We start from the raw sequence: 57671 nt of genomic DNA on the forward strand, positions 1-57671 counted from the left end.
CTAAGGTTGTTCCGTTGGGAATGTTCGTTATCGTTTCATTCGCTGTTCCGCCTGTGCTTACCGTTCCTATGGTAGAGGTCAACGTTGCAACAGTGCTTAATGCTGCATTCACCGTCACGGTATACGTAACCTTCGTTGTTCCATCTTGTGCGGTAACTATGACCTTCTTGCCTGTTGACAAAGTTGCAGCTACTGTCGTTCCATCTGCATCGTAAACTTGAAACGTTGCATTCGCTGATGGCGTGATCGCTGCCTTGAGCACTGCTAAGGTTGTTCCGTTGGGAATGTTCGTTATCGTTTCATTCGCTGTTCCGCCTGTACTTACCGTTCCTATGGTGGAGGTCAACGTTGCCGCAGAACTTGGCTTGATGTTTGCTAGAGAGACCGTTAATGTTTGACCTAATGACGCAGGCTGTTGTGCGGTTGCCTTCACTTGGACAGTAATTGTATTTGTCACAGATACGCTAATATTATCAACATAAGTACCAGCGATTGGAAGATAATCAGCTCCGTTAACCGAGTACTCCATCGCACTCGTCACACCGCTTAACTTCGTTGTTCCCTCGTTGGTCCCAGCTGCCAATGCCGCTGTTGTCGGCGCTGCTGCCGGCTTGATGTCCGCTAGAGCTACTGTCAGTGTTCGGTCACTTGATTTAGGTTGTTGCGCAGTTGCTGTTACACGAACCGAGATTGTATCTCCAGCATTTACACTAATATTATCAACATAAGTAGTACCTGTGACCGTATTGTAACTGCCACTATTCACCTTGTACTCCATCGCACTTGTTACACTATTCAACCTTGTTGTTCCTGCACTTGTTCCAACTGCCAATGCCGCAGTTGGAACGGCTGTCGGCGTGATATTCGATAGAGCCCATAATTGTGGGTATTGATCTAGTAGCATATACCAATCTAAGCTGAAATCCCAATTGACATAAGTGCTTTCCAGTTTCATTTCGGCAGTTGATTGACCAATTCCATTTGCTGGATTACCCGAAGGCTGACCTGTTGTGTCAATGTTGTAGAAGCTGTTAGTGATTGTTCCGTAATTATTAATATTATTACCAACCAAGCCGCCTACATAAATATTTCCATTGACTCTTCCCGTGGCGTAGCTGTTATTAATGGAGCCAAAAAAAATATTACCAGCTAAGCCACCTACAGAATTATTTCCATTCACACTTCCCGTGGCGTAGCTGTTACTAATGGAGCCCGAATAATTATTACCAACCAAGCCGCCTGCATAATAATCGGATCCATTCACATTTCCTGTGGCGTAGCTGTTACTAATGGAGCCAAATTCATTAACACCAACCAAGCCGCCTACATTTTGAGATCCACTCACACTTACTGTGGTGCTGTTGCCTGTAGTATAGCTGTTGCTGATTGTTCCTTGATTATCACCAACTAAGCCGCCTACATAATTTTGACCTTGTACACTAATATCTTCAAGCTTGATATTGGTTATAACACTATTCGAATCCGTTGCTCCGAAAAGCCCTATATAGTCACTGCTTGATCTATTAATCGTTAGATTCGTGATTTTATAACCCTTGCCGTTCATGTTTCCTGTAAACGGTGAAATATCATTACCTATCGGCACCCAGCCCTGAGCGTCTTTGTAGGGACTGACGTTCAAATCAATATCTGCTATCAGCTTGAACGAAGCGTCTAAATGATTCCTGACCTCATCGAGCTGAGCAGCAGTGGCAATCTGATAAGGATCACTTTGTGAACCCTGACCTCCTGCGAACCCTTCAGCATACGCTTTACCTCCTCCAGGCACCAATAACCCCGTCATACCACCTATCACCATCAACATCACTAGCATGACGGATATTCCTTTTTTTAACTTCATAAGCATTACAATTCCTCCTCTAAATCTTTGATTTCAGATCACTAGCGTTGCATAAAACTTATTTGATAAAATAAACAGAAAATTGCGAACAAACATTCGAATCAGCCGATGATCGACCGGGCTTGTAATGAATCCGTGCCATCCAATCCGATGCACATTCCCACAACAGCACCTTCAGCCATTGGCAAATCGTTCTCCTGCGTCCATTTCGCGCCGTCGTATGACCTCGTTATCGCATACATTGTGCCATTTACGACGAAACATCTGTCAGTTGTGGTGATGATGTCCCAGTTGGCGAGGCTACATGGGCCACGTTACCTGTACCCATGAAAGGAATGAACATCATAGCGAGTAGAAATACCAAGAATACACTTTTGGATCTGCTTGACCAAAACCTAAGTCGGGGTTTACATGGATTCATATACATTTACACCTATAAATTCATTAGTTTGATTATAATTGGCGATACAGCAATTCCGACTACCTTACCTAATCTAGTAACTTGCATGCCCTTGCCCATGCGATGGCTTGCGTACGCCTTTTACTTCCCAGCTTTTTATACAAATGAACAAGATGACTTTTTACAGTTGCTTCCGCGAGTCCGAAGTGATTGGCAATTTCCATATTCGATAAACCGTCCGCAAGCAGATGCAAAATTTCCATTTCACGGTTCGTCAAGGGTACCACCAGCGGCGGATCTTTGGCGTAGGAAGCATTCTCCGCATGAACGCGCGGTTCGTCAGGAAGCATACCTTGAGCATCCATAAGTTCTTCTCCTTCCTTGTGACAAGTCGTATGGCGATTCGGATCAAATCTTCCTTGCACTGGGACTCAGCATAGCTCGTTAACACGAAAAAAGCGTCAAACTAAAGTTGTAAATCCAGAAAAAAGTCGAAAAAGCCAACAATCTGGCGCCTCATGGCTCTGATTGTTGGCTTGTCGTACATCATCTATATAAATTAATCAATGAATTGCAGTTCTCTAGCTACTGCAATCGCTTGTCCTCGCCGCTTCACGCCGAGTTTTCCGTATAAGCGGAAAACGTGGCTTTTGACCGTAGCTTCTGTTATCCCAAAACGATAGGCGATTTCCTTATTGGATAAACCGTCTGATAATGCGTACAAAATTTCCGTTTCACGGCTCGTCAGTGGATCAACAAGCGACTGTGAAGCTTTTGTGGAAGCATCCACAGGACTGCGGCTCGAATCACTGGGTACGCTTATCTGCTTGCGGGAATCCTTGAGCGATTTCAGATAAACCATTCGAGTTATCATGAGATCCAGCACTTCCAGCCTTTCCTCCGTAAAAACACCAGGGATCAAGTTATTCTCCAAATAAAGGACAGACGGCTGCGATTTCTCCGGGAACAGAACAGGCATACACAGAACCGAATACGGCTGGTAGCGGCGGATGTAAGCATCTGCCGCGTAAGAGCTTTGGGAGGCATTGGCAAGCACGACGGGTTCGCCGCTGTTGACAACATAGCGAACGATAGCTTCTGCATACGAAGGAGCTTCTCGGGTATCCTCTTCACTTCCTGCTTGCGCTCCAATTAAGAAACCTTTCTCATGGCTGTTCAGCACATATCCCTTCTCTGCACCCAAATAACGAAGCACCGATTCAAGGAAGCGACTCATCACATCCTTGTTATCCGCCGTGCTCGACCAGCTCGAAATTTGCCGAATGAGCTCCTTTTCATCAACGGTAGAGGGCGTCATGTCCCGCACAAATTCACCTTGTCCTGTTTCTTCAGCGACCGCCACCCTGTTATCTTGCCGCCGGGTCATAAATAATTGGATTTCAGGGTATGTCTCTCTCAGCTTGCTTGCTTTGGCAGCAGCCCCCCATTTCGAATAAGTAGCACAGGCATCCGTCATGAGCGTATCCGCCATCGTAGTCATGCCCGCTTCTCTGAAGTAAATTGAAGCCCGTTCGCATGCGATCGCTTCCATCACCCCGTATCCTTCGCTTCGCGCTGCCCGAATCGCATCTTCGAAACCTTGCATGGCAGCCGCCCTGTTGCCGCAGGTTCGCTGCCATTCAGCCGCGATGAGCAGATAAGCGGAAGACCCCTGTCCGTAAAAACCAGTATCACGTGCCATTGAGCGTAATTGTTGATTAAGCAACTGTCGAATGCTTCTACATTCTTCAGGCAATGCCACGGCATGCAGCGCAGCCAGTGTTAACGACTTATATACCATCTGTTTGCTGATTTGCAGGGGCGCTTGCTGATAAGAGTAATTGCTGCCTAACTCCGCCCATTTTAGAGCTTCACGGTATTGTCCAGACAGATAGGCAATCTCGATTCTGCAGGTACAGGTATAGAAAGCCTGGTTGTTCTGTGTTTGGTTACGAGGCTTACCCTCCATTGGAACTGAAATCTCATCCATTTGGCTTGCTGATCCAGTCAGCTCCGTTATATATTGTCTCGCGATATGAAATAATTGTAACGTATCTTTATCCAAAAGCAGCTGTGAAACTTCTTCATAATAAGCAATACGTTCAGACAACGTGTGTAAATCACCAATATGCGTGGTAATATGCGTATGCATCGCATGACCAACGAAGGTCATTTCACCAGCTTCCAGTCCATAGCGTATCGATTCCCCAAAATGCTCCACCGCCTTTAGCGGATTCCGATACTGCTTGACGAGGCCCATATACAGGTGAAGATGGCATTGTAAAGCTCTGCTTTCAAAAGAAGCCGAAAAAAGATAAGCCGTCTCGGTATAAAAAGTCTCCGTAGGGCGGAACCCGACATTGTTACCTGGAAAATAGTCTCGGAGTTTTTTAACAAAAATGCTGCCGTATATGCAAAGAACCACCGTGAAAGCTTCATTATTTCCATGCTTCAAACCATAGCGAACAAACCTTGAAAGCAGTACCGCATACAGTTCCAAACTTAAGCTAAATACCGAAGCCGATATCGCCATGACCAGATCCGACAAAGCTTTATAACGGTCATCACGACTTAACGGTAAGTGCGGCAACTCCTTACGCATTCTATACAAGGCGATTCGCGTCATGACGACTTCCTTCACGATCGCTGCTTTGGAAGGCTTCATTGGCAGTTTCCAGCCGAATTCCGCCAGAGCCTGCCGTCCGATATCTACGGCTATCTGATTTCTTTTTAAATACGCATTCATGGCGATTCGAATCATGTAAATGCGGGAACGCTGGACCAAGTCGGCGGTAAGGGTCATCAACTGATCAAGCAGCTCATCCGCACGATTGATGCGACCACACATATATTCGCATTCAGGCAGCTCCAGCATGATCCGGTAGGCAAGTGAATCCGTTCTCTGCTCATCGTTCTGGGCTAGGCGCAAGCCCATTTCTAGAAAATGCTGCGCTGTCGCAAAAGCTGTAGTAGCTTTCGATTTCAATCCAACCTGAAGATTATATGCCGCCAGCTCTCTTTTCTCCGTCTCATCAGTCATCTCATGGCTACTCAGATTCAAGTGATAAACCAAATCAAATAGAGATTCATCCTTTTGGTCGAACCCTTGTCTACGCATCGCGCGTCCGATCTTCAGATGCAAAGCTGCTTGTTCCTGTTTGGGGACAGCTTGATAGGCGGCCTGCTGAACACGGTCATGTAAAAAAGCATAATAACCATTATCCGCTTCCGCCTGGTCATCCGTGTCATTCTCCCGACAAATTAAAGCTTCTTCCTCGGCTGAATCTAAAAGTTTGCGTGTATAGGGCAACGTGTAGTCACTTACTAGAGCAATCGTCGCAAGGCGGAATCGGTGCCCGATGGCTGCCGCTATCGTCAGCAGTTCAATCGTTTCATTCGGCAGCATACGAATTCGACTCCCAATTAAATGAAGGATGTCCGGATCTTCGGGTATTTGTGCAACTGTATCTGCATCCCATGTCCAAATGGCTTGTTCCTTATCAAAATACAGCCTTTTTTCGCGATACAGACTGTCCAGAAGACGGTGTAAGTAAAGCGGATTACCACCTGTTCTATGGTAAATTGACTCCGCAAGCAATCGGATACGAGCCGTATTTTCGTTCAGAATTTGCGAGACAAATTGTCTCACATCGATATAAGACAAAGGCCCGAGCGCAATATGTTGCACCTGTAGAGGGGTTTCTGCCTTGTGTAGGGATAGCTCCTGTTCGATCCATTGAGCAGCCGCAACTAGGGTCTCTCCACTCTCCGTCCAGCCTGGTGTCGGTTCCTCTCGGAAAGCGCCTATCACTAACAAACCATGGAGGTTTCGGTCATGCGTAACCGTCCGGAGGACATCCAGCGTAGCTGGATCAGCCCATTGGAGATCGTCCAAAAACATCACGAGTGGATAGTCCTTGCTGGAAAAACTTTTTATGAAAATAGGCAGTAGTCGTTGAAAACGAATCGCTGCTTCGGCTGGAGATATGGGTTCCACCGCAGGAAAATCGCCGAGAAGCGATGCAGCTTCCGGTAGAAGCTGTGCAATAACGCCTGCTCCCGTGCTTAAAGATTCCGCTAATCGGACCTTCAGCTTCGTTACTTTTTCGGGCGATGCACTCCAGATTTGCCGAATCAATCTTCGCAGAGCTTGAAGGATCGGTTCAAAAGGAATATCCCGATTCATGAGATCGCATTTGCCTGAAATGAACCGACCTCCAGCCCTTATAACCGATGGCTGAAGCTCTCGGATTAATGCGGTTTTACCGCTGCCTGCCTTCCCGCTAATGAATACGAACGCTGATGCACCAGTACGAGTCTGTTCGAAAGCTTCGTGCAGCTTTTCTGCTTCTGCTTCACGGCCGAAGAGAGTCCGCGGAAGCCGAAATTGACTAGCCTCATCTGCACGAGCAATCTCGAAAGGGACGATCTCTCCCCTTTGCTCCAAAGACAAAGCGCAGCATTTTAAATCGGTCAATAAACCATAAGAGCTCTGATAGCGCTCCTCAGGTGACTTCGATAACAGCTTCATAATGATATCTTCAAATGGACCTGCCATCTCTGGACGCAGCTCGCGCAGAGGATTGGGCATCACTGCAAGATGGGCGTGTACCCACTCTTCCTTACTCTGTGCTTGAAAAGGCAACCGCCCTGCCAGCATCTCGTAAAACATTATACCTAACGCATACAAATCGCTGCGCTCATCAGGCGTACGATTCATCCTGCCTGCTTGTTCGGGAGATAGATAAGCGTAATCCAGCTCGCGACTTTCTGCGAGAACAGCTAGATTCAGATCCTCCTGGATTCGGACACAGGATGGATTCAAATCGCCAATGATCGCATTGCCCTGATGAACCGTTTGAACCAACTTCGCCAGAGCTATAGCAATATGTAAAAAAGAAGAAACTTCCATTGGAGTTAACTTCAAAATTTCCTCTAGTTTGAACCCATCTGTACGTGACATGTTATCCGATCCTCCATTTGATCTTTTGAATCCCATTCTCTTCTAGTAAACTTAGTACCGTTTCTTATTCTAGCATTATTTGATATGACAGACATAACGTTTCCAATATAAAAAACTCAAGCATTAAGCACTCCTCATACACCATTAGCTTGCATGTTCACGGCTTACAACAACTTCATGTTCCACTTCGAATTGGAGGCTCAAAAGCTGCATTTCGAACAGAAGCTCCTCGCAGTTAAGGACATAACAGAAAAAGCAGCCATCACAGAGGATACTCTGCGACAACTGCTTTCTCAGTTCAGGGACCACATTGCAAAGCGAGACATTCCTGAGATCAAGAAGTTCATCGCCAGCTATGTGGAAAAGGTAATCGTCTACGAAAAGCATTTAGAAGTTATCTTTAAGCTCCCTGTTGTGGATTTAGCATATGGAGACGAGGGGAGTCGAACCCCTGTCCGAAGATAACGCCACATAAGATTCTTCGGGTGTAGTCACAGCTTCGATGTCACCCTAGAAGCGCCCTTTATACTAACTTCAAATACAGATCAAAGGTTCTGCCCAGAGTCCTTGCAACCAAAGATAGAAACGGTTCGTTATCGCCAGTAGTATGAGCCAAATCCAGCGCGGCATAATACTCAGCCCGATCTTCTTTCTCAATAACAATTGGCGGGTAGCCATTTTTCATTAACTCAAAGTTAAGCAGCAACCGCGCTGTCCTACCGTTACCATCAATGAAAGGATGAATTTTAACGAACTCAACATGAAGCAGGGCGGAACGTTCCAAAGCATGCTTACTTGTTTGCCACTCCCCATAAACATTAATTAGTTGTTCCATCTGATCCTGAACTTGGACAAAATCAGGTGGGATATGGGTTGCGCCGCTAATAATTACATTCTCTTTTCTATACACTCCTGCATGTTCGTCGTCTATGCTTTTGAGGATCAGTCGATGTATATTCTTGATTTGCCACTCGGATAGTGGTTCTTGGCGACCCACAATCTCCTCGACATACAAGATCGCTTCTTTATGATTAATTACTTCTAGGTGTTCCTTAATGGTCTTACCGCCAATCGTAATCCCCTCAAGAGCAACCTTTGTCTCGGACAAGGTCAAAGTATTGCCTTCAATAGCGTTGGAGTGATAGGTCCAATTAACGATTAAGTGCTCGCGAATACTGCGCAAAGTATGTATGGGCAATGGTCTCTTCTCATCCAGAAGTTGCTTTTTTCCATCAATTTCAGTGAACATTATAGGTATCCCTCCAATCAAGTAGGATTAATCTTCATTATACACAGAAAGATCTATAAAGAGAAAGAGCACCCTCTGGGTGCTCCTCACATTTGTACTTATGGAGACGAGGGGAGTCGAACCCCTGTCCGAAGATAACGGCACACAAGCTTCTACGGGTGTAGCTACAGTTTTGATGTCACCTTAGAAGCGCCCCGTAACCGGCTCTCCTTCAGGTCAGCCTGATTGTCTTCTTCCGATTGACCCCAGGCGGAGACCAAGCGGCGTATCCCACTTAAGGTTGAGCCCCTATCCTAACACATGGGTGATGCGAGGTAGAAGCACGCACACAGTTTCTTAGGCTGCGAAAGCGTAGTTTTGTTGTTGTTTGCCGTTTAATAGGCTTTAGCGTTGATAAAGCGGACGCGTCCCCACTACCCGCTACTCATGCTCGAACTATCCCCGTCGAATCCAAGAACGTCCCCGCATAAGTGTACTTCCATTTAGAAAGCCACAAAGATGAATCACATCACTGAAGATGCTTACTTAGTATAACACAATTTCAAACAAAAAGCAGTCCGTCTTTCTGGAAGCACAGAGATATGCTGCCACACTGTTTTTATAGTATTCCGTTCAAACAAACATTACTAACGAGCAACCTTCTGCTTCTCGCGGAGCACTCTTTGAATATCACGTTGTGCATCGCGTTTTGCAGCCGTATCCCGTTTGTCATATTGCTTTTTACCTTTACCCAAACCAATGAGCAGCTTGGCAAAACCGTTGCGCACATATATTTTCAAAGGTACGAGCGCATAACCGTCCTGCTTAGCCAACCCGAACAGCTTACGAATTTCCACCTTTTTGAGCAGCAGCTTCCGTGCTCTTGTCGGGTCCGAGGGATTATGACGATTCCCCTGCTCGAACGGACTGATATGAATGTTGTGAATGAAAGCTTCGCCATTACGAATGGTAGCAAAAGCATCCCCGATATTGGCCCGGCCAAGACGAAGTGATTTGATCTCCGTTCCGGTCAAAACAATACCGCATTCATAGGTGTCCTCAATAAAATAGTCGTGGGAAGCCTTTTTGTTTTGTGCAAGCACCTTGCCATCCGCTCTATTCCCCATCGCAAATCTCCACTCCTTCCCACATTGCACCTTCAATAAAAACGAAGCCCTTAAAAAGGGATTGGAATTCATTTTACCAAACTCCAATCCCCAGAAGCAAGCGAACAAGCTACTTTTTGGTTTGCTTTCTCCGTTTGCGCGGCTGCCCGCCTCCATCGCCCTTTGCAGCGGCATCCAACGCACGAGCCTTTGCAGCATCTACACCAGTACCTTTGCCAACGGCAACCGTACTACCTTTACTCGCGCGCTTTCTGCTGCCCGCTTCACCTGAGCCACCAATATCGGCTCCGGGTAAGCCTTTGCTGCTGCGCCCACTCTCTCCAGCTGGTCCCTCACCGCTCAATGAGATGCCATTAATGCCCTTGCTGCCGCGCTTTCTGCCGCTCGCTGCACTTGTGCCACCTAACGTCACACCAAGTGACCCCTTGCCGCTGCGTTTACCAAAGGCTACACTTTCCAAGCCTGCAGCTGCGCCAGATTTGCCCTTACTTTTGCGTTTTCTACTGCTTCGATCTCCAGCTAATCCCGCCAGCGCCTTGGCTCCTCGCTTGCTGCTGCTCCACCCATCGTTTGTTATGCCTTCATCACCAACACTCGCACCGTCCTGGACACCTGATCTTCTCAGGCTCGCTGAGCTTGTCGCACCTTCACTTGCAGCCCTCGCATCCACTGCATTCGCACGAGCACTGCTAAAGCTGCTATCCGCCTTCGCCTTACCTTTACCGCTGCCCTTGCCGCTGCCACTCGCTACAGCACCGCCTTTGCCCCGCTTGCCGCCGCGAGCGCCCTTAGCTGCTCCCGCACCACCGCGTCCGCCTGCTCCACTGCCTGCTCCACTGCCTGCTTCGCCACGACGGCCTCCACGCTTATCCCCGCGTCGAACCGCCTTCAATGCGTCGATCAAGCCGATTTTCTTCTGACGCGGCTGCATATCCACCATCTCGAAGTCGATCGTATGCTCCTCTGTACTTACACGTGCAACCCTTACCTTAACCTCATCACCAAGACGGTATACCTTGGAGGTTCGCTCCCCTATTAAAGCCAGCTGCGCTTCATGATAATGATAATAATCATCATGCATATCGCTCAAGCGGATAAGACCCTCTACTGTGTTATCCAGCTCCACAAAGATACCGAAGCTCGTTACACTGCTGATCATTCCCTCGAATTCCTCGCCAACCTTATCCATCATGAATTCGGCTTTCTTCAATGCCTCAGTCTCACGCTCCGCATCTACAGCGACACGCTCACGCTCAGAGGATTGCTTCGCAATATCCTCCATCCGGCTCGACAAATATTCATGCCGTTTTGCCTGCATATCCCCTTGCTCCAAAACCTCGCGAATAACTCGGTGGATAATGAGATCCGGGTAACGCCTGATCGGGGAGGTGAAATGGGAATAAAATTCCGCTGCCAGACCAAAATGTCCTGTGCTCATGGCATCATATTTGGCCTGCTTCATCGAACGCAGCATAACCGTGCTGATAACCCGCTCTTCTTTGGTGCCTTTAATCTCATTAAGCAGCGATTGCAGAGCCTGAGGATGTACCGTATTGCCTCTACCGCGCACCGCATAGCCGAAATTGGTAATAAATTCCATAAAATGCTGCAGCTTCTCATTATCCGGGTCTTCATGAATCCGGTATAGGAAAGGTACCTTCAACCAATGAAAGTGCTCGGCAACCGTCTCATTCGCCGCAAGCATAAATTCCTCGATAATTTGCTCGGCAACCGAGCGTTCTCTTTTTACAATATCTGTAGGCTTACCACTCGCATCGACCAGAATCTTCGACTCTTCGAAATCAAAATCGATCGCACCGCGCTTCATCCGACGATTGCGCAGCTTGCCGGCCAACTCCTGCATCAAACGAAAATCATCCATCAAATACGCGTAACGCTCAAGCAGCTCAGCCTCCGGCTCGTCAGACAGCAGCTTGCGCACATTCGTATACGTCATCCGCTCACTCGTCTTGATTACACTGGTAAACACATCATGGCGTACTACCTTCGCATGCTCATCAAATTCCATTTCACAGGACATCGTCAGCCTGTCCACCTGTGGATTCAATGAACAAATCCCGTTCGACAGCCGATGAGGCAGCATCGGAATGACACGATCCACCAAGTACACACTACAGCCCCGATTATAGGCTTCCCGATCCAGCGGAGAGCCTTCACGCACATAATAGCTAACATCTGCAATATGCACACCTAATACGTAATTCCCGTTATCCAGCCGCTCCACATTAACCGCATCATCCAGATCCTTGGCATCCTCGCCGTCAATCGTAACAATACGTTTGCCGCGCAAATCACGTCGTCCGACCAGATCAGACTCGGCAATCACCTCAGGAACCGACGTCGCTTCCTCCAATACCTCATCTGGGAACGATTCCGGCAGACGATGCTTGCGAATAATCGAAATTATATCGACACCCGGATCATTTTTGTGTCCGAGAATTTCGATCACTTCACCCTCCGCAGCCGCACGACCTTCGGGGTACGATAAAATGTTAACAACTACCTTATGCCCATCCATCGCTCCATGGAAAGCTTCCTTAGGGATAAAAATATCTCGCCCTATCCGCTTATCATCCGGCAGCACAAAAGCATATCCCTCATTCATCTGAAACAACCCGACGATCTGCGTGTTGGCCCGTGTAACCACCTTGGCTACCTCACCCTCCAGCTTTCCACCGGCCGCTCCTCTAGTTGTAATACGAACCAGAATGGTATCTCCATTCATTGCACCGCCCATATCGTTTGCATGAATGTAGACATCCGGGTGATCACGATCCTCAGGAATAAGGAATCCAAACCCTTTGGCATGCGCCTGCAATCTACCTCGCAATAAATTCATCCGTTCCGGTATTCCATAACGCTCCGTTCGGGATCTTACGATATGACCCTCATTTTCCAATTCATTCAACAGCTTGAGAAAGCTTTTAAAATCCTGCGCACTCGTAATCTGGAACTGCTTTTCCAGCTCCTGATATGTCATCGGCTTATAATCCGTATCATGCATATAATCCAATATTTGTTCACGTTGTATCAAGCTTCATCAACCTCCTTCTTTTCTATATGTAAACTATAAATAGTCCTTCTTCTTAGTTTTACCCAATTTTCAATTATGAATCATGGCAACCCATGCCGGGCACTACAGTTTACGTAAATGAACAGCAACCGGTAACGGCGGTTTGGAATCATTCTTACTTGGCAGTGGCCCGATTTCCAACAAAAAAACAGCAGGAGTAAAGGTCCCCTGCTGTGTTGCTTATTATTTAAATATGCTTAACGAAATAAGCTACAATCACCGATAGAATGAAAAACGTTGCAGCCAAGCCCATAGTTAAACGAGATAAAAAGAGCTCCATGCCACGAGCCTTTTGTTTACCAAATAAATGCTCTGCACCTCCGGAGATGGCACCGGATAAACCCGCGCTTTTCCCTTGCTGTAGCAATACCGCAGCGATCAAACCCAAGGATGCAATGACCAATATTATTTTCAAAGCAATTTCCATATTCCCACCTCGATCCTAAATTACACAGTACTATTATAATAACATAGCCTTGTCCAGCTGGCAAACCTAATCTCCTTCGAAGCGCCTAAACAAATGCAGCCCGCATATGTAACCGCATTGAGCATTATCTGATGGTTTGTATGTTCTGTTCTCTTCTATATATTAATATCCAAGCTGGCTTAAATAGATAACATTAAACCTTTAACATTAAAACGTATTTCCATATCAAAAATCAGTACACATACAAACCGACGCCGCGGAACTCTAAATCCGATATCCATACACAATAAAACAAGCCAACCAAACATCATGTCTGGTCAGCTTGGTGCTTGTTTTATTTCAATTTCAGTACACGCATCGCATTTAAAACTGCAATCAGGGTTACACCCACATCCGAGAAAACAGCTTCCCACATCGTCGCGATTCCGAAAGCGCCAAGTAAAAGGAATACACCTTTGACGGCTAAAGCAAAAATGATATTTTGCCAAACAATGCGTCGAGTACGCTTCGCGATATCGATTGCAGCGGCTATTTTTGAAGGTTCATCCGTCATAATTACAATGTCTGCTGCTTCTATCGCTGCGTCCGAACCTAAGCCGCCCATCGCGATTCCCACATCGGCACGAGCCAGCACCGGCGTATCGTTGATCCCATCTCCCACAAAAATGATTTTTTCTTTTTTTGTTTTCAGCTTATCTAATTGTTCGATTTCTTCCACCTTGTTTTGTGGGAGCAGCTCCGCATGGACCTCATCAATAGCCAGCTTACGGCCTACAGCATCCGCAACAGCCTTGGCGTCCCCCGTCAGCATGATCGTCTTTTTGACCCCAAGACCTTTTAATAAACGAATCGCCTCGGCTGAATCTTCTTTGACTTCATCAGCTATGACAATGTATCCAAGATATTGTTTCTCAACGGCAATATGAACAATCGTTCCCACTTCTTCAGGTGACAAAATAGTAATCTGTTCCTTGCTCATCAGCTTGGCATTCCCAGCAAGAACTTCTTTTCCCTGAATCATGACCTGAATCCCGTGTCCGGAAATTTCATTATAGCCTTGAATATCCGCTTGGTTGATCTCTTTTCCAAAGGCGGCTCGGATCGATTCAGCGATCGGATGCGTGGAATGCGCCTCCGCATACGCGGCAACCTGCAATAGCTCATCCTTGGATGTGCCGCCTACCGCTTTGATTTCCGTTACTTTAAAGGCTCCCTTGGTCAAGGTACCCGTTTTATCGAACACCACATATTTCACATCATTTAAAGCTTCCAGGTAATTACTTCCTTTAATCAGAATACCTGATTTGGATGCCGCGCCGATTCCACCAAAGAATCCAAGGGGAATCGAAACGACCAAGGCACACGGACAAGAAATAACAAGGAATATTAAAGCACGATAAATCCAATCCGAGAAGGTTGCACCACTTATGATCAAAGGCGGCACCACGGCTAATAGTAAAGCTATAATGACGACGACAGGTGTATAATAACGCGCGAATTTAGTAATAAACTTTTCGGTTGGTGCTTTTTTGCTGCTCGCATTTTGCACCAACTCCAAAATCTTTGAAACGGTTGATTCTCCGAAGCTTTTCGTAACCTCCACGGTTAATACGCCATTTTTGTTAATAAATCCGCTTAATACATCATGACCGGCCTCAACCTCCCGCGGCACCGATTCCCCAGTCAGAGCTGACGTATCCACCATGGAGCTGCCTTCTAGAACTTTACCGTCCAAAGGCACCTTTTCGCCGGGTTTTACAACAATATAATCGCCAATATTTATTTCTTCCGGAGAGACCCGCTTCGTATCGATGCCGATTTTAAGATTGGCATAATCCGGGCGTATGTCCATCAGCGAGCTAATCGATTTACGTGAGCGATTGACTGCGATACCCTGGAACAATTCTCCGACCTGATAAAATAACATAACCGCAACACCTTCGGGATACTGGTTAACAGCAAAAGCTCCAATCGTTGCAATGGCCATTAAAAAGTTTTCGTCAAATACTTGGCCGCGCACCACATTTTTGGCAGCCTGCAGGACAATGTCCCCACCGACAATCACATAGGCCAGGAGAAATATCCCAAGCTCCCATATTCCTGAAACTGGCGCAAACATCCCAATCGCGGATAAAATGACACCGATCCCTAAACGAATCGACATTTTTTTGGCACTGCCGCTGCCATGATCATGGGTGTGACCTTCTTCACCATGATCGTGTGCATGATCTTCTAATCCATGTGCGTGAACGTGTCCCTCGGGTCCATGATCATGAGAATGCCCCTCAGATCCATGTGCATGAGAGTGACCATCAGATCCATGGCTATGTGTATGACTATCTGTTCCATGGTCGTGAGAATGTCTCTCTGCTTCATGGTCGTGAGAATGTCTCTCTGCTTCATGGTCGTGAGAATGTCTCTCTGCTTCATGGTCGTGAGAATGTCTCTCTGCTTCATGGTCGTGAGAATGTCTCTCTGCTTCATGGTCATGAGTATGTGTCTTTGAATTCATACTGTTAGCTTGACCTGCAGCACCATGGTCATGACGCGCTGATTGTCTCGAAAAGCTTCCTGTTGAGGTTGCTTTTACTTTCTCCATCACTTGAATGTGAGGCTCTAACCTATTCACCTTTTTCTTCGCCTCTGCTATTATCGCTTCATCCTGACCTTTTTCAGTTTCCACAGTTAATGTCTTGGTAACAAAATTAACGGAGCACGAGGAAACACCTGGTATTTTCTGTACACCATTCTCAATTTTCATAGCACAGTTGGCACAATCCAAACCCTCTAATATCAGCTCACGCTTCACATGTTCTTTGGTTTCCATTATGATCAGTCCTCTTTTCAACAATCATATGAGCATATATTCATATATTAGTGTATAAGTCATTATATTCACTCTATCACTCGAATGTCAATCCCTTTTCACGTCGTTTTATTATGCGGAGTTATATCGATAATTAAATCATTTTGCTCCTTGCAGGCTCTTATTGTACTCAATAATTACGTTTCAAAAAATGTGAAAGCAAAAAGGACTGCCTAACGGCAGCCCTTAGCTCATTTTTAAATTCTAACGAATTCCAGACCTACTTATAGGACTCATAAGCCGGAGGCACAGCCTTAGGCCTCCTCCGATTCAAAAACGCCCCTATAGCGCTCTTGGCGCACCATAGCGAGAACAGTGTAAACAAGATTGCCCATACGATCGTCGGAATCCAGGTGAGCTTTGCCAAATTGGCTGCATCCCCTGCCGCCGCCGGATTATTGACCGCATAGATGATCAACGTAATCGGCCCCATTACGGACTCCTCCAGCGTCAGGAATGCCAACAGCAAATAATAGCCGTCCCGCAGCCACCGCGGTACTACGAATAACATCACAACATTGAGTGCAATAAACCCAATTGACCATATCATACCATATCCATTACGGACAAAGAGTATTAAGGAAATGAGGGCCAGCAGTGTCATAATTTGAAGTCCGAGCTGCTGCTTGCCATAAGACTGCAATTTGAACAATACAACAGCAAATATGGACGCAGCTGTATACCCGGCCAACGCGATCGGCAGCAAGCTCCAGCTATTGGTGACAGAGGAGTACGTTACCCCGCTGTGGTCAGCATTCAACTCGATAAACATCACCCGGCCCGACAGCGCCAAAGTGACAACAGCATGGCCGAACTCATGGATCATTGTATCCAGACTGCGAAAATACGAAGAAAAGGGAATCCACCGTGTAAGCAAGGCAGACCCTATAAGAAAACATACAGTCTTTAACCAGTTGCTCATCGTGGATTCCCCCTGAGAAGCTGCATATGTACAGCGCGTAACACTATTCATATGCAGCTATTATTTAATTATTTAAAGTTTTTAAGGTTGTAGAATGCTTTTTTACCAGCGTAAATAGCAGTGTCACGCAATTGATCTTCGATGCGAAGCAATTGGTTGTACTTAGCAACACGGTCTGTACGTGATGGTGCACCCGTTTTAATTTGGCCTGCATTGGTAGCAACCGCAATATCAGCGATAGTGCTATCTTCGCTTTCACCTGAACGGTGAGAGATAACAGCTGTGTAACCAGCGCGTTTAGCCATTTCAATCGCATCAAACGTTTCAGTCAAAGTACCGATTTGGTTAACCTTAACCAGGATCGAGTTACCGATATTTTCGTCGATACCTCTGCCCAAACGTTCTGTGTTAGTTACGAACAAATCGTCACCAACCAATTGAATTTTGCTGCCAAGCTTCTCAGTCAACAGCTTCCAGCCTTCCCAATCATCCTCGGAGCAGCCATCTTCAATAGTGATGATTGGATATCTGTCAGCCCAATCAGCCAGGAAGTCTACGAACTCAGCGGAAGTATAGGATTTGCCTTCGCCTTCCAGATGGTATTTACCGTCTTTGTAGAACTCAGTGGAGGCAACATCCATACCCAGGAATACGTCAACACCTGGTTTGTAGCCAGCAAGCTCAATTGCCGTCAAGATGGTAGTGATCGCCTCTTCGTTGGAAGCAAAGTTAGGAGCAAAGCCGCCTTCGTCGCCAACTGCAGTGTTCAAGCCTTTTTCTTTCAGAACTGTTTTCAAAGCATGGAAAATTTCCGCGCCTGTACGCAACGCTTCCTTGAAGGAAGGAGCGCCAACCGGGATCACCATGAACTCTTGAACATCAACATTATTGTCAGCATGAGCGCCACCGTTGATGATGTTCATCATCGGAACCGGAAGCTGCTTTGCGTTAAATCCACCTAAGTATACGTACAAAGGAATATCCAGAGCATCGGAGCTTGCACGAGCAACTGCCATAGAAACGGCAAGAATAGCGTTAGCGCCCAATTTGGCTTTATTCGGTGTACCGTCAAGCTCGATCATTTTTTGGTCGATACCGACTTGATCCAAAGCGTCCATACCGATCAGCTCAGGAGCGATGATATCATTAACATTGTCAACCGCTTTGATAACGCCTTTACCCAGGTAACGGGATTTGTCTCCATCACGAAGCTCAACCGCTTCATAAGCACCAGTCGAAGCACCGGATGGAACGATAGCGCGGCCTCTTGCGCCGGACTCCAAATATACTTCTACTTCTACAGTCGGGTTACCGCGGGAATCCAATACTTCACGTGCATACACATTACTAATCGTTGTCATAACTACGAAACACTCCCTCAATATTTTATTTTAGGGATGAATATCCCCTTTTAAGTCAAGGCTCTGCATGAACGCTTTAGCTCTCAAACTTAAATTAATGTCGTACCCGTCATTTCAACCGGCTTTTTTACATCGAGCAGACTGAGAATCGTTGGGGCAATATCTGCCAATATGCCATCGTTTCTTAGTGTAACATGTTTGGACGTCACAATAAAAGGCACCGGATTCGTTGTATGCGCCGTATTACGGGTTCCATCTTCATTCGTAACCAGATCCGCGTTTCCATGGTCAGCTGTAATCAACGCAACACCGCCTTTGGCAAGCACTGCTTCCACAACTCGCCCCATGCAGGTATCGGTAGCTTCAACTGCCTTGATCGTCGGCTCCAGCAAACCGGAATGCCCAACCATATCGGGATTGGCAAAGTTCATGATGATCACATCCTGACGCTCCGCTTCAATCTCCTTAACCGCTGCTTCTGCAAGCTCATACGCGCTCATTTCCGGCTGCAGATCATAAGTAGCTACTTTGGGCGAATTGATTAGAATCCGAGTTTCCCCAGGCAGCTCATGATCACGCCCGCCGCTGAAAAAGAAAGTTACATGAGGGTACTTCTCGGTCTCGGCAATGCGCAGCTGAGTCAGGTTATTTTGAACCAGAACCTCACCAAGTGTGTTGTCGAGGTTCTTGGGACTATACGCAACATAGCCGCCAACCGTTTCACTAAAAAGTGTCAAGCATACAAAATACAGATCATGCGGCCACTTATCTCCGCGGTCGAAGCTTTGAAAATCTGTATTCGTAAACACATTCGATAATTGAATCGCACGATCCGGGCGGAAGTTGAAGAAGATTACGGAATCCTCGGATTCAACCAAGCCCACAGGCTGGCCATCGGCTTTGACGATAACCGTCGGCTCCACAAATTCATCAAATACGGATGACGTGTAAGAGTCAATAATCGCCTGCAGCGGATCCGTATTGTGCGGACCCTCGCCATAAACCATAGCACGATACGACTTCTCTACACGATCCCAGCGCTTGTCGCGGTCCATAGCATAATAGCGGCCTTGAACGGTTGCAATTTTGCCTACACCGACCTCTGTAATTTTGGCCAGCAATTGCTCCATATACATCTTTGCACTATCTGGAGCGACGTCGCGGCCATCGAGGAATGCGTGAATGTAAACATCCTCGAACTGCTGCTTTTTGCAAGCCTCCAGTAAAGCGAACAGGTGAGCGATATGGCTGTGAACGCCGCCATCTGACAATAATCCGTATAGGTGCAGCTTCTTGCCGTTCTGCTTGGCATGGTTGATTGCACCCAAAATTGTTTCGTTATCAAAAAAATCTCCATCGCGAATCGATTTCGAGATCCGAGTCAAATCCTGGTATACGATACGCCCCGCTCCGATGTTCAAATGACCCACCTCGGAGTTGCCCATTTGTCCTTCGGGAAGGCCAACCGCTTCGCCGCAAGCCGTTAAGGTCGTGTGCGGATATTCAGCCATGTACCGGTCATAGTTCGGTTTATTTGCTTGTGCAACTGCGTTGCCCATGACTTCACCGCGCAGGCCGAAGCCATCCATGATAATTAAAGCTACCGGTTTAGGTCTGGACATCTTACTTAGCCCCCTGAACAAGCTGCGTATATGATGCAGGCTCCAGGCTCGCTCCGCCTACCAAAGCTCCATCGATATCCGCTTCCTGCATATATTCGCCGATATTGTTCGGCTTCACGCTGCCGCCGTATTGAATACGAACCGCGTCCGCTACGGATTGGCTGTACAAGCCGGCAACCAGCTCACGGATGTAGCTGATGACTTCATTGGCATCTGCCGCTGTCGACGATTTACCTGTGCCAATAGCCCAGATCGGCTCATACGCTACGACTACTTGAGCCGCCTGCTCCGCGCTAATTCCGGCAAAAGCAGCTTCCGTTTGTACCTTGCATACGGACTTGGTATCGCCTGCTTCACGCTCTTCCAGCTTTTCGCCTACGCAAACAATCGGAGTTAAGCCATGCTTAAAAGCTGCATGTACTTTTTTATTAACGGTTTCGTCCGTCTCAGCAAAGTAAGCACGGCGCTCGGAATGACCGATAATGACGTAGTCCACGCGCAGATCCTTCAGCATCACACCGCTGATTTCACCTGTGTAAGCTCCGTTATCTTCCCAGTGCAGGTTTTGTGCACCGATCTTCAAGGTTGTACCTTTAACCGCTTCTACAAGCGCAGGCAAGCTGATATAAGGTGCGCAGATTACGCTGTCAACACCGTCAACCTCTGCCTGTCCTTTAATTTCATTAATGAAAGAAGCTGCTTCACTTACGGTTTTAAACATTTTCCAGTTACCTGCAATGATTGGTTTACGCATATGTGTCACTCCCTGTATTTATTTATCGTTTAATGCGACAACGCCCGGTAGAGCCTTGCCTTCCATAAATTCAAGAGAAGCGCCGCCGCCAGTGGAAATATGGTCCATTTGGTCGGCCAGATGGAATTTCTCAACCGCTGCTGCGGAATCGCCTCCGCCAATGACTGTATAAGCCTCAGTAGTCGCGCATGCTTGTGCAACAGCACGTGTACCATGGGAGAAAGGCTCGATTTCAAACACGCCCATCGGTCCGTTCCAAACGACCAGCTTGGACTCAGCAATCGTTTTGGCATAGATCTCACGTGTCTTGGGACCGATATCAATGCCTTCCCAATCAGCAGGAATTTCGTTGATAGCAACTGCACGGGTATTAGCCTTTGCACTAAAATCGTCAGCCACAATAATGTCAACTGGAATCAGGAAGTTCACGCCTTTTTCCTTTGCTGTTTCAAGGAAGCTGAGTGCAAGCTCCAGCTTGCTGTTGTCTACCAAGGATTTACCGATTTCGTGACCTTGGGCTTTTAAGAAGGTATAGGACAAGCCGCCGCCTATGATGATATTGTCAGCAATGTTCAGCAGGTTGGTAATCACATTGATTTTATCTTTAACCTTGGAGCCACCCACAATCGCCGTGAACGGACGCTCTGGATTGTGCAGGGCTTTTCCCAATACATCCAGTTCCTTCTCCATCAATAGGCCGGAAACTGCCGGCAAATGGTGAGCGATGCCTTCAGTCGAAGCATGTGCACGGTGAGCCGCGCCAAACGCATCATTGACATACAAATCTGCCAATCCTGCAAAAGACTTTGCCAGCTCTGCATCATTGGCTTCTTCACCTGGATAAAAACGTACATTTTCGAGCAGCAGAACATCACCGTCTTTCAGTGCAGCGACTTGTGCCTGAACTGCTTCGCCAATGGCCTCATCCGCTTTGACAACCGACTTGCCCAACAGCTCGGACAAACGTGCTGCAACGGGTGTCAAACGCAGCTCTTCAACTACCGCTCCATTCGGGCGGCCCAAATGACTTGCCAAAATAACTTTAGCGCCTCTTTCAATTAAATATTGAATCGTCGGAAGTGTTTCACGAATCCGTGTATCATCAGTAATGGCGCCGTTCTCCAAAGGTACATTGAAATCCACCCGCACAAACACTTTTTTGCCGCTTACTTCTACGTTACGCACGCTTTGCTTATTCATCCAGGAACGCCTCCTTGTGAGTATCTATTTATCTGCATACAAAAATTGTGGGTATGACTTTTGTGAAAAGCATCCTGCGGTAACCACAATGAGAAAAGCTCCGGAAGCCGGGGCATCTTCCCATTGTCTGTTAGCACAAGATAGTTCGTTCACAAGCTAATTGTCATAACCACAATGTGAATTACAGGCCTTTTTTCGCGATAAAAGCAGCCAAGTCTACAACACGGTTGGAGTAGCCCCACTCGTTGTCATACCAGGAAACAACTTTTACCATGTTGTCGCCAACAACCATTGTGCTAAGCGCATCAATTGTGGAAGAAGCTGGGTCGCCATTGTAGTCGCTCGATACAAGCGGCTCGTCGGAGTAGTTCAGGATGCCTTTCAAAGTGCTGTTAGCTGCTTCTTTCAAAGCTGCGTTCACTTCGTCTACAGTAACGTTCACTTTCAATTCAGCAACCAGATCCGTAACGGATACGTTAGGCGTAGGTACGCGGAAGGACATACCGTTCAGCAAGCCTTTCAGCTCAGGCAATACCAGGGAAACTGCTTTGGCAGCGCCAGTTGTGGAAGGAATGATGTTCTCAGCGGCTGCACGAGCACGACGAAGGTCTTTGTGCGGCAGATCCAATACGGATTGGTCATTGGTGTAGGAATGGATGGTAGTCATCATACCTTTAACGATACCGAATTTGTCATTCAGTACTTTAGCAAAAGGTGCCAGACAGTTGGTTGTGCAAGAAGCATTGGAAATGATGTTGTGTGCTGCTGCATCGTATTTATCTTCGTTTACGCCCAGAACGATTGTGATATCCTCGTCAGTAGCTGGAGCGGAGATGATTACTTTTTTAGCGCCGCCTTTAATATGCAAGGAAGCTTTTTCTTTGGAAGTGAAAATACCTGTGGATTCAACAACGATTTCTACGCCGTTAGCTCCCCAAGGCAGGTTTTCCGGGTTGCGCTCAGCAAATACTTTAATGGATTTACCGTTAACGATTAGTGCGCCTTCAGCAGCTTCAACGGTTGCATTGATTCTGCCGTGAGTCGTGTCATACTTCAACAAATGTGCCAATGTGTTTACATCTGTCAAATCGTTGATAGCTATGATTTCTACATCAGGATTACCCAAAGCTGCGCGAAACACGTTACGACCGATACGTCCAAAACCGTTAATACCTACTTTTACCATTGAAAAAGCCTCCTAATAATGTGTATTGGATTTATGTCAAGACGGGCTATGCCCATCAAGATGTAGCATTTGCACAATCTCCATAGCAGCGGCTTCATCTGTCACAAGAATATCCTCATGTCCAAATTTCAGCACAGCAGCAATGGCCTCACCTTTACTTTTACCTCCAGCCACACCGATGACACAGTCCATTTCCTGAATGTCCTCAATGCGCAAGCCGACTGTAGGCATCTTATGCAGTATCTTCCCATCACGGTCAAAATAATACCCGAATGCTTCCGCCAAAGCGCCATCCTGCTGCAAAATCGCTGTAGTCGACTCATCAACCTTACGCCGTCTTGCCATCAGCATAGCTTCTCCTATGCCATGAATAACGATTCGAGCGCCTCTGATGAAGGCAATGCTCTCCAATATGGAGCTGTCCTGCATCAAGGATTGATAAGCCTCCTCACCAAGCTGGTCAGGAACATGCAGCAATCGGTAACGAGATCCGGTTTTCTTCGCCATTGTAGATGCAATCGTATTGGCCTGGAAATCCATGCTTTCTCCCAGCCCGCCGCGTGCTGGTACGAATACGCAGCGCTTGAGCGATGTGGAGGAAGACAGGTGATTCGCGACTTCAGCCATTGTGGACCCACCGGTTACCGCAATGACCTCATCCTGGGTTACGTACTTGCGCAGAATGGCCGCGCCTACGAGTCCCAGTTCCTTTTTGGTGTGGGGTGAAAGTTCTGAATCGCCTGGGACAATAACAACCTGCTTCAGGTTAAAATGCATTCGAATCTGCTCCTGAAGATCAGTCAGTCCGAACAACTCCTTGACTAACGGTTCGATTTGCTCGAGCAGCTGCCGACCCGTTTCGCTGATCCGGATACCGGAAGCCTCGATTTCAAGCAGTCCCTGCGATTTCAAAAAATCGACCTCGCTGCGCATAATACGCTCCGTGGTGTTCAGTGAACCTGCCAGTGTCCTGCGGCCTACAATGCCGGATACACGAATGAAGTGCAGAATCGTATACCTTTTTTTCATCGTATCCAATAGATCGGGCAAAAGCTGTTTTTGAATATCGAGAATTTCTCTCATACTTTACACTCCCGCTATGCTATGGACTTTTTTTGTCCCGCCACTACATTTTTCGTCCCACATCTTCCAAAAAAAAGCACTAAGACTTTCTTAGTAATTTCATTATAACGAATTGACTCGTTAATTTCAACAGCAATTCACAATTTGGTCAAAAGTCATGTCACCACAAATCAAGGTTGCAATTTAGCCCCGCATATCATATAATAACCCTTGCTTGTTCATTTTAAACTATATTTTAAATGTGCGCCCGTGGTCCAATGGATATGACGTAGGCCTCCGAAGCCTGAGATCAAGGTTCGATTCCTTGCGGGCGCGCCATTAACCTTCAACGATTAAGTGTTATTCATACAAACATCTTAACCTTTGCGATACGGTCATCAGCTTCAAGACTGCGTTGTAAAGGTTTTTTAATGCCGATCGTTTGACCTTTCTTGACCTTTGTTTATATTTCCGTTATGATGGTTATAGTGTTATCAAACATTCATGTACTTTTAGGAGGCTGCAGCTTATGAGTTTTATACCCATGGTAGTTGAACCCGATGCCAGAGGAGAGCGAGCGTATGACATATACTCCCGTTTGCTGAAGGATCGCATTATTTTTCTCGGTACGGCCATTAACGACCAAGTAGCGAACGCCATTATTGCCCAGTTGCTGTTCTTGGCCGCGCAGGATCCTGACAAAGACATTAATATTTATATCAACAGTCCAGGCGGTTCCATTACTTCAGGCATGGCGATCTTTGATACCATGCAGTTCATCAAGCCCGACGTATCAACCATTTGCGTAGGTATGGCAGCTTCAATGGGTGCATTCCTGCTGGCAGCTGGTGCTAAAGGCAAACGTTTTGCGCTTCCGAACAGCGAGGTTATGATTCACCAACCGCTTGGTGGTGCCGAAGGTCAGGCTAGCGATATTGCAATTCGCGCTAATCGTATTATTAAAATGCGTGATAAATTAAATACAATTTTGGCTGAACGTACAGGGCAAACCTTTGAACAAATCGAAAAAGACACCGATCGCGACAATTTCATGTATGCCGAAGACGCGCGGGCCTATGGTCTGATCGATAAAGTCATTACCAAGCTATAAGTATTTCCATATGTACATTGAGGACCGTCTTTTAGCAGCACAAGCTGCTGATGAGACGGTTCTTTTTATTTCCAAAAATAAAGACCCTCCCCTTGTTCGAAAAGGGAGAGCCTTCAGCTATCGATTTGATTTATTATTTATCATCCAATGGATAGAAGATCAGATCAATCGGGAATGCAGACCCGGCTGGTGGTGTAAATTCAATATCCAGTGCCGCTTCCTCACCCGTCGTTCGGGCCAGAATCTGCATCCCGTCAAACGCGGTAATCACACCTGATTGCGGTATCAGACTGATCTCACCATTGATTTTGATCGGTCCTTTAAATATACCGCCATACGCTAACAGCATGATTGCCATTTTTCTTGGCTTGTCCGCATGGATTTTGTAAACCACTCCATAGTTGCCTTCGTTTAATACATTCTGCTTGCGCATTGGATCGTAGCCCGGCAGGAATGGATCCGTCGTGCCATCACCGATAATCAAGCGGTTCGGCTTGGTGAACGAGCTCGCATCTATATTCCATTTGACCTCTGACACCGGGAACGTCCCTCTGACATGCCCTGTAAAAGGAAGCAGCGGCAGCTGACTGAGTGTCGTTTGCGATACCTGGCTAGTAGCGACAAAGGAAAATTCAATTTCGCCATTCGTTTCTACATCATAGAACAGATTGACACCTTGGCCTGGATAAAATTCCGGCATTTGCGAATAAATAAAAGTTTGGTTGGCGGGAATCTCCATCAAATCGCTCCGTGGATCATTCATCAGGAAGTCCACAGAGGCTTCATTGCCGATCAGGTTGGCATACACAGAAGGCCATACTTCTCCCTTGTTGGTTGTTTTGATCGTAACCGGTTTATTGGTCGTATTCTTGGCCAGAATCGCCAGAGTAACCTTTTCCTTCGTTCCATTGATGTGATCCGCGTATAGGCGACCTTTGCCATTGACTTTATCCTGATACAGAATTCCTTTTTCTGTAAACTCCTCCGGACTGTCGCTCACCAGCAGCTTACGAGAATTGTCATTAGTGACCTGCTTAGGCAGCTGTGGCAAATTCCAAAAGTTGCCCCATAGCGTACTCCAATCGGTCTTAATAAAGCTCCCTACGGGTTTCATGTAGATCGGGTATTCAATTTCACTCAGATACACCTTATCCTCAATCGTCAGGTTGCGCAGATACGTTTCGCTTTTATTGCCGTGTGCGTCCCATACCGTCAATGTGATCGGATAGGTACCTGGTGAGAAAAACACCGATTCGTTGCCCTTCCACTCATATTTCACTAAGCCTTCGGAATCCGGATCATAGCTTAGATCGATATATTTCACCGGTTCACCCAGCTTATACGTCGGCTTGGCAAAATTGAATTTAGCAACTGGGTTGGAATTGCCCGTATTCGGTATGTAAATACCCGTTGGCGTTTTTGTATGAATAATCTCAACCCGGCGCAGCTCATCATTATAGGTATAACGAGCACCCATATAATCAGCCAGCCAAGTCAGCTTGATTAACAGCTTGCCTTCCTTGCTGATCGCTGCTACGGAATCGAATGGGTTCAATACTCCGTTAATCCAGACTGCTTTACGGTCACTGTCGAGTACAATGTTAAAGCCCGGCGTCGTCATTTCAATCTGGCGTGTCACCGCGTTCCATTCGACCTTTAACCCCATTGCATCGGCGAGGGCTTTGGCAGGCACGAACATTTTGTCTTTGATAATGGTCGCAGGTGATTCCAGTATAATCTGCTTTCCATTTATAAAAGCTTCCGCTTTATCCACATAAAGCAGCATGTACGTCGTTGAAGTCGATTGCGCAGCAGATGCGGTCGACGAAATCAGAAGACTGAACAACAGGCTCAAAACGACCAGCAGCGATAATTCTCTTTTCATCAGTTTCATTTCTCTACTCCTTCAATTGGGTAAAATAGCACGGGTCTACGCAGCAAAAAACCTTTCCACAGAAGAACTCGTCATAATAGACGCTCAGCTTCAGAAAAGGTTGCGCTTTTCTTGTTATGTTATAGGTCTTGGCTGTGTCACTGACAAGCTTCCTTAAAGGAAGCCAGTGACAATGGTTATTGGTTCTCCAGCTCTTCTTTGCTTACCAATGTGACTAAAGCGTTTACAGCCTGTTCTGCGTCCGAACCTTCGGCACTAATATAAACCTCAGTACCCGTACTGATAGCCAAACTCATAATGCCCATAATACTTTTGGCGTTTACTTTCTTCTCGTCCTTCTCAACAAAGATCTCGGAAGAGAACTTATTTGCTTCCTGAACAAAAAGCGCTGCTGGTCTGGCATGAAGGCCTGTTTTCAACTTCACAACTACTGGGCGTTTCGACATTCCAACCAATACCCCCTAAATCTTAAATTGCAAATGACCATTTAATTCAATGATCATGAAAAAGCGATTTTTCAACCATTATATCATTTTTAAATCCGTTACACTAGAACAATTGAAAATTTACATAAAATATCTACATGTAGCACGTCCGCTCAAGCTTTTCGAATTTTTTCAGCCATTTCGTCAATTTTGCGAAGCCTGTGGTTGACACCGGATTTGCTTACAGTGCCCTTTAGCAGTTCCCCGACCTCGGTTAAGTTAATATCAGGGTTTTGCATCCGCACCTCAGCTACCTCGCGCAATTTTTCCGGCAGGTTTTCCAAACCGATTTCCTTTTGGATCAGACGAATATTCTCGATCTGGCGTACGGCAGCACCGATAGTTTTATTCAAATTGGCTGTATCGCAGTTGACCAAACGATTCACCGAATTACGCATATCCTTCATGATCCTGACATCTTCAAAACGCAATAAAGCTTGATGGGCACCAATAAGACTTAGCAATTCAATGATCTTCTCGCCTTCCTTGATGTACAGCACGAAGCCCTTTTTGCGTTCGATGCACCGTGCATTCAATTCAAAACGGTTGGCAAGATCACATAAAGCGTGACAATGCTCTTCGTACATTGATGAAATTTCCAAATGATAGGACGAACCCTCTGGATTGTTAACAGAGCCGCCCGCCAGGAAAGCTCCCCGCAGGTAAGCTCGCTGACAGCATTCATCCGGAATCAATTCTTCATCAATGCCAGGTGTAAACATAAAGCCTTCGGAAACGATCCGCAGCTCGGACAGTATATCCTGGACCTGATTCGGAATCCGCACCATATACACATTGTTTTTTTTCAGCCGCATCTTTTTACGGACCAGCAATTCGATGTGCACGTTAAATTTCTTTTTGAGCAAAGAATAAATACGACGGGCAATAGCTGCGTTTTCAGTGCTGATGTCAAGGACGACTCGTTGATTCGTCAGCTGTACGGAACCGTTCATACGAATGAGGGCAGAGAGTTCAGCCTTTTCACAACAATCATCAGACTGAATTAAGGTTAGTTCTTTTTTTGTTTGTGCGGCGAAAGACACGGGGAATCACCTCTTCTTGTGCATCCAGCTCTCCACCAGCTGATAAATATGCTGACTGAGCTTTTCCGCATCGTGGCGCAGGTAAGTTCGGAATAAAATTAATTGATCTGCGATGACTTTATACCCTTTAAGAGTCACCTCATCGAGATCAAGATGAACAACCTTGGCACCCTTTTCTGCATATCGATCTTGGACCTGAGGAGGAATCTCCCCGTTATTAACAATAACATAATCAAACAGATCTTGCTCAACATGATCGTGAAGCGCTTGAATATGATCACTGACACTGTAGCCGTCCGTCTCACCTGGCTGTGTCATCACGTTGCAAATAAAAATTTTCAGTGCTTTCGATTGAACTATCGTACGAGCAATTTCAGGCACGAGCAGGTTCGGCAAAATACTAGTATACAAGCTGCCGGGACCGAGCACAATCGCATCCGCCTGCTTTAACGCTTCAATCGCCTCAGGCAGCGGGGATACATCGGCTGGTTCGATAAAGACGCGCTTGATGGTTTTGCCTGCCTTCGGAATTTTGGACTCTCCGACAACGATGCTGCCATCGGTCATTTCCGCCTTCAACACGATAGCGTGATTGGCTGCCGGCAGCACTCGTCCACGAACGGCGAATACACGGCTCAGCTCACGAACACCCGTTACAAAATCACCTGTAATGTCTTGCATCGCAGCCAAAATTAGATTACCCAAACTATGGCCTGCCAATCCTTGGCCCTTCTGAAAACGATATTCCAGCATTTTGCCAAGCAGCGGCTCTACGTCTGCCAGTGCAGTCAGTACGTTGCGGATATCACCCGGGGGAACCATCGCAAGCTCCGAGCGCAGAATGCCTGAACTGCCTCCGTCATCTGCTACAGTCACAATCGCTGTAATATCTAAAGGCTTTTCCTTGAGTCCGCGCAGCATGACGGATAGACCGGTTCCGCCTCCGATGACAACGATACGAGGTCGATCATTTCCCCCGTAAACATAGGTCATATTTTCACCTCAACCCGATCCCGCTCAGCGTCTCGGTGATTAACTCGCACGATCTCCGTTTCACTATTCCCCATTACTTTACCCAAATATTCAGCGATAGCTACTGATCGGTGCTTGCCACCGGTACAGCCAATTCCGAGCACGACCTGACTTTTGCCTTCCTTCTTATACTGCGGGATCAGAAAGTGAAGCATATCGAGCAATTTAACCAGGAATTCCTGAGTTTCACCCCACTTCATCACATAGTCATACACTTCAGAATCCTGCCCCGTATTGGGCCGCAATGCCTCCACATAGTGGGGATTAGGCAAAAATCTGACATCGAATATTAAATCGGCATCGATCGGTATCCCATATTTGAAGCCAAACGAAATCACATTAATCGAAATTCCGTCCTTTTCAGTATGGGTAAACCGGGATACGATCTTTTCCTTCAATTGGGACGGCTTCAAACTGCTGGTATCGATAGCTTGCGTCGCCATACCCTTCAATTCCTCCAGCAGCTTGCGTTCCTGAAGAATCCCTTCCAGCGGCGCACCTGCAGGAGCCAAGGGATGCTTGCGTCGGCTTTCCTTGTAGCGTTGGACAAGTACTGAATCGGTAGCGTCCAGAAACACAATTTCGTATTTTAAAGCCTGATTTTCCCTTAAAAAACGCAGAGACTCCGACAAGGATGTGAAGAATTCCCGACCGCGCAAATCAATGACCAGAGCAACCTTGCCAATACGACCTTTGGATTGCTCAATCAATTCTGCGAATTTGGGAATCAGAACCGGGGGCAGGTTATCTACACAGAAAAAACCGAGATCCTCCAGGCTCTGCACCGCAATCGTTTTGCCCGCTCCGGACATACCGGTAATGATGACCAGCTTGCCAAGGGAATGCAATTCTTCCATGCGAGTTTCCTCCTCATTCAAGAATGCAGGTTCAAGCCTGCAGCTCCGACTACACCAGCATCGTTGCCAAGGGTAGCTGGCACAATATCTACGCCCTCTCTGGCTGTTTCCTGCGTGTACTCATGATAATACTTACGTATCGCATCGAATAAAAATTCTCCAGCCTTGGATACGCCTCCACCAATAATAAATCGCTGTGGATTTAATACAACAGAAACTGCTGCCATAGACTTGCCAAGATACATCGCAGCACGGTTCACAATCCGCAAAGAAACCTCATCGCCGGATTTGGCAGCATCCAGCACGTCTTTAGCTGTCAACGCTTCGACTAAAGCCAGCGAAGTATGCTCGCCGCGTTCGACTGCTTCCTTACCCATACGAATAATACCTGTTGCCGAAGAGACCGTCTCCAAGCAACCGTACATGCCACAGCCGCATCGAATCGCTTCCACATCCGGTACTACTTTTATATGTCCGAGCTCGCCAGCCATGCCATTAAAGCCTTGATAAATTTTTCCGTTTATAATAATACCGCCGCCAACACCTGTGCCTAAAGTATAGCATACCACATTCGGAATACCTGCTCCCGCACCGCTCCATGCCTCGCCAAGTGCAGCTACGTTGGCGTCGTTGTCGATTTTCACCGTTTTGCCGAGTTTTTCTTCCAGGATCTTTTTAACAGGCACATTACGCCAGCCCAAGTTAGGAGACAGCTTGATAAACCCTTCCGGAATATCCATAAAACCGGCAATACCCGCTCCGATTCCAGCGACCTGTTCCCAATCATGTAACGAATCGGCAACAAGCTTACGTACATATTGCGCAATATTTTCCAAAACTACGTCCGAACCGTGCTCCGTTCCAGTCGGTCCTTCATACGTATGCAGCAGCTTGCCTGACTCGTCGCAAAGGCCCACCTTGATCGTGGTTCCTCCCAAGTCGACTCCAACATAAACGTTCTTTCCCATTACCAGGTCACCTCATAAACTATGATTGCATAAATCTTCATACCAACTATAAGCCAAGCCTACCTACAGGTCAAGGCAAAGGAAATTAAAAAAAGACTACAAAACGTGGGTCCTGAACGCCCACGTTTTGTAGAAATTATAGGGACTGGCTCCAATCGTGAACCATATGACCATCCAAAAATTTCTCACAATCAAGTGCTGCCATACAACCACTGCCGGCTGCTGTAATGGCTTGACGGTATTTGCTGTCCTGTACATCGCCACAGGCGAATACACCCTCAACGTTGGTAAGGGAAGTGCCAGGTTTTACGATAATATAGCCGGTTTCATCTGTAGTAATCTGCCCTGCAAGAAAGCCGGTATTGGGTCTGTGTCCGATCGCAACGAAAATACCGTCAGTCTCGATCACTTCTTCAGCACCAGTTTCATTGTCCAGCACCTTTAAGCCCGTTACACCACGATCACCAGAAATGACAGCTATCGGCGTTTTATTAAGTCCCCAAGAGACCTTCGCATTCTCGCGAGCGCGATCCTGCATAATTTTGGAGGCACGCAGCTCGCTGCGACGATGTACAAGCTTCACATCCGTGGCAAAGCGCGTCAGGAAGTTGGCTTCCTCCATCGCAGAATCACCACCACCAACTACAATAATTTTTTTGCCGCGGAAGAAGAATCCATCACAGGTTGCACAGGTGCTGACACCGTGACCGATACTTTCCTTCTCATTTTCAATACCTAACAGCTTGGCAGATGCTCCTGTCGAAATAATGATGCTTTCCGCTTCAATATCGCCCAGACCTTCAACCGAAAGCTTGAATGGACGATTTGACAAGTCGATGGAGTTTACCCAGCCTGTCTTGAACTCAGCACCGAAGCGCTCCGCCTGCTTACGCATGTTATCCATGAGTTCGGGTCCCATAATACCTTCAGGGAATCCGGGAAAGTTTTCAACCTCAGTTGTTGTCGTCAGCTGGCCTCCTGGCTCCGGTCCTTCAATAACCAGAGGATTCAGGTTCGCACGAGCCAAATAAATGGCTGCAGTCAACCCCGCAGGACCTGTTCCGATAACGATTGTTCTGTACATAGTGGCATTATCCTCCTTCATTTTTGCTAACAGCAACACCAGCATTTTTTAAACCTAAAATATTTTTGAACAAAGTAAAATTTTATTTAGCTTTATTATCAAAGCTGGAGAACTTCGAAAAAATAGTTTCCATCTTTTCTCGCAAACCGCAGGCATCGTCAATGATTTTTACGTTTTTACTAATGGTTGTGACCGATACACTGTAGCGATGCGACAGTTCCTGGTACGATATTGCGCGGCGATGCATTTTGGCCGTTAAGTATTCAAGAGCCGCTGCCCAGCCCTCAACCTTTGATATTTTGGGCGTATGATCCGGTGATACACGAGACAAAAATTCCACCCACAGCGTCTGCAAATCATACTGCTGTACCATATCGTAGCGGCGATCCATTTGCTCCAGCGCCATATCCATAATTTGCTGCCATTTAGGTTCCCACACAGGCAAATTCGGAGAGAAAGGAGATGCGGGCACGATAAGTTTTCGGCCCTCCAGCACCGCTTCCACTGGCTCCTGAATGCCGATACTGCGAAGCACAAATATAGCTACTTTTTTCAAATAATCGTCTTCGCCAGGCTCCTGTACGAACTCCAGCAAGGCTTCCTTCACTTCATTGTCGGCTATCAAGCCAAACGCCTGAATAACCTGAAGCTTCGTTTCCGTGTCTCCATGACGCAGTGCCCAGAAGAACGAAGATCTGACCAAAGGGTCGCGCTTTAAATGGTCCGGCAAGCCTTCCGTCGACTTTTCCAAGCCACGGAACTGCTCTTCGAACGGAAGATGATAATGATAGCTTACGGATGGTTTTTCCTCTTCATGGCGCGACTTATCGAGCAGACTTAAATAGAACTTCGGTATGTCCGATCCCGGATCGAATTTGTCCGCCTGCCTCCATTGCCGCTCAGCCTCGCCATACCGCTTCGTATGATAGGCCGCAACAGCCGTATAGTGAAATAAACAAGGGTCGAGTCCAGCCTCACCGGTCTTCAACAATCGTTTGAACAGCCGATACGCCGTCTCATGCTCACTTAAGATACCCATTGTTGTGGCCAATTTAAACACATGATCCTGATGAAAAGGATATGTCTTGCGCAGCACATCCAGCAGCTCGCCAAGCTTATCCAAATCACCGAAATGCTGGTAGAAAATAGCAAGGTTGCACAAGGCGTGCAAATTGCCATGATCCAGCTCCAGCACCTGCCGAATCATGTCAATTGATTTATCGAAATAACCCATATAATAATAAGCCAAAGCCAAATTGTTGCGCGCCGCCATAAAATCGCTATGTTTTTCTACAATATTCTCCAATATACGGACCGCTTCTGTAAACTTGCCTTCTTCAAGCATTGCCCGTGCACGATCATGCTCAAACATACCTTCACGGCTTTTGATTCCAGTCAGTTGGGTCGGACGATCCAGCTCATAGGTAAGCAGCTCGATCATCTCTTCGGATTCCTCCAGAAATTGTCCGGATTCATCGTGCTCCAAATAATGTATAATCGCTTTTTCAGCCGATTCATAATTTTCCATATTGGCAAAATTGTTAGCCATATAAAAATAGCATTCCGTCATGGTCGGATCGACTTGATCCAGCACCTGCTGCAAAATAACATTCGATTCCTCGTAATTCCCCATCTCCGAGAGAAGCCCCGCCAAGTTGCAATGATTAACCGGGTTCTCCGGTTCATATTCAGCGGCACGACGAAAATACTTCAATGCCTTATCGTAATGATATCGGTCCAAAGACTGAACGGCTCGTTCGAAAAAGAATGTTGCATCCATTTTTATCGGTATCACTTTGTTAGGTTGGGTTTGGGCAGCACGTTTTTTCTTCTCCACTCGGCAAGGCACCTCCGGTTCCGTCTGGAATACGCAAAGAAATCAGCGTTAATCTACAAAAATTATAACATACTAGCGAACGAATACATACGGATTACAGCAATTTTAAATGCCGCCATATTTAAACAGCGAGCTGATTGAACCGCCGTCTTTAATAATCCGGATCGCATTGGACAATAATCCCGCTACAGACAACACCTTAAATCGCGACGAATGGTCCTCTGGAATTGCAATCGAATCGGTTATAATGACCTCCCTGATATTCGGGTGGTCCAGACGCTGCAGAGCAGGTCCCGAGAATACAGGGTGGGTGGCACAGATGAATACATCGTTGGCGCCCCGCTCCTTCAAGCCCTCTACTACGTTGACAATCGTTTTTCCTGTATCAATCAAGTCCTCCATAATAATCGGAGTTTTACCTTCAACATCACCAACTACATGAGTAACCGTTGCTTCATTGTGGGCATAACGTTTTTTGAACATCATAGCAATGGGTGCTTCCAATACATTAGCCAAATTTTCGGCTCTTGTCACACCACCTGCATCCGGAGATACTACGATTAAATCTTTAATATTTTGGTTCTTGATGTGACTGCTTAATAAGTCCAGCGCCGTTAAATGGTCGACCGGTATATTGAAAAATCCCTGAATAGCCGGAGCATGCAGATCAATCGTAATCACACGATGAGCTCCTGCGGAATACAGCAAATCCGCAACCAACTTGGCCGTAATCGGTTCACGCGGGGCAGCCTTACGTTCCTGCCGGGAATAACCGTAGTAAGGAATGACCAGATTGATTGTTCTGGCCGAAGCGCGTTTGGCCGCGTCCATCATCACCAACAATTCCATGAAGTGCTCGTTGATCGGATGGGAAAACGTCTGCACCAGAAACACATCACAGTTACGAATGGTTTCCTCATAATGACAGTAGATTTCTCCGCATTTGAACCGGGACAGCTTGATTTTGCCAAGTGGAACATCCAATTCCTTACAGATTCGTTCGGCAAGCTGAGGATTGGATGATCCTGAAAATATTTTCAATTGGTCGCTAAACATGGTAACCTCCATCTACGGATTGTTTACATTTTACAAGAATAAAATAAAAATCAACAAAAACTGCATAACCCTATTATACATGAAACCAATTGATTAAGAAAAAGTCATTTAGGTGAAATTGTGAAAATCGGCTCGACCATTTTATGGGTTCTGCTTAATTCCCCCTATAATAATCCAATTACATCCGAATCATCGTCCGCTGTCTCTGGCGAAAGGTCGCGAGCTCGGTAAATCCAATGTCTTGTAGCAAATCAACAGCTTGGTCCAAGTACTGGGTGAGCCGTTCCGGCTGATGGGCATCAGAGCCTATTGTAAGAGGAATCCCTTGTTGAAAGCAATATTCCAGCATTCGGCGGCTCGGGAACATTTCCTTGACTGGCATCCGCAGGCCGGATGCATTGAGTTCAATAGCTATTCCAGAAGCGCGTACGGCATCCAATGCTTGGTTTTCCAGATGCTCGACACTTTGCTCCGGTTTGTAGCCAAAACGCTTAATCACATCAATATGACCGATATAATCATAGAAACCGGTACGAACTGCTTTGCCTACAGCGTCATAGTACTGTACATATACGTCGTAGGGATCACGACCGTTCCATTTATCGAGCTGGCGATAATCGGAAATATCCCATTCGCCCAGAAAATGGACAGAGCCTATCACGTAGTCCCACGGATAAGCACGGATAATGCGCTCAATGTCTTGCTCATAGCCTTCGATGTAGTCGCCTTCGAGACCGACACGAATATCAATCTGGCTTTTATATTGCTGCTGCAGCCGAAAGGCTTCCTCCACATAGCGCGGCAATTCGTCCATCGCCATCGCCATTCCCGGCAAATAGGTAGCGGGGTCTACATGGAGCAAGGGCATGTGATCGGATAACCCCAATTGGGTCAGTCCGAGCTCAACGCCCTTTTGTACATATTCCTCCAGCTCTCCAGATGCATGTCCACAGCGGACGTGATGAGTATGGTAATCAATGAGCATCGGAATCTCTCCTGTTATTTTTTTGAATGATGACGACGGTCCAATTCCATCATAAGCTCATCCAAAGGCAGCTTTGCTTCACGCAGCAAAACGAGCAGATGGAAAATCAGATCACTCGCTTCATAGCGAATTTCGTCGTTATCGCGATTTTTGGCAGCAATAATAACCTCTGACGTTTCTTCACCGACTTTTTTCAATATTTTGTCTATACCTTGTTCAAACAGGTAGGTCGTATAGGATCCAACTGGGCGTTCGGCATCACGTTTGGCAATAAGAGCTTCCAAGGAGGCCAAAATAGCAAAGCGATCCTTACTAGCAGAAGCGTCCGCAGCACCTGCAGTTTGTCCCTCGATCGGTACATTGTTAAAGAAACAGCTGTAAGCACCGGTATGACAAGCTGGACCTGTTTGATCCACCAAGACGAGCAGGGTATCACCGTCACAATCGTATTTTAATGCCTTGACCTTCTGGATGTGACCGGAGGTCGCTCCTTTGTGCCACAGCTCATTACGTGAACGACTCCAAAACCACGTTTCCCCCGATTCCACAGTCAGCTTTAAAGATTCCTGATTCATATAAGCCATCATCAATACTTCTTTGCTTGCAGCATCCTGGACAATCGCCGGAACCAAGCCCTGTGCGTCCCATTTAATAGCTGCGTTTAATTGCTCCGCGGATAACGGAAGTTGTCCTTGCGCTTGCTGCTTACTATTACTCATCTGACTTCCACTCCTCTATGCTTCAATTGCTGCTTAACCTCTTCAATCGTCAGCTCTTTATAATGAAAAATCGTTGCAGCTAATCCTGCATCCGCTTTACCCTCGGCAAATACATCATAAAAATGATCTTTCGTTCCCGCACCCCCAGAAGCGATCACAGGGATGCCCACACTTTCAGACACGGCGCGCGTCAAGGGGAGATCGAAACCATCCTTGGTTCCGTCCGCATCCATACTTGTCAGCAATAGCTCACCTGCACCTAACTGCTCGACACGCTTGACCCATTCCAACGCTCTAATGCCTGTGCTGTTGCGTCCGCCGTGCGTAAATACTTCCCAGTCTTCCCACTCCTTGTTATAGCGGGCATCGACAGCCACAACGATACATTGTGAACCAAACCGTCTGGCCCCATCCGATACCAGCTGCGGATTGCGGACAGCTGCTGTATTGATCCCGATCTTATCCGCGCCCGCGCGCAGCAACCGCTTCATATCGTCAACACTGGATATACCGCCGCCCACCGTAAAAGGAATCGTGATCTCGCCTGCCGTCTTTTTTACAACCTCGATCATGGTCGAACGTCCTTCTACAGAAGCCGATATATCGAGAAATACGAGCTCGTCTGCGCCTTCCTTATCGTAGATCGCCGCCAGCTCAACCGGATCTCCGGCATCACGCAGATTAACGAAATTAACGCCTTTGACCACTCGACCATCTTTTACATCCAGACAAGGAATAATACGTTTTGCAAGCACAATTAGTCTCCTCCAATCTTTAAAAATCCAGTCTACGTATCAACAACGGTCTAGAGCTTGCTTAGACCAAGAAAATTGCTCAAAAGCTGCATGCCGATACTGCCGCTTTTCTCCGGGTGAAACTGCATGCCATATACATTGCCGCGCCCCACAATAGCAGTAACCTGTTGATAATAGTCCGTTACTGCCAATAAATCCGATGCTTGCTCTGGCAGTGCATGAAAGGAATGAACGAAATATACATGGCCTTCTTCGATGCCTGCAAATAACGGACTCTTTTGCTGAAACTGAAGTCGATTCCAGCCCATATGCGGAATTTTGTAGCTGCCCTGGAACCGGACCACCTTGCCTGGCAGCAGGTTCAATCCCTCGTAAGAGCCATGCTCCTCACTGCTGGTGAACAGCAGCTGCATACCGAGGCAAATACCGAGCAGCGGCTTGCCGGACTGTGCATAACGCACAGCTACTGCATCAAGGCGGGACTCACGAAGATGCTCCATCGCATCACCAAAAGCGCCTACACCGGGTAGGATTGCACCGTCTGCGGCCATAATTTCATTTTCATCAGAGGTCACCAGCGCTTCATAACCCAACCGCTCGACAGCTTTGCTGACGCTGTGCAGATTACCCATTCCATAGTCGATGATTGCGATCATGCTACAGGACCCCTTTCGTCGATGGCACGCCTTTCACGCGCGGGTCAATGCTTGTCGCTTCGTCCAATGCACGCCCTAATGCCTTGAAAACAGCTTCGATCATATGATGCGTATTTTGACCGTAATGCACGATCACATGCAGTGTAATCCGCGCTTCAAGAGCAAACTTCCACAAAAATTCATGCACCAGCTCGGTTGTAAAGCTGCCCACCTGTGCTGACGGATATTCGGCACGATATTCAAAATGCGGCCGGTTGCTGACATCAATCACGACTTGAGCAAGCGCCTCATCCATCGGAATAAATACACTGGCATACCGTTTAATGCCTCTTTTGTCTCCTAAGGCTTCGCGCAGTGCAGCTCCAAGACAAATTCCGATATCCTCGACGGTGTGGTGGTCATCAATATCGATATCGCCATTTGCCGTTACCTTCAGGTCAAATTGTCCGTGCTTCGTGAATAAATCCAGCATATGATTCAAGAAGGGTACATCGGTTTCAAGCTGTGTTATCCCTGTTCCATCTACGTTAAAGGATAATTGTATATTCGTTTCATTCGTTTTACGATCAATATTTGCCGAACGTACGGCCTGCTGCTGTTCAGTCAATGGAATTCCCTTCTTTCTCAAGTCTGATTTGGATGGCTCTGGCATGCGCTTCGAGCCCTTCATGCTGGGCCAAACTAATAATCTGAGCACCATCACGCAGCAGTGCTTCCTTACTATAATAGATAACACTCGATTTTTTCATAAAATCGTCGATGTTGAGCGGTGAGGAAAATCTTGCGGTGCCATTGGTAGGCAGCACATGATTCGGACCGGCAAAATAGTCGCCTACCGGTTCTGAGCTGTAAGGACCGAGGAAAATAGCGCCTGCGTTTTCAATTTTGCTCAAATACTGGAATGGATCAGCTGTAATGATTTCGAGATGCTCGGGCGCAAGCTCGTTAACGGCTTTTACGCCTTCTTCCAGAGTTGCAACAGTCAGAATGGCGCCATTATCGCGAATCGACTGAGCTGCTATGTCACACTTCGGCAAGGTGTCCAGTTGTCTGGCCACCTCTGCCTGTACAGCCTCAGCGAGTGCTTGCGAAGGTGTCACCAAAATGGCTGACGCCATCTCGTCATGCTCAGCCTGAGACAACAAATCTGCCGCTACATAGGAGGCATCGGCCGTATCGTCGGCTAACACGACAATTTCACTCGGTCCGGCGATACTGTCAATATCCACAATACCGAACACGTAACGTTTGGCCAGAGCAACGTAAATATTACCGGGACCGACAATTTTATCTACTGCTGGAATCGTGTCCGTTCCGTATGCCAGAGCCGCTACCGCTTGCGCACCGCCGACACGGTAAATTTCGCTGACACCAGCTTCTGCAGCCGCTACGAGGATATGAGGATCAATACCGTCAACACCGGCAGTTGCAGGGGGGGTGACCATTACAATTTCTGGAACGCCTGCTACCGTGGCAGGTATCGCATTCATCAGCACCGATGATGGATAGGCTGCTTTCCCTCCTGGTACGTATAGGCCAACACGCCGCAGCGGTCGGACAACCTGCCCCAGAATACTGCCATCCGGCTGCAAATCCATCCAGGAAGTACGCTTCTGCTTCTCATGAAAGCTGCGGATCCGAACCGCGGCCTCGCGCAGCGCAGTGAGAAAGCTCTCATCCACTGACGCATAGGCAGCTTCAATTTCCTCCTTGCTCACTCGCAGCTCCTGTACATTCACCCCATCGAACTGCTGTGAGAAACGACGCAGTGCTGCATCTCCCTCGCTTCGCACAGCCTCGATAATAAGCTTAACCCGATCATTTTGCTCCTCTGAGCCATATTCAAGCTCGCGTCGCAGCGAGAATTCGCTTGCTGGCACAATTTTCATGGCTGACTCCCCTTTCTTATCACATCATGATTCTGCAAATTTTTCTGTAATTTTAGCGTACAGACGCCAGCATCTGCTGCAGCTTGTCACAAAGCGCTTGAATGGTTGCATTTTTCATCCGGTAACTGACACGATTGGCAATCAAACGGGTTGTAATCGCAAAAATCTCTTCCTGCTCCACGAGTCCATTATCCCTCAACGTTTGCCCGGTCTCGACCATATCCACAATACGATCTGCAAGACCGATTAAAGGAGCGAGCTCAATCGAACCGTTCAGCTTAATGACCTCTACCTGCTGACCACGCTCACGAAAAAATTGGGAAGCCACATTGGGATATTTCGTCGCTACTCTTGGATTCAATACAGGCTGCCAATCGGGCAGGCCAATAACGGACATCCGGCAGCGTGCGATACCCAAATCCAATAGCTCATACACATCACGGTCTTCTTCCATTAATACATCCTTGCCCACAACCCCGATATCAGCCACGCCATACTCCACATATGTGGGAACATCGACCGGTTTAGCCATAATGAATTCCATATTAGCCTCAGGCACTGGAATGATCAGCTTTCGTGAATCATCCATATCCTCAGGAATCAAAAGCCCCGCCTCGCGAAATAACCTGGAGGCCTGTTTATAGATACGCCCTTTGGGCATCGCCACTTTCAATACATCCTGCATAGGTCCCGCTCCTTTATTCAAACTCAATGACATCCCCATAAGAAACACCGTTCACTACAAACGTATCATCATCCAGCCGAACAGCTGGCAATTGTCCATCTTCATCAGAAAGCAGTCTGGTCTCAACCTTCGTGCCTTCGCGCGCGCGCAGCTCCTTGGCCATCCGAAAGGCATCCGCTCGCCCGCTAGCTTTATAAGCAATCAATACCCGATAGCTGGATTCGATAGGCTGCTTGCTGACCACTTCCAAAATCCGGTTGGTCTTAAGCGCAAATCCTGTAGCTGGAGCTGGTCGTCCGAATTGCGTCAATAAATTGTCATACCGACCGCCGCTGCACACCGGAAAACCCAAATCAGCTGCATATCCCTCAAACGTCATACCCGTATAATAGGAAAAGTCTCCGATCATTGTTAAATCAATCAACACATGCTCACTAACGCCATAAGCCTTCAGCACATCCCATACCTGACACAAGTGTGCTATCGATTGCTGGGCAACGGGATCCTTTGTAACCTGTCGTGCCTGAGCACAGATTTCCTCGCCGCCACGCAATCTCAGAATGCCTTCAAGCTCTGATTGCAGCGCTTCGCTTAAGCCAAGTGCCTTGATATGTTCCCGATAGCCAACATAATCCCGATTCAACAAGCATTCCTTCAAGCTCTGCTGCTCATCCTTACGTTCCTGAAGCGTTTCATTAAAGAGCCCTGTCAGGAAGCCCACGTGGCCAAGTGCAATCTTGAAATCCTTGACTCCGGCCGCTTGCAGACTCGCTATCGCCAAGGCAATCACTTCCGCATCGGATTCTGAGGATGCATCCCCTACCAGCTCAACACCAGTTTGAAAAAACTCTGCATCCCTTCCCGCTTCCGCTTCAATCGCACGAAATATATTCGCATGATATGAAAGTCGTATTGGAAAAGCTTGCTGCTTCAACAGGGAGGATACTACTCGTGCAATCGGTGCTGTCATATCGGAACGCATCACAAGCGTCGTTCCCTTGCGATCCAACAATTTAAACAGCTTCCGATCCTCGGTAGAGCTAGCTACCCCCACCGTATCATAAAACTCTAATGTTGGCGTAATAATCTCCGAATATCCCCAGCGCTCCATACAGTTCAAGACATTCGTTTCAATGGTCCGCAATTTAGCTACGGCCTCCGGAAGATAATCCTTGACTCCAGTTGGCTTTTCAAATACCTTTGGTTTGGACACCGATCTTCACCCACCTATATCCTGCTTAATTATTTTTCCTTTTTACTTTAGTGCGATAATGTGCTACCATACTACCAAGTTAAAGAATATAATCGTTAGTGTACCATCGAAAGTGCCTAACGTCAATACAGAATTGACCGTACTGTCCGTCAAATTGTATTCAAGTCGCGCTTATGAAATATTTACCAATTGGGAATCCTATATATACGTAAAGCACCTGTTATACTGGCTTATCGCACCTATTAATATGTTTGAAATATTGCCTGATTGAGTAATGATTAATAAGGAAAAGTCTCGTTCTATACTATTTGTGGAGGCAAGAGCATGCAGTTACCTGAAATCAGGCCGGATCGGTTCAAAAGGTTGTTTTTAAACAACAAGTTTGTTTTATTTTTACTGACCCTGCTGTTGATTGGTCTTAACATCTTTGTACTGAATAAAATTCCCTTCGTTTTTAAACCTATCATCGTGCTGGTCAAGACTGTCCTGCTGCCGCTGATCTTGACTGGAGTCGTTTATTATTTATTAAATCCAATTGTCGATCTGCTCGAACGCAAAAACATGAAGCGGATTTACTCAATCATCTCACTCTACATATTGATTATTGCCGTCATTACGCTTTTGATTCTTGCCGTTATTCCCGTCATCCATACGCAAATCATGGAGCTGGTTCATAATTTTCCAGCTTATAGCGAGCAGGTTCAGCTTAATTTTGAATCCTGGATAGGGAACGACATCTTCAATCAAATTCAGCAAACGACTGGCTTTAATCCGAGTGATTGGACACAAACCGTAACTCAGCGTTTGAGCTCCTTTATAAGTCTCGCTGGAGCCAGCATCGGTAGTTTTATTGGCTTTATTACTGAAACCTTGCTCGCGATTGCTGTAGTCCCTTTTATTTTGTTCTACTTGCTTAAGGAAGGTAAACGACTACCGGATTACATCCTAAGCTTCCTTCCTAATTCTTTTCGTAATCAGACCTTCGAGGTCATGTCAGAAATGAACCATCAAATCAGCACCTACATCCGCGGTCAAATTATTGTCAGCTTTTGCATCGGATTTCTGCTCTATATCGGCTATTTGATTATCGGTCTGAAATACTCGCTGATTCTTGCCATTATCGCTGCTTTTACCAGTGTTGTTCCCTATTTGGGACCCGCTATTGCGATTACACCAGCTCTAATCGTTGCAGCTGTCACCTCTCCTGTCATGCTGCTCAAAATGATTGTTATTTGGACCATTGTGCAGTTAATAGAGGGTAAATTTATTTCTCCGCAGATTATGGGCAAAACGCTCAAAATTCACCCGATTACGATCATTTTTGTCATTTTGACGGCTGGTAACCTGTTCGGTTTAGTGGGAATTATTCTTGCTGTTCCTGGCTACGCCGTGCTCAAGGTCATCGCTTCCCATTTGTTCGACTGGTTTAAAAGACGATCAGGGCTTTATCGAACTTTTGAGTAAAGCTTTTGAGTAACTACATACATTTTGATACGAAGTCCTTTACAAGGGCTTTTTATTTTATTTCCACAAAAGCCACATATCCTATCACAGTTTTAAATTGTTAAAATTGTATAATTATGTTGTTGCTTGTCCTTTCTTGTTGTATAGTGGGAAATGTTGGATTTATACGACAATTAGGGATATGGAGGTAATTTCATGCTTAGAACAGTACCACGCAGATCAATCAGTACGATGCTTGTCTTTATTTTATTATTCAGCATGATTCTTCCAGCAGTAGGGTGGGGCGCAGCAGCTTCTTTGAATGACATCAGTGATTCTTATGCTCAGAAGGAAATTCAGGCGCTGACCGATAAGGGGATCATCTCCGGTTATGAGGATGGCTCCTTTCAACCTCGCAAAACCATGAGCCGTGCCGAATTGGCCAAAATTATTGTTATGACCCTTGGACTCAAGGAGAATACGGATAAGGCTTCCGTGTTTACCGATATAGAACCGAACAGCTGGTACAGGGGTTTTGTGGGAGCACTTGTCGAATCCGGTATTACACAGGGAACAACAGCTTCTACCTTTTCACCAGAAGCAAAAGTAACCCGTGAAGAGCTCGTTGTTTTCTTTATTCGAGCCTTAGGCCTGGAAGCTGCAAATTCGGGATTACCATTAAACAATACATTTACGGATATTAAAGATGTGTCTAATTGGGCTCAGGCTGCTGTTTCGCTTGCATTCCAGATTGGTTTTGTGAATGGTCTGGGAAATTCAGACGGATCGTTAAAATTCGGCCCCAAAGAGAACGCTGAAAGACAGGCATTAGCTCGACTAGCATTTGAATTCAGCACTAATAAATCGAATTACATAGAAAAAGCCAATCTGCTTATTACTAATAATGCCGCTCTTACTGTGAAAAGTGCTGCTTCGACGACGGCAACTACAGTAGAGGTAACATTCAATAAATCCCTGCCTGCTGTTGACAAGGCTGATTTTACATTTGATAACGAGCTTTCCATTTCTAATGCAGAGCTTAAGCAGGAGAACGCGGCTATCGTTGTTTTGACAACCAGCTTTCAATCATCGGGTGCAGTCTACAAGTTAAGCTACAAAGGCAACGATACAGGTATTACGATAACTGGCTTTAGCTCCATTCTTGGAGGTGGTGGCGGTAGCGGCGGTGGCTCGGCTCCAACCATTACAACACCGAGTGTAGAAACACTAATCAATCAAGGTGGCACCTTCACCGATATGACACTGCGATCAAGCGGTACGTTCGGTCCAGCAACAGGTACATCTGTGATCACGGGTACATTAAAGCTTGACCCAGGTGAAACCGGTGAAATTACACTGCAAAACATAGATGCCAACAATATTGAAGTTTTATCAGGGAGTCCGAGCTCCATTAAACTTTTAAAAACAAAAGCAAAGGCTCTGAAAATAAATGCCTCTGCTCAAAGCTCAGCAGTCAGAATCCAGTCACTTGAGGGTACCCAAGTCGTAACGACTAGTGTATATTCCAAGGTGATCCTGGAATCTTCCGCAGGTACGCTTGGCGATATTAATTTGGATGCTGGCACCGCCAACCAAAATATTATTTTAAGAGGCAATTTTAACGGGACCATATCGGCCATGGGTGCTGAGGCAGCAATCAAGCTTGAAGCTCCTACAGGAAATTCTGGCGAACAAACCATCCTTAACAAATTAATAATAATTTCCAACGCAAAAATCACTGTGGATCCTAATGCCACTTTGAGAGCCGTTAACATTACTGCTCCGAATGCTAATGTCGAACTCAACGGATCAGGCAGCATAGGCACTTTAACGGTGGATGCTTCAGCAGCAGGTTCGAAATTGACCATAAGTGAATCTTCTAACATTCAGAACATTCAAGTCAATGGAAATGCTACTGTGACTGGCGACCCGGCTAAAATTGCGGCTATTACTATTACAGTAGGTGCAGGAGCCAAGGTAACAGCATCTGATGAATTGAAAACAGCTCTAATAGCAATAACTATTCAAGCTATCAATTCAATAGGAACTTTTACGGAGTACAGTCTTGAAAAAGAAAATCTGATTCGTATAGCCGATATTGCAGCAAACAGCGCCCTGAGCATAGGTATTGCCGAAACGGATATTACTATTATGAACGTTCTAATAGCCGCGAAACAATTGATCGCAGCTTATAAAGCTCCAATCGTAGCTGATTTGGACAATGCTAAATCCACGTTTGCGATCAACTTCAGCACTGGTGATACAGAGACATATGTAACTGGCAATATAACACTGTCACTTATAGGTGCCAATGGAACGACACTGAGCTGGACCACATCCAACGCGGCCATTATTAGTAAAGATGGCATTGTCACCCGGCCCGCTTCCGGACAAGCAGACGCAGAAGTAATTTTGACAGCAACTTTTGCCAAAAAAGGTTTAACCGTAACCAAGGATTTTAAACTTACTGTAAAAGCCCAAGGCAGCTCTCCAAATGTAACGACTGGAGCGATAAGTGGATTCGTTGTTGGCCCTGATTCGTCTCCGATTGCAGGAGCTACAATCAGCGTTACAGGAACGGCACTTTCAGCCATTTCAGATGCTGCAGGCAAGTTCAACATGAGTAATGTTCCAAGCGGTAGCAATTACTCCATATTTGCTTCCTTGGATGGGTATTCGACTGAGCTACTAACCGCAGTTAACGTAACAGCTGGAAATACGACCATTTTGACAACCCAACTCACATTTACAACATGGTCAATCGGGACTACACGATTGGCATTTGACAGCAGCTATCACACCACGCTAGCGGAAGGAGATCAGGTTACTGGTGATATTGATTCAGATCAAAAAATGTATGTTCCTTTAATAATTAAGGATGCTTCCGGTAAAACGTTAACTCCCGATGAAATCGCTGACCTGTCTTACAAATTTTCCATATATGCTACTGGTGGTATCATGCTGTCTTCAGCTTTTAATGTATACGACCCGCAGCAAGGCATAATCAGTTCAACACCAATCGTACAAGCCGGCTTAAATAAAGGTAAAATTGCTATTAGCCATATAAGTGACAAAGGTGTTGCAACTATTACAATTGAAATGAAAGATAGTACGGATATTCGAGCAAAGTTTGTAACCGCTGTTGGCGAGAAGCGTAAACCGGACAAGATCACCTATACGAAAGCGCCTAGTCCATACATGGTAAATAATACAGACAATGAGTTGAAGGTCAGGATCTACGATCAGTACGGAGCTGATTATAAAAAATCGTCTTTCTCAGTGAACACTGACTACCGTATTCAAGTAAAACTTAAGGCTATCAGCGATAGCGGGAACATGGATTATGGTTTTTCGTTAAAAAGCAATGATGTGGCTAATCCAACTGGTAGCGGTGCTGCTCAGACATCCAAGAAATATGTGGCCATACCTACCCCCGCCAATCGGGAAGCTAATATCACTAGGTATGAGGAATACTACAATCAGTATGTAGACGCTTATCATTTAAGTATTGAAGAGATTTACGACAAGTCATTTAAGCTGATTACCAGCAATGCTATTCCCGGAACTCTTTATTCATTGAGTTTCCATCTCAATGAATTTCAATGTATCAGTTTCAGCACTTCTTCCAGCTCCAGCAGTGGTGGTGGTGGTGGCGGCGGTGGCAGCTCCAGCAGTGGTGGAGCTGGTGGTGGCGGTGGTGGGAGCTGCAGCCCTATCAAGGAAATCAGCTCTTTGACTACAGCCATTGAAGTTCTCGACCCAAGCGATCCGAAAAACAAATTGAATTACGAGGTCTATATCGATAAAGGTGTAAATAACACTCTTCTAGCACTGGATCAATACGTGGGCGGCGTTAGCAATGCTACCTATGCGAGAAATGCTTATTCCAAATTCACCAAGGAAGTTAAAGTTCGTGCAGCGACCCATACAGGAGCGCTGGTATCAGTCCCAAATAATATCACTTCCATAAGCAGCTCGGACCGGAATGTCATTGACGCAACTTACTCTGATTCCAATGCTCCTAAATCTTTATTCATAAGCGGAATACGTGCCGGAACCGCACAACTCCAAGTATCCTACAAGGATATAGCTGGAAGCCCTCAAGTAGCAGTATTAAATGCTGTAAGCATTAATGACGCTCCAAAGATTAACAGCCTGATGTTTGGAGTTAATGCCGCTATCATTGATAGGAATTACTTACAATCCATGATCTTTCAATCCAAGCTGCATGCGTGGGATACAAAGCTTGGTCGTAAGCTTACAGTCGTTGACCAATATGGCAATGAATATGTGTCTGATCGAACTCCTGGAACCTCTAGAGACGATGATGGGACTGCCATCACAGATCAAGTTGTTCAGCGCTATCAGCAATTTTTAAAACTGTCTTATACGATTACCGATATCACATTTTCAGGCGGCAATTATGGCGGTAATACTGTAGTAACCATTAACTCTCAAGGACAGATCACCAGTGTTGGCAATGATGTGACCGGATTTACCATTAATGTCAAATCGCCAAGCCAACTCATCAGTTCTGTTCAAGTCATTGTTAGATAAACAGTCAAAACTATACACTTGTATGCAAAAAAGACCCTTTGGGGTCTTTTTGCGTGTTATAGATCAACAATCAACCATCACGAAACACTCATCTCACATCTTGACGTATCACCTGCAGCGGATTACCAGCCACAAAGCTGTAAGGCGCCACATTTTTATGCACGACAGAGCCTGCGCCTATCACCGCATGGTCTCCAATTGTCACACCCGGAAGAATGGTTGTATTCGCCCCGATCATCACATGTGAGCCAATACGAACCGTTCCTATGCGGTATTCCTTAATTAAATATTCATGAGTGAGGATTGTCGAATTATAGCCTATGATCGTATTATCCCCAACCTCAATACGCTCTGGAAAAAATACATCGACCATCACCATTAAAGCAAAGGAGGTTTGATGCCCTACCTTCATCCCCAGCATATGGCGATAAATCCAACGCTTCATTGGAAGTGAAGGTATGTATCTCGAAATTTGAATGCACACAAAATTCCGAACCGCCTTCCAGCGGCTAACCGTCCGATACATTTGCCATAGCGAATTGGGTCCATCTACCGGAAATTTATCCGTTTGTCTCAAGTGATTTCTCCTCGACTCCCGTGATCTTAAGCAATTCCTTGATGTCCTGTATGATGTACGTAGGACTGTACTGCTGCAAATACGGAATTCCTTTGAGTGACCAGGCAACAGCTACCGCAGGAATACCGGCATTATGGGCTGCCTCTATATCGTAATGACTATCTCCAACCATGACAGCACCCTCAGCTTCAGAGCCCAGCTCCTTCAAAGCTTTACGTATGCCTTCCGGATCAGGTTTTGGCCATTTGACATCCTCAACCGTAACGATCGTATCAAAATAATCGTAAAGCCCGCACAACCTTAAACCCATTTCTGAAGTAATTCTAACCTTGCTTGTGACAATTCCCATTTTGACACCAGCCACATGCAGCTTACCCAGCGTTTCACGTACACCGGCAAACTCTGTTACCAGCTCATCATGCTTTTCAATGTTAAAAGTCCGGTACTTATGCACCAGATCGCCTACACTGTCTCTACCTGAAAAAAACTTCATTTGTTCAATTAGCGGCCTACCCATGTTAGGAATAATATGCTCCCTGGTGACTGGTTGTTCGGTAATGCCTTCAAATGTATGCAGAAACGACTGTATAATCAGCTCGTTCGTATCAATAATCGTTCCATCGAGATCAAATAATACGGTATGAATCATGTGACTGAATTGTCCTCCCTAATTTTCTTTACCCTCCCAAACCCTCCCTATAGGGAGGGCCCCAAAGGACGCTGCCCTCTGGACTCCCTTGGAGCGTACGCAGACTTATGTGTTCTCGGGACGCTTTCGTCCCTACGGGACACGCTTGACTTGGGTGAGGCTATATCGCTTGCTGACTGACGTGTATTCGGGACGCTTTCGTCCTACGGACACGCTGGACTTGGGTGGGGCTATATCGCTTGCTGACCGACGTGTATTCGGGACGCTTTCGTCCTACGGACACGCTGGACTTTGAGTGACTGCTACGTTCACGGACGCATCGTCCCTGCGGGACACGCTCAAGCTGGGCCACTTATTTTATTCAGAAGGTTTGTTTGGCTTATTTTCTTCCTTCTCAAGTTGAACGCTCTGAACTTCCGCAGATTCTTTATTTTTATCAGAAGCATGTTCAGCATGCTCGGCCACAATCTGATCTGCCGAAGGTGGGCTAACTACCGGGATACCTGTTAGAACAGGTACTGTAGACTGTTCTGAAGGGTCAGATGACGCTTCCTCCACATACCCGATAGGTCGGATAGGATCGGAATAACGTTCGACAGAAGCACCGCTTTTTCTGCGGTATATCATAAACGCCACAGCGAATATGATGATCAATATCGCAAGCAGCTGTGAAATCCGCACATTACCGCCATAGGTCATAAAGCCAGATTCAAAGCCTAACGCCCGCATAGGCGCCCATAAACCGTTCATTAAGGAAGCCAGCCAAGCAGGTCCAGTAAAATCCAGACTATCTGTTCTTAAGCCCTCCACGAAAAACCGGACAATCGAATACCCAATGAAATAACTTAAAAACAGCTCTCCCGCGCGTAAAAACGGACGTCTGCGCAGCACTAGCAGTAGCAATAAAACTATAAAGTTAAATACCGATTCATATAAAAAGGTCGGATGATAATATTGGCCATTGATCAGCATCTGATTCACAATGAAATCCGGCAAATGCAGTGAGTTTCTTAAAAACGCCTCACTCACAGGCCCTCCATGGGCCTCCTGATTAATAAAATTGCCCCAGCGCCCGATAGCCTGGCCGATAATCAAACCCGGTGCACACACATCAGCAATACGCCAAAAGCTGTAGCCCTTGCGACGCGTATAAATAACTGCGCAGATCACGGCCCCGATCAGTGCACCATAGATAGCGATCCCGCCATGCCATACCATAAACACCTCGGATAAATTATCCCTGTAATCCTCCCACTTGAAAGCGACATAATAAATGCGCGCGCCAATAATAGCTGAAGGGACTCCAAGCAGCACCAAATCCATATAAAAATCCGGATTCATTCCAAAACGCTTACCTTCTCGAATTGCTAGCAATAATCCCATTAAGGCCGCCGTTCCCAAAATAATACCATACCAATGCACTTGTAGTGCCCCGATTCCGAATGCAATCGGATTAATTGCCAACCACATGTTGTTCTCCTTTCTGAATGCCAAAGCCTTCTCTTATTCCATGTCATCCATATCCTCTGCTAATGTTTCCGTAAGCTTGTTTGTAAACTGCAGCGCAGCATTATAACCCATTCGCTTTAACCGATAGTTCATGGCTGCTACCTCGATAATAACCGCCAGATTTCGTCCTGGGCGAACCGGAATCGTGACCAAAGGAATATCCGTTTCTATAATACGTGTTGTCTCTTCGTCCAAACCTAATCGATCGTACTGCTTATCCTGCTGCCATGTTTCCAGCTTAATCACGACAGAAATTTTCTTCAAGTTGCGGATCGCACCAGCACCGAATAAAGTCATCATATTAATGATACCCACACCACGGATTTCTAACAAATGACGGATCAGCTCCGGCGCATTACCAACAAGCACATGATCAGCCGTTTGACGAATTTCAACTGCATCATCCGCAATCAAACGATGTCCACGTTTTACCAGCTCCAGTGCAGTCTCGCTTTTACCAATACCACTGGAACCGGATATCAAGATCCCAATTCCATATACATCAACTAAAACGCCATGAATCGTTGTGGAAGGCGCAAGCTTGTTTTCCAAAAAACCTGTAATTCGGCTTGCCAAAATCGTAGTGGACTGAGGTGTACGCAGCACCGGAATCTGTTTATCATTTGCAGCGGCCAACAGCTCAATCGGCACATCCAACCCACGGCTGATTAATATACATGGCGTCTCCTCTGGCGCGCACAAACGTGTCATCCGATCCATTCGTTCCTCGGAGGACAAACCATGAAAGAAGGTCAGTTCGGTCTTTCCGAGAATTTGCACACGCTCCATAGGATGAAACTCATAATAGCCTGCCATCTCTAACCCAGGGCGGTACAAATCTGCTACGGTTATCGGTCTTTTCAGTCCTCCCTCACCGCAAATGACTTCCAAATGAAATTCCGCCACAAGATCGGACACTTTTACTTTTTTTGGCATCTCTCTTCCGTCTCCTTCATTTTCCCGATAATTCCATCGTATATAAAATACCGTCATAAATCAACTCATGCTGAGAATTCCAGCTCGATTTCCATCAATTTTCAATAAAAAAGCCCAGCTGAAATAAATTCAACCGAGCTTGCATAATATTTTCGCTACAAGCAAGATTGTTTTTACACTTTGCTCTCTTGCATGACCTTTACATCCATTCTCTTGTACAAAACTGCTATTGCCGCTGCTATAAGGATCATACCCATAAAAGCCGGTGCGGCATGACCAAGTGCTATATAGATTTGACCTCCAATGATAGGCCCAATCATTCTTGCTAAAGCCTGAATAGATTGGCTGCCTCCCTGAATCCTTCCTTGTTCACTAGAATCAACAGACTTAGAGAGCATCCCATTAAATGAAGGCCCAAAGATCGAATCACCAAAACCAAATATAAACATTCCAATGATAAAAAGAAGATAGAATGAGATCAAAGCCGATGCTGCAATAAAACTGTAGCCTATAATCTCCGAAACCATACCAAGAATTGCTATCTGTTTATCACTAAGTTTTTTCAAAAGCTTTGGCATTATGAATCCTTGTGAGAGGATGTCCTGTAAACCCATAATTGAAAACATAAGTCCGATTAGTGCAGGATCCCAACTGAAAGTATCCATTGTAAATTGCGAAAAAACTGCCTGTAATGATCCATTCGGTATCCAAAGTAAGAACGCTGAAACAAGTAGCCTGTTTAAGTTTTTCATGGAAAGTATACTTGCAAGCTGTGTAAATGGGTTCAATCTCACGAGAGTAATCTCTTTAAGTCTATTGTTCTTGTCAAGGCTCTCAGGCATAAAAAAGTATCCATAAACAACATTCAATAAAGTGATTATTGCTCCAAAATACAAAGGTGCAGAATAGCCAAAGTTGGCAAGTAATCCGCCAAGAGTTGGGCCAATGACGGTACCTACACCTACAACCGCACTCACCCATCCAAAGTATTTGGTTCTCTGTTCTGGAGGAATGATATCTGCAAAATATGCAAAGATAGTACTTATACTGCCGCCTGTTATACCTTCTATTATGCGCCCAGCAAATAGTACCCATAGAGCTCCTCCTATGCCAAAAACTAAGTACCCGATTGCGGAACCCAGAAGGCATACTAAGAGCAATGGACGACGGCCATATCTATCGCTCAATGCTCCTAGTACGGGCGCTGCAAAAAACACGCAGACTGCATAAACAGAGGTCAGCAGCGTAACAAATATAACTTGTTCTTCCGGATTGCTTGTATATGGCTGCACTAAGAATGGGACGACAGGTGCTATGATACTGAAGCCTATTCCGCAAAGAAACACAGAGATAAGACCGAATATTAAAGCATGTTTATCTATGGTTTGTTCTTTGTTCTGTTCATTCTGTGATCTAGATATCGACATTCAAATATTCTCCTCAAAAGTTATTTTTGATTCCTTGTCAACAAAATGATAACTTTACTTTGTTTCCTTGTCAACAAATTAATAGCAAAAAAACAGCCCATTCTCAATAGGCTGCTTATGGTTTCATATTTATTATTCAAATTTATCCCTACTTAATATCTATACCCAGTTTCTTTATCTCTGCATCCAAATGCCTACAATACTTGTCCAAAAAGCTAAGCATACTGTCAAATTGTTCCTCGGTTACCTGCTCAAATATGGCTTTATCCCGCTCTTGAAACTCTTGGTGCAGATCCTCATGGATTTTATAAATTACTTTCCCTTGCTCAGTAAGCCTAAAATAAATTTCTTTCTTGTTATCCGACTTCTGGTAGCTTTCGATAAGCCCTTTTTTTATGAGCTTCCTAGTCATTTTACTTATGGCACCGCGAGTCATATAAAAGGACTCCGCAAGTTTTGTCACATTGGAATCTACATTTTTTTCGATGTATTCGATACAATGTACTTCAGAGGACTTATAACCCTTAAGACTGTCTTCCATCTTATCCTTATTAAGCCAAACCATCTTGTTATATAAGTCCCTGAAACCCATTATGACCTGGTCTTCTTTGTTCATGGCCTGTCCTCCTACCCGTTGGTGCATTAACAATATTAAAATAATTATTTTAAAAAAGGAATTGACCACATTCCCCGTACGGAAAAAGGGATTAAGTTAATTATCTATCGTATATTTATTATAAGCAACATTGAATAATAAACCAATCTCAATCCATTTTATGAAATACATAATATAAATAATTGTTGTATATATATTACAAAAAAGTAGATTTCGGCATTTAAAACTTTTAAAAATTAAAAAAAGACCAGTCGTTAGGACTGGTCTTCCTCGTTATACGCAAATTATGAAGTGAAAATGGATAATGTCGATTCTTTATCGAAGAAATGAACCTTATTCATATCTACAGCTAATTTTACGTTTGTGTTTTCTTTGAAGCCTGCACGACCGTCAACACGAGCAACAACGCTGTTTTTGCCAATACCAGTCAAGTAAAGGAACATTTCATGACCAAGGTTCTCAGCAACTTCAATGTGTGCATTCAAAACAGAGTTAGGGGAAGCTTCCAGGAATACTGGCTCTTCGTGAAGATCCTCAGGACGGATACCCATAATTACTTCTTTGCCCAGGTAACCTTTTTCACGTAACAATTTCGCTTTGCCTTCTGGAACTTCTACGTTCACGCCATCAGCTTTGAAGTATACGCTGTTGTTAGAATCTGTAAAGTTTCCAGTAATGAAATTCATCGAAGGCGATCCGATAAAGCTCGCAACGAACATATTTTTCGGGAAGTTGTAGATTTCCTCTGGTGTATCGGCTTGTTGAATAATTCCTTTTTCCATAACAACAATACGATCGCCCATTGTCATAGCTTCGGTTTGGTCATGCGTTACATAGATAGTTGTAACTTCCAAACGTTTGGACAATTTACTGATCTCAGCACGCATCTGTACGCGAAGCTTGGCATCCAAGTTGGAAAGCGGCTCATCCATTAAGAAAACTTGTGGTTCACGTACAATCGCACGACCCAAGGCAACACGTTGACGTTGCCCCCCGGAAAGAGCTTTTGGCTTACGATCAAGTAAATGTGTAATATCTAGAATTTTGGCTGCATCACGAACACGAGCGTCGATATCAGCTTTTTTGAATTTACGAAGTTTAAGGCCGAACGCCATATTTTGATAAACACTCATATGAGGATACAAGGCATAGGATTGGAAAACCATCGCGATATCGCGGTCCTTAGGTGCTACGTCGTTAACCAAACGGTCGCCGATGTAAAGTTCACCCTCAGTGATTTCTTCCAAACCTGCAATCATACGAAGAGTTGTGGACTTACCGCAACCGGAAGCGCCTACAAGAACGACAAACTCTTTATCTTTGATTTCAAGGTGGAAATCTTTAACTGTTGCTTCTTCTGCACCCGCGTATTTTTTTACGATATGGTTTAAGCGTACACCTGCCATGGTTCAATTCCCCCTACATATTTATGATCAATTTATATCCTTATCTTACCCTACCAATTCGCTTGTGACTATGCACAATCCTCACAAAAAAATCACTTTCTTTTCGTTACTTTGTACAATAGCAGCGCAATCTTGACCAATACCGCATCATTAAATGTACGAACGTCCAATCCAGTCTCTTGTTTGAACTTGTCCAGTCGGTACAACAGCGTATTTCTGTGAATATAGAGCTTCTTGGCAGTTTCGCTCACATTGCAATCAATCCGGAAAAAATGCTCCAGCGTTGTCATAGTCTCCGAATCTAGGGCAACGTCAACCCGCTTCAAGACACGCTCCAGGAAGCTCGTCTTATCCGCCTCGGGAATCTGATGAATAAGCTTTTCCAGCTGTAAGGACCAAGGCAAATGCATATTGCTTCCTACATGGTAGGTACGCCCGAGCATAATGGTTTCACGCAGCTGCAAAACACTGGCATACAGCGACTTAGCCGGCAAAATAGGATAGTGAATTGCCAGATGACATTCTCCAATCCATTCATTCTCCAGCATAGCGTGCAAACCAAACCCGATCGCTGCAAGCGTATCCTCCAGACTCTCTTCATCTCCATTATCACGCTCATCAGCCGCATCAATCGATAGCATTTTCTCGGAGCCAAGAATAAGCCATTCCTTATCCATCAACGGAATCAAAATCATCTCCGTATCAAAAAACGATTCCAGCAATTTTTTCAGTTCCTGATAACTGACTCGCTGTGATTGTGAATAGTCGCCGTATAGCAATAAAGGAATTTTGGTCGAATACAAGGAAAGCTGCGATACGAGAGTGTCAGGCATTTCGGCATGAGCAAGCCCAAGCTCCTGCTGCTGTTTGAACCAGTCTTTTACCATGGCTGCCTTACGCTCTTCCTCACTGGTTGAAGAAGTATTTTTCTTCTCCTGCAAGCGCCGTGTTTCGAGCATGAGCTCTACGAGCTGCCGTTCTGCCAATGTCACACCTTCTGCCGATACCGATAAAACAAGCGCATCCTGAGCGTCCTTCTGAACAAAAAAGACCAATTGATCCTCTACAACAATGCTTTTCGTTGGAGTTCCCTTGTCCTTATCCTCAGAATCAACCCGATTCAGCCAATACTCCCAAGTCCATTTGGATAAATGTACAGACCCTTTGAAAATCTGCTCCAGCTGCTGCCGTAATGGCTCCCAGTCCATACTTGAGCCCCCAACCTATTTTAGTTTAACAAAGTTAGATAAAAAATGATGTTGTTCTGGTCTACAGAGCTTGTACTCCTAGCTTTATCATAGCAAAATAGCAATAAACAACCAAGTATCAAACAAATAAAATCACCCTACTCGCATGCACAAGGTGATTTCTCCGATTCACAGCTTATTTTAATTAATCACCCTGCGGGCCGTTACATAATGATCCTTCCACCAGCCGCTGTCGATCGTGCTGTATTTAACCCCGCCTTCTCCATAAGTATGTACCATCATGCCATCTCCGATATACATGCCAACATGACCAATCTTGCCATTAGAATCCTTCGTTGTAAAAAACACAAGGTCTCCCGTATCCAAATTACTTTTGCTGACCAATTTACCTTCCAGTGCCTGATCCTTAGAGACACGCGGCAGCGAAATATCATTTTTGGCAAAAATCCATTTCATGAAAGAAGAACAATCAAACGTCTGGGTTTGTCCATATTTGGCACCAAAAACGTAAGGAGTCCCCAAATACTTTTGAGCTTCAAGCACCAGCTTGGCCCGTACCTGATCATTGGCTGACAGAATTCGGCGTGCCCCAATAAATTCACTGCGAAACGTATTAACAGAGTAGGTGACCACTGCATCCTTGGATTTTGAGGCCATTACGATCTTATCGTTACCGATATAAATCCCTGAAGAGCTTGGTTTATTATCTTTTCCAAAAAATAAAACATCCCCTTCAATCACATTCGATAACGAATTGATCAGCGGTTTATTCATATTAAATTGATCGTTCAAAGCCCTTGGCATCTTGTAATCAAGCATTTTATATACGTAATAGTTCATTCCTGATGCATCAAAGCCTTTAGAAATCGTTTCTTCACCTGCTGCATAATCTTTACCAACCAGCTTTTTACTCAATGACACAGCATCCATATCATCATAAGCGGCATAAGCTGATCCTGCCATAACCCCACTTAAAGCAACAGCCATAACTACGGTGATACCTG

Annotated in this window: 47 protein-coding genes, 1 tRNA gene and 1 other RNA gene (1 of these 49 running past the window's edge); 6 read left to right on the forward strand and 43 right to left on the reverse strand. The window is 45.8% G+C overall.

Going from position 1 to position 57671, the window contains the following annotated elements:
• The 4 genes from LRL21_RS40755 to LRL21_RS40770 all read right to left on the reverse strand — a co-directional run.
• Positions 1–1864, reverse strand: a 1864-nt coding sequence (locus LRL21_RS40755; RefSeq protein ID WP_275901145.1) for a beta strand repeat-containing protein, incomplete at its 3' end; no start/stop codon positions are given.
• Between the two features lie 95 nt (positions 1865–1959).
• Positions 1960–2100 carry a hypothetical protein gene (locus tag LRL21_RS40760; RefSeq protein ID WP_240421516.1) on the reverse strand — a complete coding sequence of 47 codons (141 nt, stop codon included), beginning with the start codon at positions 2098–2100 and terminating at the stop codon, positions 1960–1962.
• 247 nt (positions 2101–2347) lie between these two features.
• Entirely contained in the window at positions 2348–2623 is a 276-nt protein-coding gene (locus LRL21_RS40765; protein WP_240421517.1) for a response regulator transcription factor, read from the reverse strand.
• Positions 2624–2817: 194 nt separating this feature from the next.
• Positions 2818–7221 carry a helix-turn-helix transcriptional regulator gene (locus LRL21_RS40770; protein WP_240421518.1) on the reverse strand — a complete coding sequence of 1468 codons (4404 nt, stop codon included), beginning with the start codon at positions 7219–7221 and terminating at the stop codon, positions 2818–2820.
• A 153-nt stretch (positions 7222–7374) separates the two neighbouring features.
• Here LRL21_RS40770 and LRL21_RS40775 point away from each other — a divergent pair, with 153 nt between their 5' ends.
• Positions 7375–7686 (forward strand): hypothetical protein, encoded by a 312-nt coding sequence (locus LRL21_RS40775; RefSeq protein WP_240421519.1) that lies wholly within the window; start codon positions 7375–7377, stop codon positions 7684–7686.
• 58 nt (positions 7687–7744) lie between these two features.
• Here LRL21_RS40775 and LRL21_RS40780 read toward each other — a convergent pair whose 3' ends face one another.
• The 13 genes from LRL21_RS40780 to LRL21_RS40840 form a co-directional block, all read right to left on the reverse strand.
• The gene (locus LRL21_RS40780) at positions 7745–8470 is read right to left on the reverse strand and encodes a Fic family protein (protein ID WP_240421520.1); all 726 of its coding nucleotides are present in this window, start codon (positions 8468–8470) and stop codon (positions 7745–7747) included.
• Between the two features lie 98 nt (positions 8471–8568).
• Positions 8569–8934: a transfer-messenger RNA gene (gene ssrA / locus LRL21_RS40785) on the reverse strand.
• A gap of 162 nt (positions 8935–9096) precedes the next feature.
• Complete coding sequence (smpB, locus tag LRL21_RS40790; protein ID WP_076230538.1) at positions 9097–9576, reverse strand: SsrA-binding protein SmpB; 480 nt, start codon at positions 9574–9576, stop codon at positions 9097–9099.
• A gap of 109 nt (positions 9577–9685) precedes the next feature.
• Positions 9686–12631: a ribonuclease R gene (gene rnr / locus LRL21_RS40795; RefSeq protein WP_240421521.1), complete on the reverse strand. Its 2946-nt coding sequence runs from the start codon at positions 12629–12631 to the stop codon at positions 9686–9688.
• 226 nt (positions 12632–12857) lie between these two features.
• A complete protein-coding gene (secG, locus tag LRL21_RS40800) occupies positions 12858–13097 on the reverse strand; it encodes a preprotein translocase subunit SecG (protein WP_240421522.1) in 240 nt (79 codons plus the stop codon).
• Between the two features lie 334 nt (positions 13098–13431).
• Positions 13432–15924 carry a heavy metal translocating P-type ATPase gene (locus tag LRL21_RS40805; protein WP_240421523.1) on the reverse strand — a complete coding sequence of 831 codons (2493 nt, stop codon included), beginning with the start codon at positions 15922–15924 and terminating at the stop codon, positions 13432–13434.
• A 259-nt stretch (positions 15925–16183) separates the two neighbouring features.
• The gene (locus tag LRL21_RS40810) at positions 16184–16885 is read right to left on the reverse strand and encodes a M50 family metallopeptidase (protein WP_240421524.1); all 702 of its coding nucleotides are present in this window, start codon (positions 16883–16885) and stop codon (positions 16184–16186) included.
• Positions 16886–16953: 68 nt separating this feature from the next.
• Positions 16954–18246, reverse strand: coding sequence for a phosphopyruvate hydratase (eno, locus tag LRL21_RS40815; RefSeq protein WP_240421525.1), 1293 nt, complete (start codon positions 18244–18246; stop codon positions 16954–16956).
• Between the two features lie 89 nt (positions 18247–18335).
• Entirely contained in the window at positions 18336–19868 is a 1533-nt protein-coding gene (gpmI, locus tag LRL21_RS40820) for a 2,3-bisphosphoglycerate-independent phosphoglycerate mutase (protein WP_240421526.1), read from the reverse strand.
• Between the two features lies 1 nt (position 19869).
• On the reverse strand, positions 19870–20622 hold the full coding sequence (tpiA, locus tag LRL21_RS40825; RefSeq protein ID WP_240421527.1) for a triose-phosphate isomerase: 753 nt from the start codon (positions 20620–20622) through the stop codon (positions 19870–19872).
• An 18-nt stretch (positions 20623–20640) separates the two neighbouring features.
• A complete protein-coding gene (locus LRL21_RS40830; protein WP_240421528.1) occupies positions 20641–21822 on the reverse strand; it encodes a phosphoglycerate kinase in 1182 nt (393 codons plus the stop codon).
• 181 nt (positions 21823–22003) lie between these two features.
• Positions 22004–23008 carry a type I glyceraldehyde-3-phosphate dehydrogenase gene (gene gap, locus LRL21_RS40835; protein WP_076230556.1) on the reverse strand — a complete coding sequence of 335 codons (1005 nt, stop codon included), beginning with the start codon at positions 23006–23008 and terminating at the stop codon, positions 22004–22006.
• 36 nt (positions 23009–23044) lie between these two features.
• Complete coding sequence (locus tag LRL21_RS40840; RefSeq protein WP_240421529.1) at positions 23045–24091, reverse strand: sugar-binding transcriptional regulator; 1047 nt, start codon at positions 24089–24091, stop codon at positions 23045–23047.
• A gap of 243 nt (positions 24092–24334) precedes the next feature.
• On the opposite strand from LRL21_RS40840, the gene LRL21_RS40845 reads away from it, so the two are divergent.
• Together LRL21_RS40845 and clpP are read left to right on the forward strand one after the other, a co-directional pair.
• Positions 24335–24409, forward strand: a tRNA-Arg gene (locus tag LRL21_RS40845).
• 190 nt (positions 24410–24599) lie between these two features.
• A complete protein-coding gene (clpP, locus tag LRL21_RS40850; RefSeq protein ID WP_240421530.1) occupies positions 24600–25181 on the forward strand; it encodes an ATP-dependent Clp endopeptidase proteolytic subunit ClpP in 582 nt (193 codons plus the stop codon).
• 133 nt (positions 25182–25314) lie between these two features.
• Here clpP and LRL21_RS40855 read toward each other — a convergent pair whose 3' ends face one another.
• The 17 genes from LRL21_RS40855 to LRL21_RS40935 all read right to left on the reverse strand — a co-directional run bounded on the left by LRL21_RS40855 (position 25315) and on the right by LRL21_RS40935 (position 42339).
• Positions 25315–27075, reverse strand: a complete 1761-nt coding sequence (locus LRL21_RS40855) for a stalk domain-containing protein (RefSeq protein ID WP_240421531.1) — start codon at positions 27073–27075, stop codon at positions 25315–25317.
• Between the two features lie 176 nt (positions 27076–27251).
• Positions 27252–27521: an HPr family phosphocarrier protein gene (locus LRL21_RS40860; protein WP_076230567.1), complete on the reverse strand. Its 270-nt coding sequence runs from the start codon at positions 27519–27521 to the stop codon at positions 27252–27254.
• A gap of 152 nt (positions 27522–27673) precedes the next feature.
• Positions 27674–28603 (reverse strand): DNA-binding protein WhiA, encoded by a 930-nt coding sequence (gene whiA, locus LRL21_RS40865; RefSeq protein WP_240421532.1) that lies wholly within the window; start codon positions 28601–28603, stop codon positions 27674–27676.
• A 6-nt stretch (positions 28604–28609) separates the two neighbouring features.
• Positions 28610–29596, reverse strand: coding sequence for a gluconeogenesis factor YvcK family protein (locus LRL21_RS40870; RefSeq protein ID WP_240421533.1), 987 nt, complete (start codon positions 29594–29596; stop codon positions 28610–28612).
• Complete coding sequence (gene rapZ, locus LRL21_RS40875; protein ID WP_240421534.1) at positions 29593–30492, reverse strand: RNase adapter RapZ; 900 nt, start codon at positions 30490–30492, stop codon at positions 29593–29595. Before rapZ ends, LRL21_RS40870 begins: the two co-directional genes overlap by 4 nt.
• Before the next feature lie 17 nt (positions 30493–30509).
• The gene (locus LRL21_RS40880) at positions 30510–31460 is read right to left on the reverse strand and encodes an ROK family glucokinase (RefSeq protein WP_240421535.1); all 951 of its coding nucleotides are present in this window, start codon (positions 31458–31460) and stop codon (positions 30510–30512) included.
• A gap of 136 nt (positions 31461–31596) precedes the next feature.
• Complete coding sequence (trxB, locus tag LRL21_RS40885; RefSeq protein ID WP_240421536.1) at positions 31597–32544, reverse strand: thioredoxin-disulfide reductase; 948 nt, start codon at positions 32542–32544, stop codon at positions 31597–31599.
• 82 nt (positions 32545–32626) lie between these two features.
• On the reverse strand, positions 32627–34381 hold the full coding sequence (locus LRL21_RS40890) for a tetratricopeptide repeat protein (RefSeq protein WP_420832562.1): 1755 nt from the start codon (positions 34379–34381) through the stop codon (positions 32627–32629).
• Positions 34382–34486: 105 nt separating this feature from the next.
• Complete coding sequence (locus LRL21_RS40895) at positions 34487–35437, reverse strand: ribose-phosphate diphosphokinase (protein WP_240421537.1); 951 nt, start codon at positions 35435–35437, stop codon at positions 34487–34489.
• 178 nt (positions 35438–35615) lie between these two features.
• Entirely contained in the window at positions 35616–36422 is an 807-nt protein-coding gene (hisJ, locus tag LRL21_RS40900) for a histidinol-phosphatase HisJ (protein ID WP_240421538.1), read from the reverse strand.
• A gap of 14 nt (positions 36423–36436) precedes the next feature.
• Positions 36437–37141, reverse strand: a complete 705-nt coding sequence (gene hisIE / locus LRL21_RS40905) for a bifunctional phosphoribosyl-AMP cyclohydrolase/phosphoribosyl-ATP diphosphatase HisIE (RefSeq protein ID WP_240421539.1) — start codon at positions 37139–37141, stop codon at positions 36437–36439.
• The gene (gene hisF / locus LRL21_RS40910) at positions 37138–37896 is read right to left on the reverse strand and encodes an imidazole glycerol phosphate synthase subunit HisF (protein ID WP_240421540.1); all 759 of its coding nucleotides are present in this window, start codon (positions 37894–37896) and stop codon (positions 37138–37140) included. The genes hisIE and hisF overlap by 4 nt, the downstream gene beginning before the upstream one ends.
• A 50-nt stretch (positions 37897–37946) precedes the next feature.
• Positions 37947–38552, reverse strand: coding sequence for an imidazole glycerol phosphate synthase subunit HisH (gene hisH / locus LRL21_RS40915; RefSeq protein WP_076230594.1), 606 nt, complete (start codon positions 38550–38552; stop codon positions 37947–37949).
• A gap of 1 nt (position 38553) precedes the next feature.
• Positions 38554–39159, reverse strand: a complete 606-nt coding sequence (gene hisB, locus LRL21_RS40920) for an imidazoleglycerol-phosphate dehydratase HisB (protein WP_240421557.1) — start codon at positions 39157–39159, stop codon at positions 38554–38556.
• The gene (hisD, locus tag LRL21_RS40925; RefSeq protein ID WP_240421541.1) at positions 39152–40441 is read right to left on the reverse strand and encodes a histidinol dehydrogenase; all 1290 of its coding nucleotides are present in this window, start codon (positions 40439–40441) and stop codon (positions 39152–39154) included. Before hisD ends, hisB begins: the two co-directional genes overlap by 8 nt.
• A 52-nt stretch (positions 40442–40493) precedes the next feature.
• Positions 40494–41126, reverse strand: coding sequence for an ATP phosphoribosyltransferase (gene hisG, locus LRL21_RS40930; protein ID WP_240421542.1), 633 nt, complete (start codon positions 41124–41126; stop codon positions 40494–40496).
• 13 nt (positions 41127–41139) lie between these two features.
• Positions 41140–42339 carry an ATP phosphoribosyltransferase regulatory subunit gene (locus LRL21_RS40935; RefSeq protein WP_240421543.1) on the reverse strand — a complete coding sequence of 400 codons (1200 nt, stop codon included), beginning with the start codon at positions 42337–42339 and terminating at the stop codon, positions 41140–41142.
• A gap of 324 nt (positions 42340–42663) precedes the next feature.
• Between LRL21_RS40935 and LRL21_RS40940 the strand changes: the two genes are divergently transcribed.
• Both LRL21_RS40940 and LRL21_RS40945 read left to right on the forward strand, forming a co-directional pair.
• On the forward strand, positions 42664–43803 hold the full coding sequence (locus tag LRL21_RS40940; RefSeq protein ID WP_240421544.1) for an AI-2E family transporter: 1140 nt from the start codon (positions 42664–42666) through the stop codon (positions 43801–43803).
• A gap of 195 nt (positions 43804–43998) precedes the next feature.
• A complete protein-coding gene (locus tag LRL21_RS40945) occupies positions 43999–48339 on the forward strand; it encodes an S-layer homology domain-containing protein (RefSeq protein ID WP_240421545.1) in 4341 nt (1446 codons plus the stop codon).
• 88 nt (positions 48340–48427) lie between these two features.
• Here the strand turns inward: LRL21_RS40945 and LRL21_RS40950 are convergent, their stop codons facing one another.
• Positions 48428–48916: an acyltransferase gene (locus tag LRL21_RS40950; protein WP_240421546.1), complete on the reverse strand. Its 489-nt coding sequence runs from the start codon at positions 48914–48916 to the stop codon at positions 48428–48430.
• Complete coding sequence (ppaX, locus tag LRL21_RS40955; protein ID WP_240421547.1) at positions 48900–49565, reverse strand: pyrophosphatase PpaX; 666 nt, start codon at positions 49563–49565, stop codon at positions 48900–48902. Before ppaX ends, LRL21_RS40950 begins: the two co-directional genes overlap by 17 nt.
• 88 nt (positions 49566–49653) lie before the next feature.
• Here ppaX and LRL21_RS40960 point away from each other — a divergent pair, with 88 nt between their 5' ends.
• A complete protein-coding gene (locus LRL21_RS40960; protein WP_240421548.1) occupies positions 49654–49860 on the forward strand; it encodes a hypothetical protein in 207 nt (68 codons plus the stop codon).
• Between the two features lie 62 nt (positions 49861–49922).
• On the opposite strand, the gene lgt is transcribed toward LRL21_RS40960, so the two are convergent.
• From lgt to LRL21_RS40995, 7 genes are all read right to left on the reverse strand, one after another.
• Positions 49923–51035 carry a prolipoprotein diacylglyceryl transferase gene (lgt, locus tag LRL21_RS40965; protein ID WP_240421549.1) on the reverse strand — a complete coding sequence of 371 codons (1113 nt, stop codon included), beginning with the start codon at positions 51033–51035 and terminating at the stop codon, positions 49923–49925.
• A 33-nt stretch (positions 51036–51068) separates the two neighbouring features.
• Entirely contained in the window at positions 51069–52010 is a 942-nt protein-coding gene (gene hprK / locus LRL21_RS40970) for an HPr(Ser) kinase/phosphatase (protein WP_076230612.1), read from the reverse strand.
• Positions 52011–52183: 173 nt separating this feature from the next.
• Positions 52184–53437, reverse strand: a complete 1254-nt coding sequence (locus LRL21_RS40975) for an MFS transporter (protein ID WP_240421550.1) — start codon at positions 53435–53437, stop codon at positions 52184–52186.
• Positions 53438–53585: 148 nt separating this feature from the next.
• Entirely contained in the window at positions 53586–54053 is a 468-nt protein-coding gene (locus LRL21_RS40980) for a MarR family transcriptional regulator (RefSeq protein WP_240421551.1), read from the reverse strand.
• 284 nt (positions 54054–54337) lie between these two features.
• Positions 54338–55459 (reverse strand): ABC transporter ATP-binding protein, encoded by a 1122-nt coding sequence (locus tag LRL21_RS40985; RefSeq protein ID WP_240421552.1) that lies wholly within the window; start codon positions 55457–55459, stop codon positions 54338–54340.
• A gap of 92 nt (positions 55460–55551) precedes the next feature.
• Positions 55552–56667: a PucR family transcriptional regulator gene (locus tag LRL21_RS40990; RefSeq protein ID WP_240421553.1), complete on the reverse strand. Its 1116-nt coding sequence runs from the start codon at positions 56665–56667 to the stop codon at positions 55552–55554.
• Between the two features lie 180 nt (positions 56668–56847).
• A protein-coding gene (locus tag LRL21_RS40995) for an NlpC/P60 family protein (protein ID WP_240421554.1) crosses the window boundary here: on the reverse strand, positions 56848–57671 show its 3' portion. The gene runs 31 nt beyond the window's last position; the window shows 824 of its 855 coding nt (coding positions 32–855); the start codon falls outside the window, past its right edge; the stop codon is at positions 56848–56850.

The organism is Paenibacillus periandrae (assembly GCF_022458865.1).
Taxonomy (GTDB): domain Bacteria; phylum Bacillota; class Bacilli; order Paenibacillales; family NBRC-103111; genus Paenibacillus_S; species Paenibacillus_S periandrae.

What these genes read in the sequence shown, in the direction of transcription:
- LRL21_RS40760 (WP_240421516.1), bottom strand. Translation starts at nt 2,100, where the DNA reads ATGTATGCGATAACGAGGTCATACGACGGCGCGAAATGGACGCAGGAG.
- LRL21_RS40765 (WP_240421517.1), bottom strand. Translation starts at nt 2,623, where the DNA reads ATGGATGCTCAAGGTATGCTTCCTGACGAACCGCGCGTTCATGCGGAG.
- LRL21_RS40770 (WP_240421518.1), bottom strand. Translation starts at nt 7,221, where the DNA reads ATGTCACGTACAGATGGGTTCAAACTAGAGGAAATTTTGAAGTTAACT.
- LRL21_RS40775 (WP_240421519.1), top strand. Translation starts at nt 7,375, where the DNA reads ATGTTCACGGCTTACAACAACTTCATGTTCCACTTCGAATTGGAGGCT.
- LRL21_RS40780 (WP_240421520.1), bottom strand. Translation starts at nt 8,470, where the DNA reads ATGTTCACTGAAATTGATGGAAAAAAGCAACTTCTGGATGAGAAGAGA.
- smpB (WP_076230538.1), bottom strand. Translation starts at nt 9,576, where the DNA reads ATGGGGAATAGAGCGGATGGCAAGGTGCTTGCACAAAACAAAAAGGCT.
- secG (WP_240421522.1), bottom strand. Translation starts at nt 13,097, where the DNA reads ATGGAAATTGCTTTGAAAATAATATTGGTCATTGCATCCTTGGGTTTG.
- LRL21_RS40805 (WP_240421523.1), bottom strand. Translation starts at nt 15,924, where the DNA reads ATGGAAACCAAAGAACATGTGAAGCGTGAGCTGATATTAGAGGGTTTG.
- LRL21_RS40810 (WP_240421524.1), bottom strand. Translation starts at nt 16,885, where the DNA reads ATGAGCAACTGGTTAAAGACTGTATGTTTTCTTATAGGGTCTGCCTTG.
- eno (WP_240421525.1), bottom strand. Translation starts at nt 18,246, where the DNA reads ATGACAACGATTAGTAATGTGTATGCACGTGAAGTATTGGATTCCCGC.
- gpmI (WP_240421526.1), bottom strand. Translation starts at nt 19,868, where the DNA reads ATGTCCAGACCTAAACCGGTAGCTTTAATTATCATGGATGGCTTCGGC.
- tpiA (WP_240421527.1), bottom strand. Translation starts at nt 20,622, where the DNA reads ATGCGTAAACCAATCATTGCAGGTAACTGGAAAATGTTTAAAACCGTA.
- LRL21_RS40830 (WP_240421528.1), bottom strand. Translation starts at nt 21,822, where the DNA reads ATGAATAAGCAAAGCGTGCGTAACGTAGAAGTAAGCGGCAAAAAAGTG.
- gap (WP_076230556.1), bottom strand. Translation starts at nt 23,008, where the DNA reads ATGGTAAAAGTAGGTATTAACGGTTTTGGACGTATCGGTCGTAACGTG.
- LRL21_RS40840 (WP_240421529.1), bottom strand. Translation starts at nt 24,091, where the DNA reads ATGAGAGAAATTCTCGATATTCAAAAACAGCTTTTGCCCGATCTATTG.
- clpP (WP_240421530.1), top strand. Translation starts at nt 24,600, where the DNA reads ATGAGTTTTATACCCATGGTAGTTGAACCCGATGCCAGAGGAGAGCGA.
- LRL21_RS40855 (WP_240421531.1), bottom strand. Translation starts at nt 27,075, where the DNA reads ATGAAACTGATGAAAAGAGAATTATCGCTGCTGGTCGTTTTGAGCCTG.
- LRL21_RS40860 (WP_076230567.1), bottom strand. Translation starts at nt 27,521, where the DNA reads ATGTCGAAACGCCCAGTAGTTGTGAAGTTGAAAACAGGCCTTCATGCC.
- LRL21_RS40870 (WP_240421533.1), bottom strand. Translation starts at nt 29,596, where the DNA reads ATGACCTATGTTTACGGGGGAAATGATCGACCTCGTATCGTTGTCATC.
- rapZ (WP_240421534.1), bottom strand. Translation starts at nt 30,492, where the DNA reads ATGGAAGAATTGCATTCCCTTGGCAAGCTGGTCATCATTACCGGTATG.
- LRL21_RS40880 (WP_240421535.1), bottom strand. Translation starts at nt 31,460, where the DNA reads ATGGGAAAGAACGTTTATGTTGGAGTCGACTTGGGAGGAACCACGATC.
- trxB (WP_240421536.1), bottom strand. Translation starts at nt 32,544, where the DNA reads ATGTACAGAACAATCGTTATCGGAACAGGTCCTGCGGGGTTGACTGCA.
- LRL21_RS40895 (WP_240421537.1), bottom strand. Translation starts at nt 35,437, where the DNA reads ATGTTTAGCGACCAATTGAAAATATTTTCAGGATCATCCAATCCTCAG.
- hisJ (WP_240421538.1), bottom strand. Translation starts at nt 36,422, where the DNA reads ATGCTCATTGATTACCATACTCATCACGTCCGCTGTGGACATGCATCT.
- hisIE (WP_240421539.1), bottom strand. Translation starts at nt 37,141, where the DNA reads ATGAGTAATAGTAAGCAGCAAGCGCAAGGACAACTTCCGTTATCCGCG.
- hisH (WP_076230594.1), bottom strand. Translation starts at nt 38,552, where the DNA reads ATGATCGCAATCATCGACTATGGAATGGGTAATCTGCACAGCGTCAGC.
- hisD (WP_240421541.1), bottom strand. Translation starts at nt 40,441, where the DNA reads ATGAAAATTGTGCCAGCAAGCGAATTCTCGCTGCGACGCGAGCTTGAA.
- hisG (WP_240421542.1), bottom strand. Translation starts at nt 41,126, where the DNA reads ATGCAGGATGTATTGAAAGTGGCGATGCCCAAAGGGCGTATCTATAAA.
- LRL21_RS40940 (WP_240421544.1), top strand. Translation starts at nt 42,664, where the DNA reads ATGCAGTTACCTGAAATCAGGCCGGATCGGTTCAAAAGGTTGTTTTTA.
- LRL21_RS40945 (WP_240421545.1), top strand. Translation starts at nt 43,999, where the DNA reads ATGCTTAGAACAGTACCACGCAGATCAATCAGTACGATGCTTGTCTTT.
- ppaX (WP_240421547.1), bottom strand. Translation starts at nt 49,565, where the DNA reads ATGATTCATACCGTATTATTTGATCTCGATGGAACGATTATTGATACG.
- lgt (WP_240421549.1), bottom strand. Translation starts at nt 51,035, where the DNA reads ATGTGGTTGGCAATTAATCCGATTGCATTCGGAATCGGGGCACTACAA.
- hprK (WP_076230612.1), bottom strand. Translation starts at nt 52,010, where the DNA reads ATGCCAAAAAAAGTAAAAGTGTCCGATCTTGTGGCGGAATTTCATTTG.
- LRL21_RS40975 (WP_240421550.1), bottom strand. Translation starts at nt 53,437, where the DNA reads ATGTCGATATCTAGATCACAGAATGAACAGAACAAAGAACAAACCATA.
- LRL21_RS40980 (WP_240421551.1), bottom strand. Translation starts at nt 54,053, where the DNA reads ATGAACAAAGAAGACCAGGTCATAATGGGTTTCAGGGACTTATATAAC.
- LRL21_RS40985 (WP_240421552.1), bottom strand. Translation starts at nt 55,459, where the DNA reads ATGGCAGGTGTACGCTTAAACCATATCGTAAAAAAATACGCGGGTGCA.
- LRL21_RS40990 (WP_240421553.1), bottom strand. Translation starts at nt 56,667, where the DNA reads ATGGACTGGGAGCCATTACGGCAGCAGCTGGAGCAGATTTTCAAAGGG.